Annotated in this window: 50 protein-coding genes and 1 pseudogene (1 of these 51 cut by a window edge); 32 read left to right on the top strand and 19 right to left on the bottom strand. The window is 68.5% G+C overall.

The genetic code is table 11. The features are described 5' to 3' along the window. Nucleotides 1-1,078 carry the final stretch of an ATP-binding protein gene (locus SM577_RS17500; RefSeq protein ID WP_474587396.1) on the top strand. Its footprint begins 1,661 nt before the window's first position, so the window shows 1,078 of its 2,739 coding nt (coding positions 1,662-2,739); its start codon lies beyond the left edge, outside the window; its stop codon occupies nucleotides 1,076-1,078. Here SM577_RS17500 and SM577_RS17495 read toward each other — a convergent pair. From SM577_RS17495 to SM577_RS17485, 3 genes are all read right to left on the bottom strand, one after another. After that, entirely contained in the window at nucleotides 1,068-1,478 is a 411-nt protein-coding gene (locus SM577_RS17495) for a hypothetical protein (RefSeq protein ID WP_474587395.1), read from the bottom strand. The two genes, SM577_RS17500 and SM577_RS17495, sit on opposite strands and share 11 nt — an antisense overlap. Beyond that, nucleotides 1,475-1,864 carry a DoxX family protein gene (locus SM577_RS17490; RefSeq protein WP_474587394.1) on the bottom strand — a complete coding sequence of 130 codons (390 nt, stop codon included), beginning with the start codon at nucleotides 1,862-1,864 and terminating at the stop codon, nucleotides 1,475-1,477. The genes SM577_RS17495 and SM577_RS17490 overlap by 4 nt, the downstream gene beginning before the upstream one ends. A 541-nt stretch (nucleotides 1,865-2,405) precedes the next feature. Further along, complete coding sequence (locus SM577_RS17485; RefSeq protein ID WP_302920216.1) at nucleotides 2,406-2,726, bottom strand: DUF2716 domain-containing protein; 321 nt, start codon at nucleotides 2,724-2,726, stop codon at nucleotides 2,406-2,408. Between the two features lie 322 nt (nucleotides 2,727-3,048). Between SM577_RS17485 and SM577_RS17480 the strand changes: the two genes are divergently transcribed. From SM577_RS17480 to SM577_RS17405, 16 genes are all read left to right on the top strand, one after another. Next, nucleotides 3,049-4,164: a FecCD family ABC transporter permease gene (locus SM577_RS17480; protein ID WP_474587393.1), complete on the top strand. Its 1,116-nt coding sequence runs from the start codon at nucleotides 3,049-3,051 to the stop codon at nucleotides 4,162-4,164. Then, the gene (locus SM577_RS17475; RefSeq protein WP_474587392.1) at nucleotides 4,164-4,958 is read left to right on the top strand and encodes an ABC transporter ATP-binding protein; all 795 of its coding nucleotides are present in this window, start codon (nucleotides 4,164-4,166) and stop codon (nucleotides 4,956-4,958) included. Before SM577_RS17480 ends, SM577_RS17475 begins: the two co-directional genes overlap by 1 nt. 38 nt (nucleotides 4,959-4,996) lie before the next feature. Beyond that, nucleotides 4,997-5,959 (top strand): ABC transporter substrate-binding protein, encoded by a 963-nt coding sequence (locus SM577_RS17470; RefSeq protein ID WP_474587391.1) that lies wholly within the window; start codon nucleotides 4,997-4,999, stop codon nucleotides 5,957-5,959. 54 nt (nucleotides 5,960-6,013) lie between these two features. Then, nucleotides 6,014-7,261 (top strand): MFS transporter, encoded by a 1,248-nt coding sequence (locus SM577_RS17465; RefSeq protein ID WP_302920220.1) that lies wholly within the window; start codon nucleotides 6,014-6,016, stop codon nucleotides 7,259-7,261. A 311-nt stretch (nucleotides 7,262-7,572) separates the two neighbouring features. Beyond that, nucleotides 7,573-8,775 carry an MFS transporter gene (locus SM577_RS17460; protein ID WP_474587390.1) on the top strand — a complete coding sequence of 401 codons (1,203 nt, stop codon included), beginning with the start codon at nucleotides 7,573-7,575 and terminating at the stop codon, nucleotides 8,773-8,775. A gap of 197 nt (nucleotides 8,776-8,972) precedes the next feature. After that, entirely contained in the window at nucleotides 8,973-9,398 is a 426-nt protein-coding gene (locus SM577_RS17455) for a PRC-barrel domain-containing protein (protein ID WP_474587389.1), read from the top strand. A 73-nt stretch (nucleotides 9,399-9,471) separates the two neighbouring features. Next, nucleotides 9,472-9,750 carry a BON domain-containing protein gene (locus tag SM577_RS17450; RefSeq protein WP_474587388.1) on the top strand — a complete coding sequence of 93 codons (279 nt, stop codon included), beginning with the start codon at nucleotides 9,472-9,474 and terminating at the stop codon, nucleotides 9,748-9,750. A gap of 537 nt (nucleotides 9,751-10,287) precedes the next feature. Further along, a complete protein-coding gene (locus SM577_RS17445) occupies nucleotides 10,288-10,710 on the top strand; it encodes an STAS domain-containing protein (protein WP_474587387.1) in 423 nt (140 codons plus the stop codon). 206 nt (nucleotides 10,711-10,916) lie between these two features. Continuing rightward, on the top strand, nucleotides 10,917-11,567 hold the full coding sequence (locus SM577_RS17440) for an STAS domain-containing protein (RefSeq protein WP_474587386.1): 651 nt from the start codon (nucleotides 10,917-10,919) through the stop codon (nucleotides 11,565-11,567). 117 nt (nucleotides 11,568-11,684) lie between these two features. Then, nucleotides 11,685-12,611 carry a mechanosensitive ion channel domain-containing protein gene (locus tag SM577_RS17435; protein WP_474587385.1) on the top strand — a complete coding sequence of 309 codons (927 nt, stop codon included), beginning with the start codon at nucleotides 11,685-11,687 and terminating at the stop codon, nucleotides 12,609-12,611. A 421-nt stretch (nucleotides 12,612-13,032) separates the two neighbouring features. After that, nucleotides 13,033-13,860 carry a cytochrome bc1 complex diheme cytochrome c subunit gene (qcrC, locus tag SM577_RS17430; RefSeq protein WP_474587384.1) on the top strand — a complete coding sequence of 276 codons (828 nt, stop codon included), beginning with the start codon at nucleotides 13,033-13,035 and terminating at the stop codon, nucleotides 13,858-13,860. Then, nucleotides 13,857-14,945 carry a cytochrome bc1 complex Rieske iron-sulfur subunit gene (qcrA, locus tag SM577_RS17425; protein ID WP_474587383.1) on the top strand — a complete coding sequence of 363 codons (1,089 nt, stop codon included), beginning with the start codon at nucleotides 13,857-13,859 and terminating at the stop codon, nucleotides 14,943-14,945. The genes qcrC and qcrA overlap by 4 nt, the downstream gene beginning before the upstream one ends. A gap of 208 nt (nucleotides 14,946-15,153) precedes the next feature. Beyond that, nucleotides 15,154-15,549, top strand: a complete 396-nt coding sequence (locus SM577_RS17420; RefSeq protein ID WP_474587382.1) for a hypothetical protein — start codon at nucleotides 15,154-15,156, stop codon at nucleotides 15,547-15,549. 70 nt (nucleotides 15,550-15,619) lie between these two features. Beyond that, nucleotides 15,620-16,300 carry a hypothetical protein gene (locus tag SM577_RS17415; protein WP_474587381.1) on the top strand — a complete coding sequence of 227 codons (681 nt, stop codon included), beginning with the start codon at nucleotides 15,620-15,622 and terminating at the stop codon, nucleotides 16,298-16,300. A 344-nt stretch (nucleotides 16,301-16,644) separates the two neighbouring features. Continuing rightward, on the top strand, nucleotides 16,645-17,574 hold the full coding sequence (locus SM577_RS17410; protein ID WP_474587380.1) for a DUF389 domain-containing protein: 930 nt from the start codon (nucleotides 16,645-16,647) through the stop codon (nucleotides 17,572-17,574). A 692-nt stretch (nucleotides 17,575-18,266) separates the two neighbouring features. Then, nucleotides 18,267-19,046 carry a formate/nitrite transporter family protein gene (locus SM577_RS17405; RefSeq protein WP_474587379.1) on the top strand — a complete coding sequence of 260 codons (780 nt, stop codon included), beginning with the start codon at nucleotides 18,267-18,269 and terminating at the stop codon, nucleotides 19,044-19,046. 955 nt (nucleotides 19,047-20,001) lie between these two features. Here the strand turns inward: SM577_RS17405 and SM577_RS17400 are convergent. After that, nucleotides 20,002-20,427 carry a PRC-barrel domain-containing protein gene (locus SM577_RS17400; protein WP_474587378.1) on the bottom strand — a complete coding sequence of 142 codons (426 nt, stop codon included), beginning with the start codon at nucleotides 20,425-20,427 and terminating at the stop codon, nucleotides 20,002-20,004. A gap of 492 nt (nucleotides 20,428-20,919) precedes the next feature. After that, nucleotides 20,920-22,119 carry a DUF2254 domain-containing protein gene (locus SM577_RS17395; RefSeq protein WP_474587377.1) on the bottom strand — a complete coding sequence of 400 codons (1,200 nt, stop codon included), beginning with the start codon at nucleotides 22,117-22,119 and terminating at the stop codon, nucleotides 20,920-20,922. A gap of 217 nt (nucleotides 22,120-22,336) precedes the next feature. Between SM577_RS17395 and SM577_RS17390 the strand changes: the two genes are divergently transcribed. The 3 genes from SM577_RS17390 (at nucleotide 22,337) to SM577_RS17380 (ending at nucleotide 26,077) form a co-directional block, all read left to right on the top strand. After that, nucleotides 22,337-23,707: a cytochrome ubiquinol oxidase subunit I gene (locus tag SM577_RS17390; RefSeq protein WP_474587376.1), complete on the top strand. Its 1,371-nt coding sequence runs from the start codon at nucleotides 22,337-22,339 to the stop codon at nucleotides 23,705-23,707. Then, nucleotides 23,704-24,726, top strand: coding sequence for a cytochrome d ubiquinol oxidase subunit II (locus SM577_RS17385; protein WP_474587375.1), 1,023 nt, complete (start codon nucleotides 23,704-23,706; stop codon nucleotides 24,724-24,726). The genes SM577_RS17390 and SM577_RS17385 overlap by 4 nt, the downstream gene beginning before the upstream one ends. Before the next feature lie 514 nt (nucleotides 24,727-25,240). Next, nucleotides 25,241-26,077: a mechanosensitive ion channel family protein gene (locus tag SM577_RS17380; protein ID WP_474587374.1), complete on the top strand. Its 837-nt coding sequence runs from the start codon at nucleotides 25,241-25,243 to the stop codon at nucleotides 26,075-26,077. Between the two features lie 302 nt (nucleotides 26,078-26,379). Here the strand turns inward: SM577_RS17380 and SM577_RS17375 are convergent, their stop codons facing one another. Together SM577_RS17375 and SM577_RS17370 are read right to left on the bottom strand one after the other, a co-directional pair. Further along, nucleotides 26,380-27,174: an endonuclease/exonuclease/phosphatase family protein gene (locus SM577_RS17375; protein WP_302920222.1), complete on the bottom strand. Its 795-nt coding sequence runs from the start codon at nucleotides 27,172-27,174 to the stop codon at nucleotides 26,380-26,382. Nucleotides 27,175-27,627: 453 nt separating this feature from the next. Further along, nucleotides 27,628-28,407, bottom strand: a complete 780-nt coding sequence (locus tag SM577_RS17370; RefSeq protein ID WP_474587373.1) for an AraC family transcriptional regulator — start codon at nucleotides 28,405-28,407, stop codon at nucleotides 27,628-27,630. Nucleotides 28,408-28,606: 199 nt separating this feature from the next. Between SM577_RS17370 and SM577_RS17365 the strand changes: the two genes are divergently transcribed. The 4 genes from SM577_RS17365 (at nucleotide 28,607) to SM577_RS17350 (ending at nucleotide 32,035) form a co-directional block, all read left to right on the top strand. Further along, entirely contained in the window at nucleotides 28,607-29,056 is a 450-nt protein-coding gene (locus tag SM577_RS17365) for a VOC family protein (protein WP_474587372.1), read from the top strand. 44 nt (nucleotides 29,057-29,100) lie between these two features. Beyond that, complete coding sequence (locus SM577_RS17360; RefSeq protein ID WP_474587371.1) at nucleotides 29,101-29,508, top strand: SRPBCC family protein; 408 nt, start codon at nucleotides 29,101-29,103, stop codon at nucleotides 29,506-29,508. A 519-nt stretch (nucleotides 29,509-30,027) separates the two neighbouring features. After that, on the top strand, nucleotides 30,028-30,870 hold the full coding sequence (locus SM577_RS17355) for an NAD(P)H-binding protein (RefSeq protein WP_474587370.1): 843 nt from the start codon (nucleotides 30,028-30,030) through the stop codon (nucleotides 30,868-30,870). A 58-nt stretch (nucleotides 30,871-30,928) separates the two neighbouring features. Continuing rightward, nucleotides 30,929-32,035, top strand: a complete 1,107-nt coding sequence (locus SM577_RS17350; RefSeq protein ID WP_474587369.1) for a winged helix DNA-binding domain-containing protein — start codon at nucleotides 30,929-30,931, stop codon at nucleotides 32,033-32,035. A gap of 534 nt (nucleotides 32,036-32,569) precedes the next feature. On the opposite strand, the gene SM577_RS17345 is transcribed toward SM577_RS17350, so the two are convergent. Continuing rightward, nucleotides 32,570-33,772, bottom strand: a complete 1,203-nt coding sequence (locus SM577_RS17345; protein ID WP_474587368.1) for an MFS transporter — start codon at nucleotides 33,770-33,772, stop codon at nucleotides 32,570-32,572. Between the two features lie 99 nt (nucleotides 33,773-33,871). On the opposite strand from SM577_RS17345, the gene SM577_RS17340 reads away from it, so the two are divergent. After that, complete coding sequence (locus SM577_RS17340) at nucleotides 33,872-34,474, top strand: TetR/AcrR family transcriptional regulator (RefSeq protein ID WP_474587367.1); 603 nt, start codon at nucleotides 33,872-33,874, stop codon at nucleotides 34,472-34,474. 373 nt (nucleotides 34,475-34,847) lie between these two features. Here SM577_RS17340 and SM577_RS17335 read toward each other — a convergent pair whose 3' ends face one another. Further along, on the bottom strand, nucleotides 34,848-35,081 hold the full coding sequence (locus SM577_RS17335; protein ID WP_302920230.1) for a hypothetical protein: 234 nt from the start codon (nucleotides 35,079-35,081) through the stop codon (nucleotides 34,848-34,850). Between the two features lie 50 nt (nucleotides 35,082-35,131). Then, complete coding sequence (locus tag SM577_RS17330) at nucleotides 35,132-35,488, bottom strand: nuclear transport factor 2 family protein (protein ID WP_302920231.1); 357 nt, start codon at nucleotides 35,486-35,488, stop codon at nucleotides 35,132-35,134. A 99-nt stretch (nucleotides 35,489-35,587) separates the two neighbouring features. Here SM577_RS17330 and SM577_RS17325 point away from each other — a divergent pair, with 99 nt between their 5' ends. After that, the gene (locus tag SM577_RS17325; RefSeq protein ID WP_302920232.1) at nucleotides 35,588-36,151 is read left to right on the top strand and encodes a TetR/AcrR family transcriptional regulator; all 564 of its coding nucleotides are present in this window, start codon (nucleotides 35,588-35,590) and stop codon (nucleotides 36,149-36,151) included. A gap of 210 nt (nucleotides 36,152-36,361) precedes the next feature. Further along, nucleotides 36,362-37,597: a DUF5979 domain-containing protein gene (locus tag SM577_RS17320; RefSeq protein WP_474587366.1), complete on the top strand. Its 1,236-nt coding sequence runs from the start codon at nucleotides 36,362-36,364 to the stop codon at nucleotides 37,595-37,597. Between the two features lie 30 nt (nucleotides 37,598-37,627). Here SM577_RS17320 and SM577_RS17315 read toward each other — a convergent pair whose 3' ends face one another. Further along, nucleotides 37,628-38,383: an alpha/beta hydrolase gene (locus SM577_RS17315; RefSeq protein WP_474587365.1), complete on the bottom strand. Its 756-nt coding sequence runs from the start codon at nucleotides 38,381-38,383 to the stop codon at nucleotides 37,628-37,630. A 644-nt stretch (nucleotides 38,384-39,027) separates the two neighbouring features. On the opposite strand from SM577_RS17315, the gene SM577_RS17310 reads away from it, so the two are divergent. Continuing rightward, nucleotides 39,028-39,375: a hypothetical protein gene (locus SM577_RS17310; RefSeq protein ID WP_302920236.1), complete on the top strand. Its 348-nt coding sequence runs from the start codon at nucleotides 39,028-39,030 to the stop codon at nucleotides 39,373-39,375. 250 nt (nucleotides 39,376-39,625) lie between these two features. On the opposite strand, the gene SM577_RS17305 is transcribed toward SM577_RS17310, so the two are convergent. Further along, nucleotides 39,626-41,314 (bottom strand): serine hydrolase, encoded by a 1,689-nt coding sequence (locus SM577_RS17305; RefSeq protein WP_474587364.1) that lies wholly within the window; start codon nucleotides 41,312-41,314, stop codon nucleotides 39,626-39,628. Between the two features lie 248 nt (nucleotides 41,315-41,562). On the opposite strand from SM577_RS17305, the pseudogene SM577_RS17300 reads away from it, so the two are divergent. Continuing rightward, nucleotides 41,563-41,712: pseudogene (locus SM577_RS17300) on the top strand (IS5/IS1182 family transposase); the annotation flags it as partial. A 692-nt stretch (nucleotides 41,713-42,404) separates the two neighbouring features. Here SM577_RS17300 and SM577_RS17295 read toward each other — a convergent pair. Then, nucleotides 42,405-43,064 (bottom strand): hypothetical protein, encoded by a 660-nt coding sequence (locus SM577_RS17295; RefSeq protein WP_302920239.1) that lies wholly within the window; start codon nucleotides 43,062-43,064, stop codon nucleotides 42,405-42,407. Nucleotides 43,065-43,373: 309 nt separating this feature from the next. Here SM577_RS17295 and SM577_RS17290 point away from each other — a divergent pair, with 309 nt between their 5' ends. Then, the gene (locus SM577_RS17290; RefSeq protein ID WP_474587363.1) at nucleotides 43,374-43,790 is read left to right on the top strand and encodes a hypothetical protein; all 417 of its coding nucleotides are present in this window, start codon (nucleotides 43,374-43,376) and stop codon (nucleotides 43,788-43,790) included. A gap of 1,717 nt (nucleotides 43,791-45,507) precedes the next feature. Here the strand turns inward: SM577_RS17290 and SM577_RS17285 are convergent. From SM577_RS17285 to SM577_RS17260, 6 genes are all read right to left on the bottom strand, one after another. Next, complete coding sequence (locus SM577_RS17285) at nucleotides 45,508-46,527, bottom strand: hypothetical protein (protein ID WP_187692969.1); 1,020 nt, start codon at nucleotides 46,525-46,527, stop codon at nucleotides 45,508-45,510. A 274-nt stretch (nucleotides 46,528-46,801) separates the two neighbouring features. Then, nucleotides 46,802-47,950, bottom strand: a complete 1,149-nt coding sequence (locus SM577_RS17280) for a TIGR02679 domain-containing protein (protein WP_474587362.1) — start codon at nucleotides 47,948-47,950, stop codon at nucleotides 46,802-46,804. Next, nucleotides 47,947-52,266, bottom strand: coding sequence for a TIGR02680 family protein (locus tag SM577_RS17275; protein ID WP_474587361.1), 4,320 nt, complete (start codon nucleotides 52,264-52,266; stop codon nucleotides 47,947-47,949). The genes SM577_RS17280 and SM577_RS17275 overlap by 4 nt, the downstream gene beginning before the upstream one ends. Next, nucleotides 52,266-53,456, bottom strand: a complete 1,191-nt coding sequence (locus tag SM577_RS17270) for a TIGR02678 family protein (RefSeq protein WP_474587360.1) — start codon at nucleotides 53,454-53,456, stop codon at nucleotides 52,266-52,268. The genes SM577_RS17275 and SM577_RS17270 overlap by 1 nt, the downstream gene beginning before the upstream one ends. Beyond that, the gene (locus tag SM577_RS17265; protein ID WP_474587359.1) at nucleotides 53,453-55,009 is read right to left on the bottom strand and encodes a DUF2397 domain-containing protein; all 1,557 of its coding nucleotides are present in this window, start codon (nucleotides 55,007-55,009) and stop codon (nucleotides 53,453-53,455) included. The genes SM577_RS17270 and SM577_RS17265 overlap by 4 nt, the downstream gene beginning before the upstream one ends. Before the next feature lie 201 nt (nucleotides 55,010-55,210). Continuing rightward, nucleotides 55,211-56,161, bottom strand: a complete 951-nt coding sequence (locus SM577_RS17260) for a hypothetical protein (protein WP_474587358.1) — start codon at nucleotides 56,159-56,161, stop codon at nucleotides 55,211-55,213. A gap of 102 nt (nucleotides 56,162-56,263) precedes the next feature. On the opposite strand from SM577_RS17260, the gene SM577_RS17255 reads away from it, so the two are divergent. Then, entirely contained in the window at nucleotides 56,264-57,220 is a 957-nt protein-coding gene (locus tag SM577_RS17255; RefSeq protein ID WP_474587357.1) for a DUF2726 domain-containing protein, read from the top strand. Beyond that, nucleotides 57,217-57,651: an Lrp/AsnC family transcriptional regulator gene (locus tag SM577_RS17250; protein WP_474587356.1), complete on the top strand. Its 435-nt coding sequence runs from the start codon at nucleotides 57,217-57,219 to the stop codon at nucleotides 57,649-57,651. The genes SM577_RS17255 and SM577_RS17250 overlap by 4 nt, the downstream gene beginning before the upstream one ends. Nucleotides 57,652-57,671: the final 20 nt, after the last annotated feature.

Raw genomic sequence — 57,671 nt, 5'->3', positions numbered from 1 at the left:
CGGGTTCGTGGAACGGGTGCTCGCCGGATACCTGGCACTGATCGTCGGGGACGACGAGGCCGCGACCGAGACGCTGGAGGCTCTCGCCGCCGACACGCGCCGGCAGGGCGCGTTGGGCTGGCTACCGTACGCCCAGGAGCCGCTGGCGATATCGCTGCTGCTGCGCGGCCGGTTCCGCGACGCCGAGACTGTCGCGGCCGAGGCGCTCGACGTGTCGACCGACCTCGGCCAGGACACCCAGACCACCATCCTCACCGCCATCCCGGCCTGGTTGGCCGCGATCGCGGGCGACGCGGTCGCCTGCGAGGCGATGGCGGGCCGGATGCTGCGCGCCGCATCCCGGCATCCCACCAACGCCGCCCTCGCCACCTGGGCGCTGGGGCTGCTCGATCTCGGCCGTGGCCGCTACGACGCGGCATCCCGGCATCTCGACGCGGTGTGCGCCGGTCCGGCCCGACACGACTTTCCGCTGCGGGCGGTACCGGACCAGGTCGAGGCGGCGGTACGCGGCGGGGATTCCGCACGGGCGGCCCGGTTCCTGCCTGGACTGCGCGACTGGGCCGAGCACGTCGGTCAGCCGCACGCGGCCGCGCTGGTGCGGCGCTGCGATGCCCTGCGCGCGGTCGGCGCCGAGGCGGAGGCCCACTACCACGCCGCCCTCGCGCTGTTGTCCGACGCCGGGCGGCCGTACGACCATGCGCGCACCGCGCTGCTCTTCGGCGAGTGGCTGCGCCGGCAGCGGCGCCGGACCGAGGCGCACACCCACCTGGCCGGCGCGCTGTCCGGCTTCGAGTCGCTGGGTGCCGAGCCGTGGGCGGCCCGGGCGCGCTCCGAACTGACCGCACTCGGCGACCGACCGGTGGCCCGGCCGCGCGACCGCGATCCGCTGGCCCGGCTGACCCCGCAGGAACGCCAGGTGGTGCTGCTGGCCGCGGCCGGGCTGAGCAACCGGGACATCGCCGCCCGGCTGTTCCTCAGCCCGCGCACCATCGGCTACCACCTCTACCGCGCCTATCCCAAGCTCGGCGTCACCAGACGCACCGAGCTGGCGGACCTGGCCGCGCGCGCTACACCTTGACCATCGTCGACGCGTACCCGCCGCCCGGCCAGACCCAGCGGCCGGTGTTGACAGTGAAGTCGTCGTTGAACGTGCCTTCGAACCTGGCCGGCGAGCTGCGGTCGCCGAACCAGATCGTGAGCGTGTTGCCGGCCACCTCGTACGTGTACTCGAGGATCTCGCCGGACTGACCGAAGAAGTGCGACCGCAACGTGCCGGTGTCGGTGTCGAAGCCGATGTACTCGACACCTTTGGTGCCGTCGCCGTCGTCGCCGAGGTCGACCTCCTGGATCAGGAAGCGGCCACCCTCCATCCACCGGTAGGTGACGCGGCCGGGTTCGCCGCCGTCCGTTCCAGACACCCGCCAGGTGCCGACCAGAACGGCCAGACTCCGAAGGGCCTGGTCCCGGTCGGCGCTCATCGCAGCCCTCCGATCTCGCACCGGCGGGCGTACGCGACGGCGGCCGCCACCAGCAGCAGGACGAGCGGCAGCCAGGGCGCGACGCCGAGCGCGACGTTGGTGACGGTCGCGCCGACCAGCAGCGCGGTCACGCCGAGCGCGGCGAGCCCGCACAACCGGGGAATCAGCAGGCCGACGGCGCCGGCCAGCTCGACCAGGCCGACCGCGTAGCGGAACCACTGGCCGGCGCCGATCTCGGCGAACAGGTCGACCATGGCGGCGTCGCCGATCAGCTTCAGAACCCCGCCGGCGGCAAGCTGGAGCGCGAGAACGGCCTGCGCCACCCAGAGGGCGACGGCGACCGACCGGCGGCTGGCCGGCAGGACGACGGTACGACTGTTGCTCATGACGGATCTCCTCTGCGACGGTTGATCGATCGTCACGAGGACGGTATGACCGGGGCTATCAGTAGCCGCATCCGTCGCCATACCTGACCGCGGCAGGTCAGCCGCGTCTCACTTCCCCACCGGAAAGTTCCGTAACAGGATTCCCACCGACACCGCCATCAACCTCGCTGCCACCCGGGCCATCGTCGGTGCGATCACCGGTGGCGTGGCCGCCGCCGTCCGCACCGGCACCGTCCGCTGGTCAGCGCAACAGCGGTTCTCGTCACCGGCGCTCAGCGGCAACGCGTCGACGACAGCCGCTCCGCCGACTGAGCCGAGGGCTTCATGTCGGTTTCGTGGACGTGCCGATCGGGGTCGTGTCACAGCCGCAGCAACGCGGGGGTTGCCTCGACCTTGCGGAGCCGGCCGAGTGCGTACGCGGTCGAAGCCGTTACCGCGTGCGCTGCTGCACACCTCCTCTAAACCGTCCTAGGACATCGACTCAGGGCGACCAGGGGCGAATGTGCTGGCGTTGTTGCCGTTCCATCGCACAGACCTTCGCTCACGCCGTCACCTGCCGGCCGACGCGTCTCATCACCTTGCCGAGGAGGTCATGGAGGTCGGCTTCGACCAGGTCCAGCAGGCCGCCGCCGAACACGCACAGCGACAGCTTCCTCGGATGGCCGAAGGCGCCGAACCGGAAGTCCTCCGCGAGGTAGATGTAGTAGTCGCCGTCGGGGTACGGCAACAACGGCCAGCCAGGCCGGCCGGGCGGATCGATGTTCTCTGGCCCAACCAGTATGTCGACCGACGCGCGTTCGCTCCCGCGCAAGCACCGCCGGCCCGAGCAGCCAGCATTACCGGCACCGTCCACAGGCTGCATCTATCGATCGTCTTTGGACGCTGGCGCGACGTGTCGCTCCCCTCGACCCGAGAACGTGAGCTCGGACGAACCCACCTCCACCACGCCGCCGTCCGGTGGCGATGCTACGGGCCGCGGCCCGGGCGCCGACCTGCGTCGACACCCTCGCGGCAGTGCACCGGCATCTTCGACTCTGCGTACCTACCCGCCGGGTGGTGCTGGACGGCGTTTCGTTCACTGTCTGCCCGCCGAGACCACCGCCCTGGCGGGTGGCGTCGGGTTCAGGTCACATATCGTTACATGCATTTGACAATCACTTTCATCTGCACGAAGGTGCTTCGTCATGACGTCTTCAACGGCCGTCGATCATGTGGCGAACTCGGACGCCTCCGCCGGCGACACCTCGGCGGAGGTCGCTGCGCGTCCGTCGCCCCGGACAGGCAATGCTGTCGCCGCCCTGTTGGCGCTGCTGGTCATTTCGATTGTGGTGGTGATCGGCCTCGGCCCCGTGGTCATCCCGCCCGACGAGACGGCCCGGTACCTGTGGGCGGCGCTCACCGGCGGCCGTATCGACGCCGATGAGGTGACCACGTACCAGATCATCTGGCAGATCCGTACTCCCCGGGTGTTGCTCGCGGCGATCGTCGGTGCGGGCCTTTCCGCGGTCGGTGTGGCGATCCAGTCACTGGTTCGCAACGCCCTGGCCGATCCATACGTACTCGGGGTTTCCTCCGGGGCATCGGTCGGCGCCGTCGCGGTCACGGTCGCGGGCGGTCTCGGCGCGCTCGGCATCTACGCGATTTCCGCTGGGGCCTTCCTCGGCGCGATGGCCGCCGCGGCGCTGGTCTACCTGGTCGCGTACAGCCGCGTCGGCGTCACGCCCCTGCGTCTCGTGCTGACCGGCGTGGTCATGTCGTTCGGTTTTCAGGCACTGATGGCGGTGATCATCTACTTCACACCGGACAGCGAGGCGACCGCCACCATGCTGTTCTGGTCGATGGGCAGCTTCGGCGCCGCGACCTGGGGTGGCCTGCCGGTGGTCGCGGCCGTCGTCCTCGTCGGCGTGGTCGTCCTGCGCTGGCACGGCCGCACCCTGGACGTGCTGACCTTCGGCGACGAGGCGTCCACCAGCTTGGGCGTCGACACGATCGGGGTACGTCGGCGACTGTTCGTCATCACCTCACTGGTCACCGGTGCGATGGTGGCGGTCAGCGGAGCGGTCGCGTTCGTCGGTCTGGTGTTGCCGCACGTGGTCCGCATCGTGGTCGGCGCCTCGCACCACCGAGTGCTGGTGGTCGCGCCGCTGGCCAGCGCCGTCTTCATGGTCTGGGTGGACCTGATCTCCCGCACTCTCGTGGCCCCTCGGGAGCTACCGCTGGGTGTGATCACCGCGCTGGTCGGGGTGCCGGTGTTCCTCGCGCTGATGCGCCGCCGTGGCTACCTGTTCGGCGGTCGGTGATGGATCTCCGCCTCGACGACGTCACGGTGGCGGTCGATGACAACGTCATCGTCCGTGATTTGTCGCTCGACGTGCCGCACGGGCAGGTTGTTGGACTGATCGGACCGAACGGATCCGGTAAATCGACTGCATTGCGCTGCATCTACCGGGCCCTGCGCCCGAGCCGCGGCGCGGTGTGGATCGGCCCCGACGACTTGTCCATCCTGCCACTGCGCCGCAGCGCGCGGTCGGTCGCCGCGCTCACCCAGGACGGCGGTACGGACCTCGACTTCACGGTTGCCGAGACGGTGGCGCTGGGTCGCGCCCCGCACCTGCGCGGCAACCAGCCACTCAGCGACCGGGAGCGAGTCCTGTGTCGTCGGGCGATGGCCCAGCTCGACGTGCTGCATCTGGCCGGCCGGGGGATGCTCACCCTGTCCGGCGGTGAGCGGCAGCGGGTGTTCGTCGCCCGGGCCCTCGTGCAGGAGCCGCAGGTCCTGGTGCTCGACGAGCCGACCAATCACCTGGACGTCCGGCACCAGATCGAGCTGCTGTCCCTGTTGCGTGGATCAGAGCTCACCGTGCTCGTCGTCCTGCATGACCTGAACCTCGCCGCTGCCGCCTGTGACCGGCTCGCCGTGTTGTCGCAGGGACGGCTCGTCGCCACCGGGACCCCGGCCGACGTCCTGACCGCCGATCTGGTCCGCACGGTGTTCGGCGTCGCGGTCAGCGTCGTGACACACCCGCTGACCGGTGATCCGCAACTGCTCTATTCCCTCGACTCAGCACCCTCTTCGGAAGGAATCACCACATGAACGGGACAATTTCCCGCCGGCCGGCCGCGCTGCAGGCCGTGCTGGCGTCGTTGGTCGCCGCGGCACTGCTCGCCGGTTGTGGTGCCGAGGTCGAACCGAGCGGGAGCGAAGCGCGGAAGGTCACGGTCAACCGGTGCGGCGAACCGGTGGAATACACCACTCCGCGACGCGCGGTCGTCTACGAGGGCGGTAGCGCCGACAAGATGTTCGCCCTCGGCCTCACCGAGCACGTCCACGGGTACGTCATGCCACCGGCCAATCCGCCGGTCACCGAATCACCGTGGGCCCCCGAGTACGCCAAGGTCGAGTTCCTCAGCGACGATCTCCTCAACCGGGAACTCCTGGTGGAGGCCAAGGCTGACTTCGTGGTCGCTGGCTGGAACTCCGGGCTCAGCGACAAACGCGGTACCTCTCCGGAGATCCTCGACGGGCTGGGCATCCAGAGCTTCATGCACGCAGAGTCCTGCTTCAACTATCCGAATTACCCCGAGCGGCACGCTCCGTTCGACGGCCTCTACACCGACCTGGAGCGGCTCGGCCAGATCTTCGGTGTGCAGCAGCGGGCCGCCACGGTGGTTGCCGATCTGAAGCGGCGGGTCGAGGCGGTCAAGGCCCAGTCACCCGCCACCCGCACGCCGGTGTTCCTCTACGACTCCGGCACCGATCAGCCGTTCACCGCCGGCAGGCAAGTGCCGCCGAACGACATCATCTCCTTCGCTGGCGGCCGAAACATCTTTGGCGACCTCGACGGCCGTTGGACGCAGGTCGGCTGGGAAGCGGTCGTCCAGGCCCAGCCCGAGGTGATCATCATCCTCGACTACCAGGACCAACCGGCCGAGCAGAAGATCAGATTCCTGAAGACCTCGCCCACTACCAAGAACCTGCCCGCGGTGGTCAACAACCGATTCTTCGTCCTCGACTACAACGAGGGCATCAGCAGTCCGCGCAACGTCGACGGGCTGGAGAAGTTCGCCGCGTACCTGCGGGACCTGCAGTCCTGACCGCAGCAACGAAAGATCAGCCCACGTGACGAGCACGTCCCCACCTACCCCGTCGTGACCGAGCCACGCCCCGGCCGGTCGATCCTGCGCGAGCCGGCCTTCCTGCGCCTCTGGTTGGGCACGACCGCGTCGGGTCTGGCCACCTGGGCGATGCCGTTCATGCTCGGCCTGGCCGTGCTGGACCGGCGGATCGGCCCGGTCACGTTAGGCGTCGTGCTCGCGGCCCGCACGGTTGGCTTCCTGGCCGCCGTACCGCTGGGGGGTGTGCTGGCCGACCGGCACTCCCGGCGGGCGGTGCTGTTTTGGTCCGGGCTGGCCGCCGCGGCGGCCAGCCCGCTGCTCGCCGTCGGCGTGGGCCGATCGGTCGCGCTGACCGCGGCTGCGGCGGCCGTGGTCGGCGCGGGCCAGGGTGCCTGCCGCCCGGCCTTCCAGGCGCTCACCGCCGAGATCGTCGAACCGGAACGCCGTCAACAGGCGAACGCCGCGACGACCCTGGCGGTGCGGGTCAGCACGCTGGTCGCCCCGGCACTGACGGCGCTGCTGGCGGCAGCCCTGTCCGTTCCGGCACTCCTGCTGGGCACCGCTGCCCTGTGGCTGGTCGCGGCGCTCGTGCCACCGCGCGGTCACCACATGCCCGACACCGGCACCGCCAGCCAGCGAATCACCACCGACCTCGTCGACGGCATGCGAGAGGTACAGCGGCACCCGTGGTTCCTGGCCGGGCTGGCGGCCCTTACCGCGGTCATCGCCACCGGGTACTCCGCGACCGGCGTCGCCCTCCCCCTGGTCAGCCGGGACCGCTACGGCACGGAAGCGGTGCTGGCGGCGGCCACCACCGCATACACCGTCGGCGCGCTCGTCGGTGCGGTGCTGATCAGCCGGTGGCGTCCCCGGAACCAAGGTTGGGCCGCCCTGGCCGGGCTGTCACTTTACGGCTTCGTGCCGCTGAGCCTGCTGTTCCCGGTCCACCCCGCCGTGGTGGTCGGAGCCTACGCGCTGGCCGGACTCGGCATCGAACTGTTCAACGTGCCCTGGTTCACCGCGACCCAACGCGAAGTGGATCCCCGCCTCCTGGCGCGGGTCTCCTCCCTGGACTTCCTGTTCTCCTACGGGCTCGCGCCGGTCGGCCTCGCCGTCATCGCACCGGCGATCAACGCGTACGGTACTCCCGCTGTGCTGGCCACCTGCGCGGTCGTCTGCTTCGCCGCCCCGACGGTCTCGGCGCTGATCCCGACCACCCGCACCTTCTCCGGTAACTCTTCGCGGCGCGCCCGGGCCCCTGCCGCCGGGTCTGCCCGGTGAAGGCGATCATGCGCGTGACCGGTGGCCAGGACCGATGCCCGTGCTGGCATGACGAGGTTCGCCACCACGAACGATGGGCTCGCCCCGCGAGCCCGAGAAGCGAGGGCGGAGCGGTGGAGTCGCCGTGCACCAGCAGCGCGTCGGCGGTCTGCAGCGCTGAGTCGGTCCCAGACCCAGGGCGCCCAGCACCAGCGGGTGCCTATGTTCGTCGCCGCGGACCGATCCACGACCGCCTGGAAGGATGCGAGCCCTCTCACGTTCGCGGCTGAAAGCCGCCAGCAATCGTCCACCGATCGCAGTTGGCTCGACGGATGCCGACTCATACCGATCCGACCACCACCGCCCGTCGTGCCTTCCACAGCTCCCCGCTCCTCGGTTGGCTGGCCGTGGTATCGGTGGCGATGGGCATCTTCGTCATCGTCACCGCCGAGATCCTGCCGATCGGACTGTTGACCTCGATCGGATCCACGTTCGGCGTGTCCGACGGCATCGCTGGTTTGACGATGACCATGCCAGGGGTGCTGGCGGCTGTGTCAGCACCGATCGTCACCGTCGCCGTCGGTCGGCTCGACCGACGAGTGCTGCTGTGCGGGTTGATCCTGCTGCTGGCTGCGGCGAATCTGGTCGCTGCCACCGCGACGTCCTACCCCGTCATGGTGGCGTCCCGAGCAATCGTCGGCGTCGTGATCGGCGGTTTCTGGTCGATCGGGGCGGGCCTCGCCCCACGGCTGGTGCGGCCTGAACGTGTCGGTGTGGCTACCGCGGTGGTTTTTTCGGCCGTACCGCTGGGATCGGTATTCGGTGTTCCGGCCGGAACCTTCATCGCCCAATTCGGTGGCTGGCGCACGGCGTTCATCGTGCTCGGCGCGCTCACCGGGATCGTGTTGCTGGCGTTGGTCGCGGTGCTACCGCCGTTGCCCGCCGCCCAACCGGTCAAGCTCGCCGCGTTGGTCGATGTGGTGAGTAGTCGCACCGGTCGCACTGCACTGGTCCTGACGGTCCTGGTCGTGACCGCGCATTTCGGCACGTACACCTACGTGACTCCGTTCCTGCAGCACGTCACCGGCGTCGGGACGGTCACCCCGTTCCTCCTGGTCTTTGGCATCGCCGGCGTCGTGGGTAACTTCATCGCCGGCGCGACCGTTCGGCTTCGCCTACGGGCGACCATGATCGCCAGTGCCGTCGCGCTCGCCGCAGCCACCGGGCTGCTGTCCGTGCTCGGCACCGCGTCGATCGGAGCGGTCGTGCTGCTCGCTGTGTGGGGCCTCGCCTACGGGGCGGTGCCGGTCTGCTCGCAGTCCTGGTTCGCGGCTTCGAACACGGGCTCGACTGAGGCCGCGTCCGTGCTGTTCACGTCGTCGTTCCAGGCCACCATTGCGCTCGGCGCGTTGCTCGGCGGCGTCGTGGTCGACGCGACGTCGCCGTCGGTACTCATGGCGTTCGGCGCCGGGGCCGCCCTGCTCGTCGCGCTGGTCGCCGCGAGGCCCTCCGGCCTTCCTATGTGGGGGCGGTAAGACCTACATCTGCCATCTCGCTCCTTTGACCATCGGTGCTTCCTGCGCTGGCGAACCCGCTGCCGCACCCCGGCGCCACGTCAAGGCACTGCCGGTCGGTCGTCACCATAGTGGGCACAGACCGTCATCGTTTCGTCGTCGGGTCCGCGGCGCTGCCGGGTAGCACATGGGGATAAGCCGCTACGGAAGGAGCAGCCATGGCACCCGACAGAACTGCGACGTTGGTCAGGCTCAATGACTCCGGGCAGACGATCGGGACGGCCGAGCAGGACGTGCGCGGCCGACATGTCGTCGACGCCGACGGCAACGACCTGGGCAAGGTCGACGACCTGCTGATTGACAGCGAGGAGCACAAGGTGCGATTTCTACAGGTCGAGCACGGGGGGATCTTGGGCATTGGCGCCACCGCCATCTTTGTCCCCGTCGGCGCGATCCGTGATTTCACCGACGACGCGGTACGGGTCGACCTCACGCGACAGGAAATCGAGCAGGCGCCGGTCTACGACCCGGCGGTCATCGACGAGACCGATCACTACGAGGATCCGTATTGGTACTACGGGTATGCACCGTTCTTCAGTCCGGGTGTTGCCCCGCCCTACCCGGTGCCCCCAACCCGCCGTTGAGGACTGCGAATCCCCGAGCGGGCTCCGGCGGTTGCAGCCTCTTGTCGGAGCCTCGAGCGATGCGAGGAGTGACATGACCTACGTGCCCTGGTTCATCCCCCATGATCTTCCGCCCCTGTTCCAGACCAGGCCCGCCTCCGAAGACGCTCGCCTGGCCTGCCGACTCCTTGAACGCATGCAGCGAGCTCCATTGCTGGCCCGGGAACGCGTCTGCATCGAGGTGCAAAACGGCGTCGTCATCCTTGACGGCGTTGTCAGTTCCGACGAAGTGAGCGCCGAGGCCCACGCGTGCGCTTGGGGGACCGCCGGCGTCCAGGACGTCAACAATCGACTGCATACGTTGGGGCGGTGAACCGCGCCACGGCGGAAGTCGTGCCCTGTGCGTCTGCCTGCGGGGACGTGCGCGCCGGTGGCGCCGGGACGACGATCCGGTGCGGTGAGGAATGAGGCAAGGTTCGGAGGGGCGCGTCTACGGTCCCTGCCATACGGACGGAGCCGGCCGACGGGTCTCCCGCTCTTGACGGGGCACGGATCCGGATCACGCCCTGCGCGAGGTCGGCATGCCTCCCGCATGGGAACCGGCGGTAGTGCCTCCACGGTGACCAGTTTCGGGTGGCCCGGCTCGGCTGCCCACCTGGGCCCGCCCCCTCCGTGACGCCAGGACGATGTGGCGACCGGTGATGGGCTAGGCAGACGCCGGACTATGCCGACGTACAGCGGCGACGGACGCGGCAGGCACTCGGGCCCGTTTGTCACGCAACCGTCATCCGTTTGCGGTGCCAGTGCCAAGGCAGGGTCCCAGGGTGGGATTCCGAACACCGGGTTGTATGGAGGGAGGCATATGGAGCCGGGGTCGCCGTACACCGACTGCAGGGTCACAAGGGTCGAGGTGAGCGTTGCTGGGGACCTGGATCTGGCCGGCCTGGGCGATGCGGACGTCGTCCTCGACCGGGTCCTGTCGCTGCGACCTGACCACCTGGTGATCGACCTGTCTCCCTGTCGGCATATCGACGCCGCGGCCATGGGACTGGTAGTCGATTGCCGCCGCCGGCTCCTGGATCACCAGGCGGACCTCAGCATCCGCGACCCTAACCCCCGGGTTCGACGGATACTGCAGGTCGCCCGGCTAGACCAGATCCTACCCGTGATCATGACAGATGGCGTCCCGCCCACGCAGGACAGGGTGTCGGATTCCGGCCGCCTACAAGGCACGGGCATGCCCCCGGAGGCGCGCACCGAGGGCAAGACGGAGAAAGCCTCGACACCGGTTACTGCTCGGCCGTCTGGCGTCTGCCAGCCACCGACAGTGTGACGGCAAAGGCATGGCCGGCTGCGGGCCCTGCGGCGCCAGGCCCGCCGGCCGTATCGATTGCTCCGCGTCAATTCACGCCGGGCGCTTCGCAGACGATGCCGCGGGGCTCGCCGAGTCGCTACGACCTCTGCCAGCGGGCAGCGGGTCTGCATGGTCGGTCCGTTGTCGAGGCGGCTGCGGACGAACCCCACATCGAGGAGATAGTGATGACTGTCGTGCCTGACGAGAACCTCATGACCCTCATCTGCGACAGATGCGGTGAGACGATCACCGGGGCCGGGCCGCTGCAGCCCGACACGGAGGTTGTCTGGACCCTGGTCTCGGAGAACGGCTGGACCGGCTCGCCCTTCTCCACGGGGCCGCACCGCTGCCCGCGCTGCGGGCTGTTCCCCGCGTCCGCTGACGCTGGTGCCGGTGGGGAGAGTCACCGCCGCAGTGGTGCCGTGGCGGGTATCGACCATCTGGCGGACGCGACGGTCGTGACTCTCGTCGGCGATATCGACATCGACGCGTGCGGTTCCTTACGTTCCGCCCTGCGCGCGGCGGTTGCGGTTACCGGCTACGTCATCGTCGACCTGTCTGAGGTTCACTTGATCGACTCCACCGCTCTGGGACTACTCGTCCGCGCTCAGCGTGAGGCCCGTAGGCGTAACGCGGTGGTGGGCCTCGCCGCACCCTCCCGGTTCATCCTTGCCGTGCTGCACACCATGCGCCTCGATAGCCTCTTTCCGATCTTCACCAGCCGCGTCGACGCGATCGCTGAACTGGCGCCGGGGTGGCAGTCGCACCAGTGGCGAGCGCCTCATCCGATCTTCATCAGCACGGACGACAACGACGCGAGCCACGGTGGCCGATGACGGGAACGGATACCACGTCGCCGTTTCGGGGTTCGGCAACCTCGGACCCACCTATTGTGGAAGTGACCTGGCGCGGGGCAGCCGACGGGCGGGCTCCTGTGACGATGGGCGCGGAGCGTGGACTCGTTCATGGAGGCGGTCTGGGACGTCTGCAGTGTGGGCGGCCGTCTCGTCACCACTGCCGTCTTGATCGTAATGGCGGTCGTGATCGCTGTCCTCGCGGGTCGTCTTGCCACCTTGCGGGTGGACGACACCACCAACCGCTACTACCTGCGCAAGGCCGTCCACTATCTGACCGTCGTGGCGTTGCTGTTCGCGCTGGCGCTGCTGTGGCGGCCGTTCGCTGGCCGCGTCGGCGTGGTCTTCGGTCTGCTCGCTGCCGGGCTCGCCCTGGCGATGCAGGAGGTCATCGGCGCGTTCGCCGGATGGGTCAGCATTTTGACCGGCAGGCAGTTCCGCGTCGGGGACCGAATCCAGATGTGTGGTGTCCGCGGGGATGTCCTGGACATCACACCACTGCGCACGCGGATCCTGGAAAGCGGTTCGTCTACCGACCCCGAGTCGTGGATTCGAGGCCGCCAATACACCGGCCGGGTGGTATCCCTGTCCAACCGGTTCGTATTCAGCTCACCCGTCTACAACAGCAGCACCGTCTTAGACCATCTATGGGAGGAACTCACTCTGCCCATTCCGTATCAAGCCGACTGGCACCTGGCGGAGCGGATCCTGCGCGAGGAAGCAGAGGCCATTTCGTCGACGGCCGAAGCGCGGCGAGCGATCGAGCAGATGCGCCACCGGTATCCTGTTGCCGAGGCGGAGGTCGACCCCCGCGTTTTCGTACGCGCCACGCCGAACTGGGTGGAGCTGTCAGCCCGCTTCGTGGTGCCCGTGCGCGCCGCCCGACAGGTCAAGGACCATGTCACTCGGCGAGTGTTGGACCGTTTCACCGAGCATGGTCTGCGGGTGGCCTCGGTGACCCAGGACATCACCATCCACCCACCGCAGCAACCAGAGGGCTCCGTTACTCCCGACCGCCAGCGTTAGCGAGCACCGCCGGGAGCCATTTGCCGGCCCACCATCGCTGCTCAGACCATGCCAGGGTCACGGTTGGTCCTGCGGCGGCGAGCTCGTCGGGCAAGGGCGATCGGCTCTCGTTCCCCGTCTCGAAGGCCTCGCGCCTAACTTATGAGAGCGGCCGTCCGGCCGCTCCTGCGGCCGGCTTTCTGGAGTGGGGACCGTCGCCGGGCCGGTGGGAGGCTGGATCGGTGTGCGGTCGCGGTCTCCGTGCTCGTCCTGGGTGGCGCTCACCGGACCTCTCCGTCAGGTAACCCGCCGGCGCACCCTCGCCCGCCGTTGCACCCGCGGATGCGGCACGGCACCTGGTTCGCGGTAAGGGCCGCTCGGAGGAAGGAACTCGTATATCGTGACAAATCGTCGTCCCATTGCGCGCAAGACAGAGGAAGCCATGGCAGATCGACCGCGACACGGTGGCACCTGCCCGGAAAAAGGCCGTCGCCCTGGCCGTGCCACCCGGCGCCTCTCAGCCGTCGTCCGAATGGTCGCGGCGCTGATTCTGGCCGGTGGTGCCTACACCGCGTTCGCCCCGCAGGCCAGCGCGCAGGAAGAGCCAGGGCGCAGCGCAGCCGCCGCGGAGGGCGAGGCGCTGTTCGAGGTCGGCTGCATCACCTGTCACGGTCGCAGCGCCGGCGGCGTGGAGGGGCGCGGACCGAGCCTGATCAACGTCGGGGGCGCATCGGTGGAGTTCCAGGTCGGCACCGGCCGGATGCCGCTGGCCCGCCAGGAGGCACAGGCACAGCGCAAGCCGCCGCTGTACACCGACGAGCAGGTGCGGCAGCTGGCCGCGTACATCGACTCGCTGGGCGTCGGCCCGGTGGTTCCGGACGACGTCGATGCCTTGGTCGAGGACGCCAACCTCGCCCGCGGCGGCGAGTTGTTCCGCATCAACTGCTCGCAATGCCACGCCTTTGGCGGCGGGGGCGGCGCCCTCTCCTCCGGCAAGTACGCGCCGAGCCTCTACCCTGCCAGCGAGCGAATCATCTACGCCGCGATGCTGAGCGGTCCGCAGAACATGCCGGTGTTCGGTGACAGCACGCTGACCCCGGAGCAGAAGGCGGACATCATCGCCTACATCCAGCGGGTCATTCAGGCCGACACCGACCCGGGTGGGTTTGACCTTGGTCGATACGGCCCCTCCACTGAAGGTCTGGCGGTGTTCCTGGTCGGCATCGTCGCGCTGGTGTTCGCCAGCCTGTGGATCGCAGGTAAGTCATGAGCGAGCACGTCACGCAGCAACAGCGGGAGCCGGTCGATGTCAACGACCCGACGTTGTCCCGCTTCGACGTCGTCCGCGAAGGCGCCCGCCGAGACGACATCGAGATCGTCCACTACGAACCGCAGGTGGTGCCCGGCTCACGAGCGGAGCGGCGACTGGTGCATGCCGTCACGGCTCTGTTCCTGACCGCAGGCCTGTCCGCAACCGCCTTCCTCGCCGTCTACATCTGGTGGCCGTGGCGATTCGAGCTCGTCGGCGGGTTGTCGGAGTACTACACGCCTCTGCTCGGAGTGGCGCTAGGCATCGCCCTGCTGGGCTTCGGCTTCGGGATCCTCGCGTGGGGCAAGAAGCTGCTGCCCAAGGAAGTGTCCATCCAGGATCGTCATGAGGGTGCTGTTTCCCCCGACGAGCGGCGCATCACCGGCCAGACCATGCTGTACATGGCAGACGAACTCGGCGTGAAACGCCGTCCCCTGCTCGGCATCTCGCTCCTCGCCGGCCTCGTTCCCGTCAGCGCGGTCGTCGCCGCTCCTCTCGTCGGCGGCCTTATCCGCGACCCCCACACCGATCGGGAACTCTTCCGCACCGGCTTCGCACCCGCCGACGACCAAGGCAGGGTCACCCGCATCCGTTTGGTCCGCGAGGACGGACGCCCCGTACGCCCGGCGGACCTGCTGGCCGGCAGTCAGGTGACCGTTTTCCCCGGCATCCCCCACGGCATCAGCAACCAGCACGCCGACTCAGTCACCCTGCTCATCCACCTGCGCGCTTCGGACGCCCTCACCGCCCGCGAGAACAACCGCGAGGCCGGCAAGACCGACTGGATGTGGGGCAACTACATCGCCTACTCCAAGATCTGCACCCACGCCGGCTGCCCCGCCAGCCTCTTCGAGCAGCAGACCAACCGGCTGCTCTGCCCCTGCCACCAGTCACAGTTCCTCATCACCAACAACGCCGAACCAATCTTCGGGCCGGCTAACCGGCGGCTGCCGCAACTCCCCATCGAGGTGGACGAGGAGGGCTTCTTCGTCGCCTCGTCCGACTACCAGGAGCCGATCGGGCCTGACTTCTGGGAACGTCCCTGACCCTCGATGGCAGGAGCGTCCGGCGGACCGCCGATGCGGTCGACGGTCCGCGACCCCGTACGGCGTCACCGCCGCGGTCGTCTGCGGCGCCGGTCGGGAGACTCCCGGGCCGGCGAACCACTGCAACGCTTGGGTCGACCTGATCCAGACAGATGCGAGGATCTCGCCCGGCAGTTCGGGCGGCGCCCTCGCCGACGACTCGGGCCGGGTGATCGCCACCAACGAGGCGTATTTGCCGCCGCTGATCGGAACGGTGTCCGTCGGGTTCGCGATCCCCGCCACCACCGCACTCGATATCGCCGACCATTTGCCCGACGACTGGCTAGCTACTCGGCCGTATCCCGGCGTCGCGGTGGCCGACCTGACTCCACAGATCGCCCTGTCGCCCTGCATCGGGACCGACTGCGACCTACCGGTAGGGGCCGTGTCCGCGAACAGCCCGGCGGCGGCCGCGCATCTGCGGCGCGGAGGCATCTTCACCGAGCTGGCCGGCGACCTTGCCGAAACCCTGGAGGCACTCCTTGCCACGGTGCGGGCGGTCGGCCCGGCCAGCGGATGCCCGTGTCGTGCCTGCGCAGCCGGGAGACCCGCCGCACGGCCGTGACGCCGACCGCCGCCACCGCTGACGCCGTGCCCACCGACCGCCGGCCCCGATCGCTCGTTCGGCTCGACGCATGAGCGATAACCCGGACGACGAGCGGTCCCGCGACGCCGTGCTCAACGGCCTCGCCAGGCGGCTGGACAAGCCGATGGGCGCCCTAGGCGTGCTATTCGTGCTGGTCGTGCTCGGGCAGGCGTTCGCCCGGCACCCCACCCTGTCCACGGCCCTAACCGTCACCAGCTGGGTGCTCTGGACTGCGTTCGTCGCCGAGTTCGCCCTGCGCGCCTGGCTGGCCCGGCGCGACGCGCGCGGGTTCTGGCGGCGTAACTGGTGGCAGGTGATCTTCCTTGCGGTGCCGTTCCTGCGGTTCGCCCGGGCCGCCGCCACCCTGCGCGCTGCCCGCGCCGGGGGCGTCATCACCGCTGCCGTGCGCGGCTCCCGCTCGGCCGGTCGGTTGCTGACCGACCGGCTCGCCTGGCTGCTGATCATCACCACGACAATCATCCTCAGCGTCGGACAAGTGTTGGTCCTCACCGGCAGCTACCGCTCGTACGGACGAGCTCTGCACGACGTCGCGCTGACCACGATCACCGGCGAACCGCTCAGCGCCACCGATCCGCTGGCCCAGGTCGTCGAACTGGTTCTCGCCATATACTCGGTGGTCGTGTTCGCCACCCTGGCCGGCGCCCTGGGGGCGTTCTTCCTCAGTTCTGAGCGGCAACGCGACGCGAGTGACCAGAACCAGCGGGAGTGACAGTCACTCGCCCTCGTCGGTTAGTAGGTCAGGAGGGCCGGTGCCGGAGTGGCGAGGGCCTACCGCTCTCCTAGCCGCTTCGACCCGAAACTTGGCCTTTACAGCTTCGCGGCTCCGGGCGCGTGGCTGCGCAGCTGGTTTCGCGCCGAACAGCTCCTGCGGTCGTTGACTGGGGTGGAGCGAAACCGCTACTGCCGCCGCCGATCGACGTCTGCGCTGAACCGGCAATTCCTGGGGCCGCACGCATTACGCCTCAAGCTGCAGGTCCATCGTGTTTGGTTAGCACCGGTCCGCTCTAGCACCAGGAAAGACGCGAACGCCGGAGCGAGCCGGGAGGAACGGACATGCCACGGACTGTCGAGATGATCCTTCCTGCCGAGCGGACGGCTGACGTCGTGGCGGCGCTGCGTGCCCTGAAGACGCTTTCTCTCCGTGTACATGCGGGAGTGGCCCTGCATCCGGCAGGAGACATGGTCGCCGTCGAGGTCACTAACCGCGACCTACAGCAGGTGATGCGGCTCGCCGACTCGTGCGGCCTCGGCACCGACATGAGCGTCTCCCTGTCGACGAGCCGTCCGGCGAGCCTGGTTTCCGCCGGGCGAGCAGACGATGTCGTACAAGACAGCGACACCGCGACCGCCGAGGAGGTGGAACTCGCCATCGGCCAGGAGAGCACGATGACCGCCGGCAAGGTCCTCGTCATGCTCGTTGCCGGAGCCTTCGCCGCGTTCGGCCTCGCCTCCGGCACGCTGCATCTGCTCATCGCCGCAATGGTTATCGCGCCGGGCTTCGAACCATTCAGCCGTATCGCACTCGGGTTCGCCAACGGCAGCCGGGCCCGCCGCCGTGGCCTGATCGACGCAGTGAAGGGCTACGGCGCCCTGACCGCTGGCGGAGCAGCCGGGGCGGTCACTTGCCGGCTGCTCGGCAAGGACTGGCTTGACGCCGGTGTGAGCAGCTACCTGCCCGCTGCAGCGCTCCAGACGTATTTCTCGACCACCACCTGGACCAGCCTGACGGTGGCGTTGCTCGCTGGTGCCGCTGGCGCCCTGCTGCTCGTGGTCAATCGCCGGGTGCTGACCGCCGGAGTCATGATCGCACTGGCCCTTGTCCCCGCATTCGCCCTCACCGGGATGGCGCTGATCGGCGGTGATTGGAGTCTCGCCGTGCGGGCCCTGGGGCGGGGAGCGCTCGACGCTGTCGCTGTCACCGTGACATCCACTCTGGTCTTCTGGTCGCACCGACGCACCACGGGTCGTGCAACCCGTGTCTGAGGGCCTGGTGGTTCTGGCGCTTCCCGTGCCTGAAGCTGCCCTTGCCGACTCAGTGGGCAGGCGACATGGTCCAATACCCCGCGGCCCGGTCTCGGCGTCCTGCGCGGCGCCTCGGCGCCTGCAGGGACGGAGGGGTGCCCGGAGCGACCTGTGGATCGGGGAACCTTTGCTCCTTGTGCTTCCTGGTATCGCCGCCATCTCGTGATTGAGGGACGCGAACACCGAGCAGTGCGCCCGAGCGCCGCCGTACATCGTCGAAGGTGGCCACTCTCGCATCGCCGGGAAGTGCTCGTCCTGTCCATCTGGTCGACCTTGCGCAGGCCCTCCTGGCGGGCACGCCGGGCGGCCTCGCCGGTCTTCGCCAATTAACAGATCCGGTGACTCACCCGACCGGCGGATCAGGCCCGGTTGCCCTCGCCGGTGATGTCGCCGAACGGAAACTGTCCCAGTGAGTGGTGATCGAGGCTGCCGTGAGCCAGTGGCGCTACCAAAACCTCTGAGGGCTACGGATCCTCGTCGGGCACGTCGTCGGGAGGCGCCGGATATCTGAGCAGAGCGATGACGAGCAGGCGCGGCAGATCGACCCGGTTCTTTAGCACCATCATCGGGTCGTACCCGGAACTGGCAGCCGCAAGCCACAGATCCGCCGCAGCCGGCGGTTGGCTGGTCGGATCCGTGGGTAACCGGCCGGGGTGGCACGAGCGCCGAGTCCAGAGGACATCTATGCCAGTGCTCGCACCGAGGGTGAGCGGCGACTGTCGATGAATTCCCTGGAGCAGGCCTCTACGGGCTTCATCGCCGGGGTGACAATCGTGTTCGGGATCGTCGCGCTGGGCATGGTCCGTGAGCTGGTGGCACCCGACTACGCCTCTGGGGTCGGGCAACTGGCTGGGGCGTTGGCGTTCGGCATCGGTGTGGTCTTCGTGGTGGTCGGGCGTACCGAGTTGTTCACCGAGAACTTTTTCGATCCGGTCGCTGCGGCACTCGCCCGCCGACGGCTAACAGCCGTGTGGCCGCTGGCTCGGTTGTGGGGGCTGGTGCTCATCCTCAACTTCATAGGCGGCGCGGTCATGGCCGCTGTGTTCACCGTCGAGGGGACCCTGCCATCCCGCGCCCATCACACCCTCGCCCTCGTCGCGGAGGAAATCGCGGCCAAGGAGGACCTGGCTACCGTGACGAGAGGGATTGCTGCGGGGACCCTGTTGACTCTGTTGTCCTACCTGCTGCACGCGGTCGAATCCGTCGGCAGCCGCATCGCCCTGGCATATGTGGTCGGGTTCTTCCTCGCACTCGGCCCGTTCGACCACGTCGTGGTCTCCGGGCTCCATCTACTGTTCGGCATCTGGCTCGGCGCCGACGTTTCCTACGCTGACCTCGGTGTCAACGTCGTCCTCTCCGGCGGCGGGAACCTGCTGGGCGGTCTGCTGCTGATGACCCTGACCCACGCCGTCCAGGTCAAGGCCAGCGCCTGACCCTGGGGCCGACGGGTGTTCGATCGCCGGCTGCTGGGTAAGCGCGCGGGAACCCGCTACGACGGGAGTGGACCGCTCGCCAGCATTGGGTTGTCCAGGTCGTCTACCGCCACGACGACTGGAAGAGCTGGTCGGAGATCGGACGAGGGCTGCAACGAGGGTTTAGCCGTGACCAGCAGGTCGACAACGGGCTCGGTGAGGCCCAGTCACAGCAAGTGCTCGACGACGCGCGCCAACTCCGTCGCCGCGGCGACCAGCTGCCGCCGGACCCGCCAGCGCAGAGAACACCATCGATGGTACCAGGCAACGGGCGACACAGAGAACGAGAGGCGGGAGTATGTCGCCCTCGGCGGCGACACCCGGCCCGGCGCGAGGCGGCTCAGGACGCCAGTGTGCGCCTGGCGCGGGGCCGTGCCAACGGCGCTGAGGCGCGATTCGTTCCAGACATGGCAATGCGCACTGCTCAGCCGCGACCGCCAGCAGCTCCTCGCACCGACAAGACGTGCCCATCGGCCGTCGCTACGCCGAGCCGATCCAGGTGCACTTCGACCACTTCCGGTTGGCTAACGGACGCAGAAAGGCCTAGGAATGACAGTTCCGATACTCAACGCACAGATCCCAGGCGCGGCGCTGTTCCTCATCCTCATGGCTTTGCTGGCGGTCACCGCCCTGGCGCTGTTTTCGACCGGCGCACGACGGAGGAGAATTCACCCCGGCCACACGTCCGCCGTTGGCAAGAAGCCGCCCACCAAACGACGGTAGGCGGCCCGAGCAACGATGACGCAGTGCGAGAGGGGGACGATCAACGATGTCGACGAGTGCGACCACCGTCTGCCGGAGAGGTAGTCCCGACGTGGTCAGCGACATCTCGCGAGTCGAGATGAGTGGTGCATGCTGATCGCCCCGGTGCTTGCTCGATCCGGCCCGAGACCGCTTGAGGGCGGCGCTGTCGAACCTATCGAATCCGTCGAGGCGGAACGACTGGGTACACCGGACTCCAGAACGGCAGGTAGCCGTAGTAGCCGTACAAGTCTTCGTAGTACGCCATGTCGTCGACAACCTGCGGGTCGTAGACTGGCGCCTGCGCCACCTTGTCGCGAGACAGGTCGACGCAAACGGTCTGTTCGGAGATGCGGCTGACCGCCTCCACCGGAATGAACGTGGCGGTTGAGCCGATCCCTAGGATGCCGCCGTGCCTGACGCGGAGCAGCCGTACGCGATGCTCCTGACTGTCGACCAGCAGATCATCGATGGTGCCGAGCTCGTTGCCGTCGGCGTCAATTACCGTCCGGTTGCGAACGTCCTCGGCCGGGTCGGCGATCGTCTGGTTGACGTCGCTGAGCTTGAGGAGCGGGGTACGACTGCCGCTGTCCATCATCATCCTGTGGCGCCTTCTCCCGGAGTCACACAGTGCGGTCGCTGGATGACTGTTTGGGCCGATCATGGTCATTTCCGGTAATCCGGGGCGCCGGCGGAGCGCCGCTAACGGGGCTTCCCCTGACGGCGCCAAGCGGCAGGCGCAAACGTCGTAAGACGCCGGCGGCCAGCGCCGGTGCCGCGCCACGTGCCCAGGATGCACCCCAGGGGCGTGACGACCAGGCCGGTGACGGCCGGCTCAGCGTGCGCGGCAAGGACGTGGTCACCCTCCCCTGGCCCCTCTCCCTTCCCCCTACGCGCTGCGGCTGAGCGCCACCCCCGAAGGATCTGACCGTGAGTGAGACCTATAGGTGGGAGAGTAGCTGCTACTCCAGACCAAGGCGGCTCGAAAACGGCCATCCGCTCGCTACCGGTGCACGCAACTCGACGTCTCGCAGAGCACCCGGCACCGGTTATCTGTTGGAGGGGCAAGGACAGCGGGCATCCGTAGAGATGTTCAAGCCCTACGACGGCGGTCGATGGCGTCGCGGTGGTGGGCGGGGGTGACAGCAGCGAGATCGTCGAGGATCGCGGCCATCAGATGTCGCACGCGGGGCGGGGCGTCCACGGCGGCACGCAGGTCGTCGATGACCACGGCGAGGAAGCTGTCGAAGCTTTGCCGCCGCACGACCGCACGCACCTGACCGGCTTCGTCCCGGTGTGTACGGGGCGTGTCGGCGCAGTGGAGAAGACGCCGGAGCAGGTCGTGCGATTCCTGCAAGGACCGAACGGCAGTGGTGATGTCGTTGACTGCCGGCGACAGGGCCCGTTCGGCGATATCGGCGAGCTGCCGGAATCCGAAACCGATGTCCTGGCCCGGGGTCCGTTCTGGCCCGAGAGTGATCGCTGCGGCGACGTCATCGAAGCCAGCCCGCCGCGCGTGCCCGACGGGGTTGTCATGCACGGCGACCAGAGGGCCTCCGGACACGACGAAGTCGCCGGGGGCCGGGACCACGACGAGGATGCAATTACGCTGTCCGGCGACGTGGGCGAGCAGCGCCAGGTCGACGTCGGTGACCACACCTGCGTCCGGGCAGGTGATGACCTGCCGCACTGTTCCCAGGTCGTCGGCGGCAGGGGGCGTGGGTTCCTTGGGTGCGAGGTATCGGTCGATGGATCGGCGGGTCTGGGCCCCGATCGCTGCGATGATGTGTGACACCCGCATGATCGTGGTGATGTGGTGCAGGTAAACGATAAATATGGCGCTGCTTATCAGGACCAAAGCCATCGCGACGGCGAGGGACAACTCCGGCAGTCGCTGCGCCGAGCTGTCCGGCAGCGCAGCCAGGACCACCATCGCGAACAGGAATGTCGCGACGAACGTGCCCAATGCGATCTGGATGACGCGATCCTGTAGGAAGGTGCGCAGGACCCGCGGTGAGTACTGGCTGCTGGCCAACTGCAGAGCAACCACGGTGATCGAAAACACCAGCGCTGTGAACGAGATCATCGCCGTGATGATCGAGGACAACAGTGACCGGGCGCCGGCAGGACCGCTCGGCAGGATGTCACCGACCGGCACCATCAGGTGAAGTTCTAGCGCGGACAGACCTACGGCCAGGACCACTGACCCTGTGGCGAACAGCGAGGGCAGGAGCCAGAAGCTGCTGCGGACGGTCTTGGCACGGGTGTTACGGGTACGGGGTCGTCGAGTCACCCGTTGGGGATGCCCACGTCGGCCCGCGGCACACGCGTGTCACCACCGCCCCTGGCAGGTGTCGTGTTGACCGCCGTCGACGCTTAAGAGCTGTCGGAGTTGGTCGACTACTCGCGAGAGGCCCGGATCAATCTGGATCGCCGCATTCGCGTTGCCGGCCAACGGTCGGGCCGTTAGACGACCGTGAGGCTGACACGCGACGGAAGTAGGTGCCTCGATGCTGGTTGATTTGCTCGCCCAGGAGGCCGCCCCGGGCGACCTGATGGCGGCGCGGGTGCAGATGGCGCTGTCCCTCGGGTGGCACATCGTGATCGCCTCGTTCGGCGTCGGCATGCCGGCTGTGACGGTCTTCGCCGAGTGGCGCGGGCTGCGCACCGGCGACCCCACCTTCACCCGCCTGGCGCACCGGTGGGCCAAGGTGATGGGGGTACTGTTCGCGGTCGGCGCGGTATCCGGGACGATTTTGTCGTTCGAGATGGGGCTGCTCTGGCCCGGTCTGATGGGCCGCTTCGGTGACGTGATCGGCCTGCCGTTCGCGATGGAGGGCATCGCGTTCTTTATTGAGGCGATCTTCGTCGGGATCTACCTGTACGCCTGGGACCGGGTACCGCCCCGGGCGCACCTGCTGTCTGGCCTCCCGGTCTGTGTCGCGGGCGTAGCGTCGGCGTTTTTTGTGGTGTCGGCCAACGCCTGGATGAATCAGCCTCGCGGTTTCGACCTGGTTTCCGGCGAGGTCACCGACGTCCGCCCCTGGGAGGCGATGTTCAACCCGGCAACGCCGCCTCAGACCGTGCACATGATCGTGGCGGCGTTCATGGTGACCGGCTTCGGCATCGCCAGCGTCTACGCGGTGGCCCTGTTGCGTGGTCGCCGGGACCGCTACCACCGGCTCGGCTTCGCCATCCCTTTCACGGTCGCTGCGGTACTTTCCCCGGTACAGGTGGTGGTCGGCGACTGGGCCGCTCACTTCGTCGGCGAGTACCAGCCCACCAAACTCGCCGCGATGGAGGGGCTGACCCGCACCCAGGCCGGCGCGCCGCTCTCCCTCGGCGGCGTATACGTCGATGGCGAACTGCGGTATGCCGTCGAGGTCCCCAACGCCCTGTCCTTGCTGGCCAAGTGGGATCCGGACGCGGTCGTGATGGGCCTGGACCAAGTGCCCGACGACCAGGAGCCACCGGTGACTGTGGTGAAGTGGGCGTTCCAGTTGATGGTGGCCATCGGGTTCGGGCTGGTGGCGCTCTCCGCCTGGTGGGCGCTCGCGTGGTGGCGGCGCCGTGGCCCGCCTCGCTCGCCCTGGTTCCTGCGTGCCGCCGCTGTGGCCGGGATCGCCGCCGCCGTCGCGGTCGAGGCCGGCTGGGTCGTCACCGAGGTCGGTCGGCAACCATGGATCGTGTACGGGGTGTTGCGCACCGCCGAGGCGGTCAATCCGGCCCCGGGGCTCGCCACCGGTCTCGCGCTCGTGGCCACCGTGTACGCCGTGCTCACCGTCGCCACCGTCGCGGTACTGTGGCGGATGGCCCGGCACCGCGATGAGCCGGTCGCCCCGCAGGAGGGCACCCCTGAGCCGGTGGACACCCACCGATGACCGTCGCTGACGTCCTGCTCGGGGTGCTGCTGGCCGGGCTGACGCTTTACACCCTGCTCGCCGGCGCGGACTTCGGGGCCGGGATCTGGGACCTTCTCGCCGGTGGCGCGCGGCGTGGTGCGGCCCGTCGGGAGCTGATCGCGCACTCGATTGGACCGGTGTGGGAGGCCAACCACGTCTGGCTGATTCTGGTGATCACGCTGTTCTGGACCACTTTCCCGCCCGCCTTCGCAGCGTTCGCCTCCACCCTGTACATACCGCTGACCCTGGCCGCGCTCGGCATCATCGGCCGTGGGGCGGCGTTTGCGTTCCGCAAGGCCAGCCACACCCTGGCCGAGCAGCGTCTCTACGGTGCCACCTTCGCGCTCTCCTCGGTGGCCACCCCATTCTTTCTGGGCTCCATCGTCGGGGCGGTTGCCTCCGGCCGTGTGCCGCCCGGCATCGCCGAGGGTGACATCTGGCGCAGTTGGCTCAATCCCACCTCTGGCTACGCGGGTCTGCTCGCGATTGGTGTCTGCGCTTACCTCGCCGCGGTGTACCTGATCCACGACGCCCGGCGCGCCGGCGACGCCGACCTGGTAGTTCAGTTCCGGCGCCGCGCCCTGGTCACCGGTGTGCTGGTCGGCACCGGGGCGGCGGCCGGTCTAGCCGTCGTGGCCGCCGACGCGCCGGACCTCTTCGCCGATCTGCGGGGTCGGGCGCTCGTGCTGGTCGTGCTCTCGTTCGTCGCTGGGATCGTCTCTCTGGTGTTGATCGCCACGGGCCGCTACCGGTTGGTACGGGTGACCGCGGCAATCGCCGTCGCAGCCGTGCTCTGGGCCTGGGGCGCCGCCCAGTACCCGGTCCTACTGCCGCCCAATCTCACCGTCGCGGAGGCGGCCGGTGATCCTACCGTGCTTGCCGCGGTGCTTGCCGTCCTCGTCGTCGGAGCGCTGCTGCTCGTACCCTCCCTGCTCTGGCTGTTCGGGATCTTCCAGCGGACCAAGCCGGCGGCCGGGAAAACGTCGCCGCGCGGCTGAGGCAGCCCGGATGAAGCACCCGCGTAGAGGCGCCGTTTCCCTGCCCGAGGGCTGCCTTCCTCTTCAGTACATAGCACCATTTTGAGCGACTGACGGTGAGCCCCGAGCGTAGGGCATGTCGCGCGGGAGGCAATGGCCCGTGGGCCGGCATCAGCGTCCCCTCGACCCATGACACGCCGGCTACGGACCACGTGTATGTCGGTTTCTACGGGAGCGCCACGGCCGGCGCTTGGCAGGGCGGCACGCCGAGTCGCGGTGACGCACCACGACCGGTTCCAAACAACCAGCAAGGAGCGTCCGAAGCAGTGAGCCTCCCACCCTTCGGTGACTCACCGCCGACACACGCGCGATCCTCGTTCTCGCAGGTGCGCTCGGCGCTACGCTTGCCGTCGCTGTCATCGCCCGGACCGTCCTGCGTCGGGCCGGGCGCACCAGCTACGGCTGGATACTGGGTCCGCTGTACGAGTCCGTCCGCCTGCCCGGGGCAGCCCTATTGACGGCGGCAGCCTTGTTCGTGGCGCTCCCCGCCGAGACATTCGTCTGGTTGCGAGGGGGGCGGCACCTTCTGCTGATCACCCTGTACGGCACCACTGCGTGGGTAGCCGTGCGTGTGCTGCGGGTCGTGGAGGAAGCCACTTTTTCGCGTGTCCCTGGCGAGACGCGCAACAGCCGCCGAACACGCCGCGCGAGAACTCAACTCCGGCTCATCCGCCGGCTCACCTCTGCCGCAGCCATCATCCTCGCGGTGGCGTTCGCCGCTATGACCTTCGACCGGCTCCGCGCCGTCGGCGTCACCCTGGTCACCTCCGCCAGCGTCATCGGCGTCATTCTCGGCCTAGCCGCCCGCGCCTCACTGGCCAATGCCTTCGCCGGCGTTCAGATAGCCTTCGCCGACGGCATGCACGTCGACGACGTCATCGTCATCGACGGAGAATGGGGCCGGGTCGAGGAGGTGAAGCTCACCAACGTCGTCCTGCGGATGTGGGATGAACGTCGCCTCATCCTGCCCACGAGCTACTTCACCGAGAAGCCCTTCCAGAACTGGACACGTCATGCCTCCCGGGTCCTCGCCGAGACCCAGATCTTCCTCGATTTCACGGCCGACCTCGACGACCTGCGCGCCGAAGCCCACCGGCTCATCGAGCTATCGCCGCTGTGGGACCGCACTGAATGGGTCCTGCAACTGGTGGACACCACGCCCCAAGGCATGGCGATACGCGTACTCGCCTCGAGCGGCGACGGTGCCAGCGCATGGGATCTTAGCTGCGACCTGCGCGAAGGCCTCATCAAGTATCTTCGCACCGTCCACCCACAGTGGCTCCCTCGCACCCGCCAGGACTACAAGCCCTGATGGCCCACGCTGGGATGCTGGCCGTCGCACACCCGGCACACGGACAACCTATGCCTCCGCACCCCTCGCTCGGCTACTCGAGGCGCACTTCGTCGAGCGGTTCCAGCCAACCTTGCAGATCCGCGCCGCAGTTTCAGCACGATCAGAATTACCGAAAGGCGCGCCAACATAGTGGCCGGGCATGCGGAGAACGCCCTGGGGTGCAGCCCTGTTGTACCCGCGTGGCTGAGCCTCGCTTATTGGTTCACGACTGTGAGAGCGTTGGTTGCCGGTTCGGGATTCAGTGCTGCCGGGGAGCCGGGTCAGATGTCGAGGATCAGTGCACGATGGTCCGAGACTTCCGGCTCGGCCATGATTTCGAACCGCTTGACGGCGGTGGTATCGGAGACGAGCATGTAGCTCGCGTGTCGTACTGGCTTGCGGTAGTGCGAGGTCCGTGTGTCCGCCATGCCTACCAGGTCGGTGAGGCCGACCTCGGCCAGCACGCTGAATGTCTCGCTCTCGGGCAGTAGGTTGAAGTCTCCGCAGACGATCACCAGATCGTGAGGCTCGCGTGTCCGGCGGACGAGCTCCGCGAGCCGCTCGGCCTGGCGACGCCGTGCCGGGGTATCAGTCTTGCCGATCGGATCGCGCAGCCCGTGCACCTGGACGACCCACACAGACCGGCCGACAGCACGATCAACCGTACGCACGGCGAGCGCGATACGAGGCCGATTACCGACCGTCCACTCAATATGGTCGACGAATTGCCCATGCACGAAGGCCGAGTCGACACCGATGATGGGCAGGTGCTCCCCCACCAAGGTCGCCAGACCGAAATCTTGCCGATGGCGGGCTCCGGTGCTGTCATGCACCGGGCCGGAGTCGCTGGCCACAAAGGTGGCCTGGTGGCGCGGCAACGCTCTGCGGACGTCATCGAAGAGATCAGCACGCTGGGGCAGCGTGCGTTGCCCGTCCTCGAAGCGCGTCCATCCGGTCAGCCCTGGCGTCCGAGTTACCTCCTGCAGGCAGGCGATGTCGGCCCCGGCGCAGGGCAGCCACGCGAGAAGTTCGTCGAACAGCGCGCCGCCCCAGGCGTTCACACTCACGATCCGCACAGCGATGCACCCGCCGTCCCAGGTTGATCTCTCGCACTCATCGGTCTGCCAGGGAGCGACTCGACCATAGATCGCGGGGGCAGTAGCGGGTTGGGCGGGGTCGGCTGCGCGACGTAGGCGGTCGCTCTTCCTTAACGCCAGGGCTGAGGCGCGGATCTCGATATGAGCGTGCGCGGCCAGGGAGCATCACTATTCCTGGCGCCCCTGACGGATGGTGTTCGGCGTGTCCCTGCGGGGTGAGGGCCGCGGTGGCCCTCGCCTTACCGGCTCACGAGCAGGCGAAAGGCGCTGGTGGTGCTGATAGGGCCGGCAGGGCACGGTGGTCATGGCGTGCGACATCGGAAACAAGGAGATCCGACCCTTCGTGCAGACCATCGCCATCGAGAGCTGTACGACCCCTTATCTGATTAACTCGGTGTTGACCGGGGCGATCGAGCCGAGCGCCGGGCGGTATCAGCCATCACGCAGCAACCGGCGCAATTGACCTGGGGTGTGACCGACATGCGCGCGGACCGTCCGAGTCAGGTGCGCCTGGTCGGCGAAACCCACGTCGATCGCCACCCGCGCCGGCTCCGCGCCTGCGGTTAGCAGGTCCAGTGCCCGGCCGACCCGCAGTCGGTTCCGGTAGCGGGTCAGCGGAACCCCGACCAGCGCATGGAAAGACCGACTCAACCGGTATGGCGACACCCCGAGTGAGCGGGCCAACGGCAGCAGACCGGCGGCTTCGGGAGCGTCGTCGTGCACCGCCGCCCGGGCAGCCTCTACCAGCGACCGGTCTCGCTCGGACACGCCGTTGGCGGGCGTTGCCGCTGCGCCGACGAGCCGAACGAGTCGCTCGGCGATGGCGAAGTCCGGGTCGGGACGGGTTACGGCGCGCAGCAGCAGGCGGTGCGCCAGGTCGATCCGGGCGTCGAGGTGGACCACGGCTGGCGCCGCCCGCCCGTCGAAAAGTTCCCACCACAGCTGCGACGACAGATGTAGGGAGGTGCACTCGTCGCCCCCGGCTGGGTGGGCAAAGCGTTGTTCCTCGCCAGGTACCGTCAGGTAGGCCACCGTCGGGTCGACGAACTCCTCGCCGCCCCGCCCACGTAGCCGAAAGCCGCCGCGACGTGTCAACACCAAGCCGTATGAAGGGCAGGGTTCCGGTGCGGACCAGTCGGTGTGGTCGTCCCGGCAGAACACGGCGTCGATCCGGAAGTCGGGGTGGCGGGCGAGGGCAACGCTGCTCCGCATAACAGCCAGGATAGACGCGGGTCGGATCTGACTCTCACGACCATCATCGCCGCCCCACCCCGGGGCCCAGCGAGTATCTGATCCGCGCGGGCGCCCCGCCGGGGTCAACTTAGCTGACGCCATGCAGACGCATGGACTGATGGCGGAGGCCCGCAGGCACCCTATGTGGCGGGCTTTGAGGCCGCCGGCGAGATTGTGGGTGTCGACCCGGACGTTTGCAAGGATCTTCAAGACGTTGGGTGCCGCCTGGACAAGGCTGTGGGTGGTTCTGCGCCTCGAAGGAGTTATCGATATGCCCGCACTTGCGCAACTCACCACCGTCGTCATCGACTGCGGCGCACCTGGCCCGCTCGCCGAGTTCTACCGTACGGTCACGGGTTGGGAGATCACGTACAGCGATGCCGATTGCGTCTACCTCGGCGGCCCCGTTCAGCTCGGATTCCAGCGCGTCGAGGGCTACCAGCCGCCGAGTTGGCCCGACCCGGCGAAGCACGCTCACCTCGACTTCAAGGTTGCCGATGTCGAACACGCCGTCAAGGAACTGCTCGCCCTCGGCGCGACCAAGCCCGCGTTTCAACCCGGCGGCGACGAGTGGGTCGTGCTCGCCGACCCCGAGGGGCACCTGTTCTGCCTGGCTGCCGGCGACTGAGTCCCGGGTCGTCTGCCGCACCACGTTCCATAGGAGTAGGAGAGATGGCGTCACTCAGCAAGGAAATCTCGATCAGAGCCAGCGCTGACGATGTCTGGAAGGTGATCGGTGACTTCGAAGCCGGTCCCACCCGCATGGCGTCCGGTTACGTCGTCGACACTCGCCTCGACGGAGACTGCCGGGTCGTCACGTTCGCCGATGGCGCCGTGGCCCGGGAACGGCTCGTGTCCCTGGACCACGGCGCTCGCCGGATCGTCTACTCGGTCGTCGGCGGCACCCTGAGTCCGACCCATGACAACGCCTCTATGCAGGTCGTCGCCGATGACGAGCACAGCTGCCGACTGATCTGGATTCACGACGTCCTACCCCACGATCTCGCCAAACCCATCGAAACGGCCATGATCCACGGGATGGAGGCCATCAAACAGACGCTGGAACCCGAGACGACCTGACGCACCCCAGCGGGAACCCTTCTCAGGTCGGCCAACACATACACCGGACCCCTCGACGGTCCACCCGTCCAACCATGCGACCCGTCACCCGCAGCGGAGCCTGTTGGCTCGACTCGTCGAGTCGAGCCAACAGGCATGGACTGGGACGGGAAGGGTGAATTCACGCACCTGTCGCTGTCAGACGAGGCCGGCAGGACCCGCGCCTGATAAGGCTGACCGGCCGACCCGATCAGGAGCGCGGCGAGCTGAGGTCCGCCGAGTGGTTACCCACAGCGGCGCGGCCCCGCAGGACAGCTACCGCGAGCGACGAGCAACCCCGGCCGCCAGCGTGCCGGGGAACCCACAGCCCTCGGCCTGTCTAGCTCGCGTGGCGCCCTCACAACCGGGGTGGCACTTCGCGGTGCGCCACCATCCCGATCTGCTTTTCGACGCCATCCCGGCGGTCATCGACCAAGGTGCGCGGCTTCCTCCGCAAGCCCAATCCTGCGCCACCGCACATTTCCGACGGAAGGATCCCTCATGTATTTCGTCACAGGGGCCACTGCCCACTTCGGACGCCAGGTAGTAGAGGAACTGCTCGGCGCCGACGCGCCGGTTCGGGCACTGACCCGCGCTCCGGAGCGCGCAGCGCTTCCGGACGGCGTCGACGTCGTCCGTGGCGACCTGACCAAGCCGGAGACGCTACGGGGAGCGCTGACCGGCGTCGAGGCCGCCTTTCTGGTCCTGCAGTACGGCATGGACGTCGCCCCGCTGCTGGCGGCCGCGAACGCGGCCGGCGTACGGCGGCTGGTGTTTCTCTCCTCCGGAGCCATCATCCCTGGTGCCGAGCGGCAACCCAACGTGATCGCGCAGTACCACCGAGACGTCGAACGGGCCATCGAGGGATCCGGCATGGAGTGGACGTTCCTGCGGCTGCTCTTCCCCGCCATCAACTCGCTGACGTTCGGGATGCAGCTCACGGGCGGCGACGTGATCCGCGCGCCCTATACCAAGGCGGCGTTCAGCGCCGTGCACGAACGCGACGTCGCGGAGGTGGCCGCGCGGATCCTGATCGGCGGCGGGCACGAAGGACGAGCCTACGACCTGACCGGCCCCGAGTCGCTGACCCAGGCACAGCAGGTCCACATCCTCGGCGAGTCGCTCGGGCGCCCGCTCAGCGTCGAAGACCTCGCCCCGGAACCAGTGCTGGAGCAGATGAGCCAGTTCATGGACCGCGAGTTCCTGGCGGCACTGTTTGGCCTCATGGCGGAGGCGGTCGGCAAACCAGCGCCGGTCAACAACATCATCGAACAGATCACCGGGCATCCCGCGCGTACCTACGCGCAGTGGGCCGCGGACCACCGGGCCGACTTCGCTGGCTGATCGATCCGGCAGGGGCGGCGTTCGCCGCCCCTGCCGCGGGATGGAGAGGGGACGCACGGTGGCACGCGTGTTGAGCCAGAGGGAGTTGGGGCGAGCCCTGCTGGCCCGTCAGATGCTGCTCAAACGGGCTGACGTGACCACCGAGGGCGCGGTCACCCAACTGGTCGGCATGCAGGCGCAGGCACCGTACGCGCCCTATTTCGGGCTCTGGACCAGACTGCGCGACTTCCGCACCACCGACCTGGTGAAGGCGTTGACCGGACGCCGCCTGGTAAGGATCGCGCTGATGCGCAGCACTATCCACCTGGTCACCATCGCTGACTACCGCGCGCTGCGGCCCTGGGCGCAGCCCGCGCTCGACCGGGAACTGGACAGCGCGTTCAAAAGGGCGCTGACCGGCCTGCACCGCGCGGCCGTAGCGGAGGCAGGCCAGGCCCTACTCGACGCACAGCACCTCACTCCGACACAGCTCGGCGTGGCGCTGCGGGAGCGGTGGCCGGATCGCGAACCCGGCGCACTCGCCGCCGTCGTGCGTAACCTGGTACCCCTGGTACAAGTGCCGCCACGCGCCGTCTGGGGCATCGGCGGCACCACCCGGTACGCGACGGCGGCCGGCTGGACCGGAGCCGAGCCCGCCCCGGTCGCCGACTGTGAACGGGTCGTGCTGCGCTACCTTGCCGCGTTCGGCCCGGCGTCGGTCAAGGATGTACAGACCTGGGCCGGTCGAACCCGCCTGCGTCCCATCCTCGAGAGGCTGCGGCCCCGGCTCGCGGTCTTCCGCGACGAGCGCGGCGTGGAATTGTTCGACCTCCCGGACGGGCCACGCCCGGGCGCCGACGCCCACGCGCCGGCTCGCTTCCTGCCCGAATACGACAACCTACTGGCCTCTCACGCCGATCGCACCCGCGTGATCTCCGAGGAGGCCCGCAAACGAGTCACCTTGCGCAACGGGATGCGCGCCACCTTCCTGATGGACGGGAAGGTGGCGGGCGTGTGGAAGCTTCATCGTGAGACGGGGGCAGCGAATCTGGAGATAGAGCCGTTCCGGCCCCTCAACGCGACCGAGCGCGACGAGGTTCAGATCGAGGGTGTCCGGTTACTCGCGTTCGCTGCGCCTGAGGATCGCCACGACATCCGCTGGCACCGGTTTACGGTCGGGACCTGACGGTGGCCACCCCCTTGAGCGCCTGCGGATGTGCGTCGAGGACCCGGGGTGCCGTTGACCTTTGCCCATCGCCGAAGTCGGGATGGACGAGGCGCCATTGGTAGGTGTGGCCCCCTCAATGACAGCGCCCGGGCTGTGGCGACGCTGACCGGTCAGCCGATCGCCGCGCGGCCCGCGAACCAGGCAGACAGCACCTGGCCCGCCGGGGTATCGCCGTGGCCATTCCCACCAAGACCGGCCAAGCCGACGGCCCACGCAGCGGGGTGGAAGGGCGGCCGGCCGCCGACCTTCGACCCCGCATACGGGCAGTGCCCGGCCACTGAATGGGGCGTCAATCAGCTGGAACGCAACACCAAGCGGCCACGTGCCGGAACAAGCTCGTCGTGCGGCACCACACCACGGTGCACAGCGCCACCATCGAATGACTCGGACCAGCCTCAACAAGGACCTAGCACCACTGACAGGCTCGCACGACGGCCGTGACGACCGCGATCCGCTCTCGCAGCAAGTCCCGGAGCCGCTGCGGACGCCTGGTCATAGCAGGTCTTTGTTGGTGCGGGCGCTCCAGACCGCCAGTGCGGCTGCCAGAGCACAGGCGCCGCCGAGCCACAGGACTGCCTGGAGGGTGAGCGAGTCGACGATGACGCCGCCGGTGAGCGCCCCGAGCCCGATCGACAGGTTGAACACCGCCACCCACAGGGCGGAGGCCGCTTCCACGGATTGAGGCGCGGTCTTGATCATCCAAGTTTGCAGGCCGACCGACACTCCGCCGAAGGCCAGGCCCCAGACGATCAACAGTGCCGCGCCGCCGACTGGTCCCCCGCCCAGTACCAGGTAGAGGGGCATCGCGGCAGTCAGTGCGACGGCGATGGCCAGCACGGTCCGGTGCGGGTTGCGCGCCAACGCGGCGCCAGCGATGAAGTTGCCGACCATGCCGGCCGTACCGAACCCGAACAACAGCGGACCGACGAGTCGTTCGTCGATCCCCGACAGCTGCTGCAGTGCCGGGCTCACGAAGGTGTACGCCGAGAAGTGGCCGGTGACGATGAGGAATGTCGCGAGGATGCCGACGCGGACACCCGGGTTGCGGAATTGCTCGGCCAACAGCCGCGGGCTGACGGGCTGGGACGCGGCCAACGGTGGCAGCACTGCCAGCCGAGCGAGCAGCGCGACGAAGGCCAGGGCGCTCAGCGTCGCGAAGGCGAAACGCCAGCCGGAGAAGTCGCCGAGCAGCGTGCCGAGGGGAACGCCGAACACGTTCGCGGCTCCGACACCGCCGAAGATGACCGCGGTGGCCCGTGGTACAGACGCGGGAGCCACGAGTCGGACGGCCAAGCCGCTGGCAACGGCCCAGAAGCCTCCGATCGCCACCCCGACGAGCACCCGAGAGGACACCAGCACGGCAAAGTCAGGCGCCAGGGCCGAGGCCACGTTCGCGACGGTCATCAGCCCCATCAGGCCCAGCAGCAGCAGTCGCCGGTCCATCCCGCCGACGAGTACCGGCACCAGCGGTGCCGCGACCGCGGCGACCAGGCTGGGCACGGTCACCATCAACCCGGCCGTCCCTTCGGAGACCGACATGGCCGATCCGACGGAGGTCAGTAGTCCGATCGGCAGTTGCTCGGCGGTCACCAACAGGAATGTTCCCAGAGCCACCGCAGTGACTGCCAGCCAGCGACTCCTCCGTGGCGCCTGCTGCTCGGTCGCCCGGTCAGCGGTTCGTTCTGTCGTCGTCACCGATACCTCCTCGACCTATACGGGAGCGATCGCTCCCGTATGCCAGAAGGGACCCTAGTATGGGAGCGGTCGCTCCACAAGCTTGGTAGGGTGACGGGCATGCCACGCCCCAGACAGTTCGACGAGCAGGACGCGGTCACCAGGGCGACCGACTTGTTCTGGCGCCGCGGTTACAACGCCACCTCCGTGCGTGATCTGGGCGCCGAACTCGAACTCACTCCCAGCAGCCTCTATCGCACGTTCACCGATAAGCACACGTTGTTCCTGCGCGCGCTCGACCACTATCGGGCGACCGAGTCCGCCGAGGCCGAGCAGCGGTTGGACGCCGCAGGGGGTTCGGTCCGCCAGGTACTGCGAGAATGGATGCTGTGGCTGGTCTCCCGCCCGCAGGCAAGCGAGTCCGGTCGAGGCTGCTTCGTGGTCAACACAGCAACCGAGCTCGGCGCCACCGACGCCCAGGTCAGCCAGCGAACCGAGGCCGCCTTCGAGGTCACTCGGCATGCACTGCGGACGCTGTTGCAGGAGGGCCGTCGCAGCGGCGAACTACCCGCCGACCTCGACATCGACGCCGCCGTGGAACTGCTGTTCACCACGGTACTCGGACTGCGGGTACGAGAGCGCGCGGGCCACGACCGGGCACGACTTGCCACTGCGATCGACGTCGCGGTCCAGTCTCTGGGCAGTGTCTCGAGGTGCGGGTAGCCACTCGTGGATCACGGTGACGTGGATGGTGGCTTCGTAGCGGACAGCCAGCTTTCGTATCGGGTGGCCAGCCCGTGGTGGCGCTTGAGGCGGTTGATGCCGCACTCGACCGCGTGGCGCTGCCGGCAGACTCAGATCGAAGGCGGGCGGCCGGCCGCACCCACCCGCCGAACCCCCACACGGCGGGCCGAACTCGCGGCGCCGTTGTCCCCCGTTCGCGCGTTGACATGCCGCGGCGAGCATCCGATGAAGCGCCAGCACTTCGTGGTAGCCCTCGACCCGTACGGTCCCCACGTCCACCGCTCAAGCGTGCCGCATGCCGCCGTTCACCGGTTTGAAAGATGCTGCGCGGAGGACACAGGTACGCGAGCAGTCAGAGGTTGTCCTCGTCCGATGGCGGCATCCCGGGCTTGCTGAAGATGTTGCTGATGTACTTGCTGACCAAGGAGTCAGGGGAGCCGGCCACCACAGCCGGCTCCCCACGTACATCAGACCCCTTCGGCCCCTCGTACGCCCGGCGGACGTCGACCTCCACGTCGAACCCGGCGTCGATGAAGATGTCGACGAACGTCTTCGACCACCCCACCGCTGCGTCCTTCGACCGCACGTCCCCTCGTCGTGCCGCCCCAGCTTGGCAAGGACCGCGCGGCGTTGCGACTAGCCGGCTCGAAGCGGCGCGGTGTCGAACGCGACCAGGGACTCCGTCACGACGCCGTCGCGCATCCGCATCCGGTCGATGCCCTGCCACTCGATGGCGACACCGGCGACGGTCGCCCGGGCCCGCCAGCTGATGAACAGCAGGTCGTCGCGCTGGGCGTGGTCCGTCACCTCGAGCCGCAGGTCGGGGAAGCGCTGGAGGGTTCCGGCGACCCGGCTCGCCCAGGCGTCGGCCCCGCGAATCGGCTCCGCCAGACCCGGCCAGGTCAGCACGATGTCCGGATCGCTCAGGGTACGGATCTTTTCCGGCGTGGGGTCACCCCAGGCCGCCGCCCACCGCTCGACGAAGTCAGGCATCGCCATCTCCTCAGCTAGAAAGATACGTACTCAGGGTACGTACTTGCGGTTTGGAAATTACGTACCCGTAGTATGTGATGTCAAGTGGAGGGAGCAGGGATGCGGCGTACGCAGGCGGAGCGGACGGAGGCCACGACCTCGGGGCTGGTGGAGACGGCGGCCGGGCTGTTCGGCCGCGACGGCTACTCGGCCACCTCCATCGATGACGTCGCACGCGCCGCCGGGGTCACCAAGGGAGCGGTGTACCACCACTTCGACGGGAAGATCGGGCTGTTCCGGGCGGTCTTCGTACGCGAGGAGCAGCGGCTCGTGGAGCGGTTGGCTGCCGCCGCCGGCGGGACGGCCGACCCCTGGCAGGCCATCCGGGCCGGCTGCGCCGCGTTTCTCGACGCCTGTCTCGACCCGGCCGTGCGGCAGATCATCCTGCTGGACGGACCGGCGGTCCTCGGCTGGCAGGAGGTCCGCCGCATCGAGGACGACTACCTCGTCGCCCTGCTGCGCCGCGGCTTGGAGCGCGCGAGCGGGGGCAATATCGAGGCCCGTACCCACCTGCTGGTCGGGGCGCTCTGCGAGGCGGGTCTGTTGCTCGCGCGCGACCCTACGGCGAAAGCCGAGCTCCGTCGGGAGTTGAACCTGCTCCTCAACGCGTACTCGACGCGTTAGTACTCCAACGTCACCCGGCGCGGCGGCACTTCCCGCGACCGGATTTCCGATTCCGCATCGGAGGCTCTCTCCGGACTCGTAACCTCCTGGTGTCACGAATGGGGTGTCTGATCTGGAGAGAGCACGCGCGCGGTGGCTAGGAATCGACTGCGGGCGCTGTACAGGATCGGCAGTCACTGACGAACCTGAACCGAGGGAATGGAATCGACAATGAACCTGCGGCAACGCCGGATACGGGTATGTATCCAGGCCAGTGTGGTTTCCGCCGTGGTGGTCGGGGCCACCACGCTCGCCGCGTCCCCCGGGTACGCGCAGCTGCGGGCCTTTCCCTCTGACCCGCGCGCCGAGTTTCACGAGGGCAACGCGACCACCTGTGCCCAGGTCGGCGAGGCCGACGCCCTCCAGATGGGCGCACCGGACGACAGCGACTCCGCCGACGATTTCGTGGCCGGAACCGTCGAGTCGTTACCTCAGGGGCAGGCGCTGAATGTCGCGATCACCCCGGCGGGCGTCACCGGCGGCGTGGTCGTCGACGCCGTGGTCGTGAAGGGCAGCAACGGGTACAACGTCTACCGAGACCCGGCCGTCCTGCCACCGACCCTGCCGCCGCCGCAGCGCTACATCTCCCCGCGGACCGAGGGCGGCAACATTCCTGACATCAGCCATTGGTTCGTCTGCTACCACACCGGACCCCTGCCGTCCGGGTCGCTGCTGGTCAGAAAACTGGTGATTCCCCCACTGGGCCGCTCGGCGCAACCGCTTCCCGACAGTTACACCGTCAGAGTGAACTGCCCGCAGACCGGCATCGCCGACGTCACCTTCGAAAGCGGCGGCGGGTCCGTCGTCATTCCCGACCTGGTAGCCGGTGACAGGTGCACCGTCGTCGAGCTGGAACAGCCGCTCCCCGCCGGAACGGTGGTGACCGGCTCACCTTCCACAGTGGAAATCGCACCAGGGACGACCGTCAGCGGCACGATAACCAACGACTTCTCCCGGGTCGCTGTGCAGACGGGCACCGTTCAGCTCGTCAAACGGATCACTGGTGCGCCCACCTCGCCGCCAGCGAGCTTCACCGCCCGGGTCGAATGCGACACGCCGTCCAGCCAGACGGTGTCGCTGCCCGCCACGGGTGGACCGGCCGATGCCGTCACCGTCACGGCCGAGTCGCTCTGCCGCGTCGAGGAGATCGTCCCGGCCGGTTGGACCGTCTCGTACTCCGTCGACGGCGCTCCGTCCACGTCGAGTCCGCCGCTGTTCACCGTCGAGAGCCAGCAGACGGTGACCGTCACCGTGACCAACACGCCGCCGAGCGAACCGGGGCTGCCGGTGACCGGCGCCCCCACCGGCCAGGTCGTCGCCCTCGCCGGCATCTTCATCGCCTCCGGGTCGGCGATGCTGCTCCTCGCGCGCTCGCTGCGGGGCAGGTGCCGGATCGAAGCACGGTGACCAGCCGCACGGGTTGACGCGGGCCCGGCGTCAGGATCGATGCGTTTCAAGCGATGATCCGCACCTCCGGGTAGGCCGGGCTCGGGCCTTCGAGCAGGGGCTGCCGCTGGTGGCGAAGGTGCAGGTCGAAGAACGCGAGCGGGTACGCCTGCTGTATCCGAATCGCCGGGCCGGGCTCAAGGTGCCGACCCAGCCGGCGAGGTCCTCGTCGCTCATCCCGACGAACCTCGCCAGTTGCGGGATCAGCCACTGGCGGTCGCAGTACGCCCCGTGAGCCGCGCCCTCGGCATGCACGTTGAGGCGCCATCCGCGCAGGCTCGACCAGAACTGGGCGACGCTCGGCTCGGCGGTCCGGGTGAAATCTGCGGTCATCAGCATGAACGGCCGGTCGAGGTCGGTGACCGGCGGCGCCGATTCCATCGGCCCGTCGAAACTGAGCCCGCACCGGACGCGCCGGTCGGTGTTCATGACGAGAGCGGTCGCCGTGGCGCCCTTCGACCAACCGAACATGCCGATGCGACGCAGGTCGAGCGCGGCACCCAGGCCGGCCGGCAGCGGACGGCGCTGGGCATCGGGGTTGCGACCGGCGGCGAGCTCCTCGACTCGGTCGAGGACGAACCGCATGTCGTCGGAGGAGTCCCATGGCGTGAAGGACATGCCGTCGACGGGGACGGTGAGCCGGCCGTCGGGGAACTCGCTGAACGCGTCGTAGGTATGATCCACCGTGACCACGACGTAGCCGTGGCTTGCGAGTTCTGTGCCGGTGATCGTGTTCTCCCACGGCAACGATGGTCACCGTGCCGAGGCCACTGTCGTGGTCCCGACCCCGGGCGTCTAGGTGTTCCTGAACCGCGAGCTGCCGCAGCGGTGCGGCCGGCTCGAACAGCTGCTCGCCGTACGTCCACCAGCCGCACCGGCCAGGCTCGTACTGGCCGGTCCACCGTTTGCTGACCACGCCTTCGATGCCGGTGGCGACGGTCCAGTGCGTCAGCCAGTCCGCCGCCTGCCGCATGTCCACGGTCTGCGGAGTGAGGGTGAGCTGGGCCCGGGTGCCAGGACCCGGATCACCACGGAGGCGATCATCGGTGACGTGACCGACAGCATCCGCGACCCGAACACCGTGCTGCTCAGGCGGCGCAACCGGCGAGGAAGGCTGCGGTACACCGGCCGACTGCTCGGCCATGAGCTGGCCTGACCTGCGCCGCCACACTGGCTGCCGCCTTCAGAGGTTGACCCTGTTGACCGCCGTCGCCCACACCAACGGGCACGCAAGCAGGTTAAGCCCGGCTCCTCGTTGTCACTGAGCGGCACGTTGGGGCCTAGACTGACATCAGGCGGCAGCCGCTTGCGAGTTGCAACCGCTTGCGGCTTACGGGGCCAGCTCCCTGTGTTGTTCCTCCTGGCTTCGATCTCTAGTACGTTTGCCAACGATGGAACTCACGACGGTGTTGAAGTCAGTCCTCGTGGCCGTCGTTATCGTCGCAGGGCTTGGGGTTCTCTTTCTGATGGGTCACCCGTCACGCTTCGGACCAGGGTTGGCCGACCGAAGCGAGGCTGAGCGCGCGGCGATGATTGAGTCCGATCGTCGACATCATCATCTGGTTAACCGGGGATCGTCAGCAGCCATTTCGATCATTACCGGTGTTTTCGCGGTAGCCATCCTCGCCGGTCGGCCAGAGAAGCGCTCGAGCGGGCTTATTATGGCGGCGATATCATTGGCCAGCGCTGCGGTGTTTGTGTTGCTCATTCGCCGGGACCGGCAGCGGCCTGGGGATTAGAAGAAGATCCCGGCTGGCTGGGTCGAGCCGGCTCGGCGCTAGGTCGGTCGTCGGGCACAACTTTCCGGCGTGGTTCGAGTGGGGGTTCCCTGGCTTCGGATGACCTCGGAACGTGCCGTCTAGTCGCCCAGCGGCGTGGGCCCGCCCTCAGGCGGACCCACGCGAGACGCGGGCGGCAGTACGAAGAGCTGCCGCCCGCGCCCGTCGGCCGGCCCACCGCGGGCCACGCCGGTCCGCCCGGCGGCGGTGCTCAGACCCGGGTGACCCGTACGGCGTCCGCGACCACGTAGCCGGTGCCCGAGGTCCACCGGCTCACACCGACCTTGTTGCCGTCGCCCTTGACGAGGGTGAAGGTGCCCAGGGAGCGCCACTTCCCGCCGTTGCTCCGCTGGTCGACGTGTACGGTCTTGTTGCCCGTCGAGGTGGCCACGATGTACGGGGTGGCGGCGCTGTTGCCGGTCGACGCCGGGTACCAGACGTCGACCCGGTAGGTGCCGGTCTCGGGGATGTTCACCTTGTACCAGGCGACGTCGCTGGCGGCGACCGGGGCGGCCCGGCGGTAGTTGGTGCCGTACCGGCCGGCGAGGCTGGACGCGACGGTCCAGTTGGTGCTGGCGGTGAAGCGGCCGGCCGTGGTGTTGTCCACCACCGCACTCCACGGGCTGAAGTACGTCGACCAGAGGTTGTGCGTCGGCCAGCTGGTCACCTGACGGGAGGCGGCCCACAGCGCGCTGTCGATGTCGCCGTAGCTGAGGCCGGAGGGGTCGTCGCGCTGGTTGAACAGCGCCGCCCAGCTCATGCCCTGGTAGCTCTTGACCAGCAGGGTGTAGGTGCCGGCCAGGCTGCCGGTGTGCCAGACGTTGTACTTGGTCCCGCCGCTGGTGGCGAAGGGGCGCACGGCCCAGCCGAGGCCGTAGTACCAGCCGTTGCCGTTCACGCCGGTCGACGGCACCGCGGTGACCTTCGCCAGCGAGGCGCCGTCGAGCACGCCACCGGCGCCGTCGAGCATGGTGGCCCAGCGGACCATGTCGACCGCCGAGGCGACCCACCCGCCGTTGGCGTCGCGCAGGCTCATGCTGAAGGTGCCGTACGGGGCCGGCACGATAGCGCCCGAGTCGTCCAGGACAGTGCGCCCGGTGTACTGCGACCGGTAGCCGACCTCGCCGGTGAGCCGCGTCAGGGCCTTCCCGTGCGCCATCCGGGTGATGCCCAGCGGCGCGAGGAGCTTCTGCTTGACGTACGCCTCGTAGGACATGCCGGTGACCTTCTCGACGACCCGGCCGGCGAGGAAGTAGCCGTAGTTGCTGTACGCCACCGTGCTGCCGGGGTCGTGTTGCAGCGGCTGGCCGGACATGTAGCGCAGGACGTCCTCCTTGCGCAGCTCCAGCGGCACGCCCAGCGCCTGCGCGATGACGTGGTCGCGGCCGTGCAGGGGGTCGAAGGCGAGGTCCCGGTCCCAGCCGCCGAGGTGCTGCAGCAGCCGCCGCAGGGTCACCTGCGGCAGCCTCGGGTCGACGGACTGGCCGGTCGGCGGGATGAAGTCCAGCACCGAGGTCACCGGATCGTCGAGGCCGATCAGGCCGTCCTGCACCAGCCGGAGCACCGCCGCCGCGGTGAGCGACTTGCTGAGGCTCGCGATGCGGAACAGCGACGTCGGCTGGATCGTCTCCGCCGAGTTGTTGCCGTAGCCCCGGGCCAGCACGAGCCGGCCGTTGTACGCCACCGCGAGCTGCCCGGCGCTGACCCCGCGTGCGTGCATGAACGACTTCATGGTGTCGTCGAAGCTGCTCAGCGCCGCCACCGCGGTGCCGGTGGCGACCCATCCGTCCGCCGCGTACGCCGGCGTGGCGAGCAGTGTGCCGGCACCGGCACCGGCGGCACCGGCGGCGCCGGCCGCGCCGACGAGCTTTCCGAACGTTCTCCTGCTGACTGTCCGCAACGAAGTCTCCCCGTCCAATTGATCTAGCCGGGGAAACTCTACTGAAGTATTCGAGATTGGACGGTCCCGGTGGCGGCCACCGGGGGATGTGCGACGACCCGCCGCGGGAGGGAGGCGGCGTGCGTGCCCGCTCGGCCCGGCCCGGCGCGGCCGGTGCCGTCCAGGGGCGGCCCGTCCGCGGGGGGCTGTCACGTCATCCCTGGACCGACCGCCAGTCGTGCGAGGTCAGTGCGTTGACCTGCGGCCCCATCATCCGTGCTCGTGGCGAACGCGCCATCGCCACGAGCAAGACCTGGAAGATCCTGGTCAAGCTGCGCTGCTGCCCGCGCCGCGCCACCGCGATCGTGCGGGCCGTCCTCGTCCTACACCACGTCGAAGCGAACCACTACACAGGATGAAAATGGCTCAGTGGTGGCGAGCGGGACGCGGAGAGGCAGGATGCCGAAGCGGATGTTCGGTACGCTGACGACGGTTTGCGGGCGGTCGAGCTGGCCGCCATGACGTTTGGAATGAACGGGGGAAGTCGAAGAGTTCAGCGGGCAAGGGCAAGCCCAAGGACAAGGAAGACCGGCAAGGAGCGGGGGGGGGGAAGGTGGACGCTATGTGCTTGGCGGCGGCGTCCATGGCACGGACCGCATCTGGATCGGCTGATACGCCAAGGCTCGGTCAACCACCTCAGCAGCCGTCAACTCGGGGTCTTTCCAGAAGATCAGGCCGGAGACATAGCCGTTCGGGCAGACAAGGTCTCGCTCAAGCTGGTCCAGCCAACCGCCCAACTCGGCGTCGTCCGCGTAGTCGATACTAATGATCCGCTCGACGCGGCGATCGCCTCGTCTTGGGTCAGCTTCGCTGCCAGGTCGCCCACCTCCCAGCGGAGGCTAATGGCATGCCAATGGCACGGGCAACGGTCGCAGGCTACGGAACGCCGAAGGCCCTCGTGGTGAGCATCCGGTGAGCTGCTGTCGTGTCCCGCCTGATGGTTGCCAGGGCGCGTTCCACCTGATGCTTTACAGGGTCACCTTGGCAAGGGCTGGGATCGCTAACGGCGGTGACAAGCGTCCCTCATCGCGGCAGACGGCGCGCTGTCAGCCTACTGATACCGCCAAACCGCAGCACACGCTTCCATCCAGGTCGCGAGGTCGGGCACACCATCGATCGTGAGCAGTGAGTACGGTGGGAAGCCCACCACTGGTGTGACACCGGCGAAATCATGGTCCGGCGCGAATAGCAGTAGGTGGCCGTCGTTGCGATGCGCCAGCGTCAGATTTCCGTTGGCCTCTACCGCAACTGCGTAGTACTCATCTGGGTCGATAGGCAACTCCAGGCCGGTATCTTCCCAGAGCCACGCATAGTCGTTGAGTGCGTCCGCGATCCGTACGTGCGCTGCCCCGACCGTGAGCACCTCGTCCTGATTGGTCCACCAGGTGGTCGGCTCGCTAAACCGTTCGACGATCCCACCGCAGGCCTTCCAGAAGCTCATGTGGGTCCGCGCGACGTAATCGCCCTCCTGCTCTCGGGGTGGCTGGCAGAGCCATCCCCGCCGATGGCCGGATGATCCCCATGCCAGCAACTCGAAGTCGGTGCCTCCGACGGACACAGGCGTGACCGTGGCCGAGGCGAGCAACGCGGACAGCTCAGGCAGACCATCGATCGAGCCGCGGGCCCAGGGTCGGGCCTCGCCCACCGCGGCGCTTTCTCCAGGGCGGAGGAACCATGACACCTCGTCAAGGAACTGCTCCCAGTCGCTCACGGCCCCGATGATCGCACGGGCTCCTTCGTCAACCGGACACGAGCCGAGTCCGGCTCATCGGGTGTATCGGCGCCGACCTCCTGCCACCAGATGCGGATCGCCCGCTCATCATCGGCTCGAAGCGATCCGTCAACGGCCCGGCCGCGACCCCACTGCACTGCACTGCACGAGAGTCTGCCACCGCCGTACGGCGCGGTGAAGATCTGGAACGGACGCGGGATGTGCGCCTTGCTGGGCGTCACGGCCTTCGTCGTCCGAGGAGGGCTGCGAAGCTTCCACCCGAGGTCATGCGCACGGCATGATCCCTCGGTGGGTGTGGAGGAACTTCTACTGCTGTCCCGATCCGATGTCTGGTCGGATCGCATGAACGCTGGTCGCGAGCTGAGTGCGTTCGCCGGGACCGCAGAGGTAGACGGGGAACTGCGTCGGCTGCTGCTCGACCCCGATAACACCGCGGTGACCGATGCAACCGCTCGGGCGCTGCTGCGCGGTGATGTGGCAGCGCTACGCATATTCGCTGCCGCCTGGGTGCTGGCTGACCCCGAGACCTCCGATCACCTCTACGGCTGTCTGAGCGAGTACCTGTATGAGCTGTCGTGTGCCACCTCGGAGGGCCGGGTCAGATACCGGACGACGTTGCGACAGCTACTCGCTGCCCCCGAGCAAGCCGTCCGGGCCGGGGCGCGAGAACTACTGAACCTGGCGGCCCGAGCGCTACCGAACTGATGGACGGCCCGGTGAGTAGGCGGCACCGCCGGGGCACCCGGGCCGGCCAGCACGTTGGCGGCTTGGTCCGGCGGTCTCTCGTAGCCTCGGATCGCCCCTCCTGTCCTGGCCGAACAGGCACGCTGCAAACCCCTGCTTCTGGCGGCTCGATAGGATCATTAAGCATGGATCCGGCGGATGACCTGCCTCTTCTTGAGGCTCTCCTCGATGCGTTCGACCGGTTATTCGACCGACGGACCACCGTGGTTGACGTGCATGCGTTGCTCTTCGCCACGGCCAGGGCTCTGGCCGATGCCGACGCGGCCTTCGTTCAGGACATGGCAGCTGCCGAGTCGGCACTAGAGGAGATCATGAGAACAGGCCGGGGGCCGGCTGAGGTGTTTGAGCAGGCTCTTGACGCGGTGGACCCCATGTGGTTGCCGCGGGCCTCGACGAGGGCCTTGATGCGCTTCGCGTCGCCGTTCCGCGCGAACTGGACCCGGCCCCACTCGCCGGTCCGCCTTCGCGCCACCGGACCCGTCACCGGACCGTCTTGCCGTCCTGCGACGGCCTCTTCTCGATGCTCGCCACTCGCTGTTCCTCTGACGTCAATAGGCGGCCGTGGCCGTGCCGGGAGGCCCGCCGCCGGTCGCACCTATATGCGCGACGGTGGGACCGTAAACGTCGAGGTCGGTCAAGGTCAACGAGCGACCTGGATCCGGCGCTGACGATCTCCACGGGAGCCATGTGCCCGAGGCGTGCCCGGCTTGAGGAACACCCCGGGAACAACGAAGGCCGCCTTGCTGGGCTTGCCCAGCTCAGCGGCCGTTCTTTTTCCTACTCTGGTTGGTGTCCGAGGGGGGATTCGGACACTCGCGGGTAGCACCCATGTACAAATTGGGTGCTCATGCGACTAAGAATAGCTTAGCACGGAGCGTGAACGGCTGTCCGTGTCGCTCGGGCATGCGATCGCCCTCTTAAGTTCTTCGTTGGCCGATCACCGGGCCCAAATGTGTCGGTCGGGGTATGCCGGGAGGGTCTACGGGACGTCGCTCCGAATCAGTCGCTACCAGGCGGCAATGCGGGTGAGACGTCAAAGACAACCGGGCGGTCTCTACGAGTTCGGCGGCTCGCCAATCAGCCCACCATGCCTCGGAGGGATGCTGGGTTCTAATGTCAGCGGCCATGGGCAGCCGGGGTGAACTACGTGGTCGTTCGGGACGGACGGTGCGAGCGGTACGCGCAAGGCGGTGGCGCCGGCTACGGGCTCGATTATCACGTCGCTGTCGGCCTGATATCACGCTTTGCTGGCTCGCCCAGCTCGACGACTACCGCGACGACTTCTGGTTCGACGACCTGGCCTGCGAAGGCGGGGTGCTCATCGACGTCGACGCCCGGCACCTGCTGCTCTTCACCGGACTGGGACAGGTCCCTCGACTGGCGGTACGCCTACCGCGCGGCGCTGCTTGACACGGCGCACCTGGAGCGGGTGGACGGTGAACTGGGCATACGACGGACCAGTTGAGCTACGACGCCTTGGCGTGGAACTCCCAGCCGGCTCGGAGTTCCTGCAAGGGCTCGATCTCGCATCTGCACCACCGGTCGCGCATCAGCCGGGCCGCCAGCGTGGCGCCCTCATCAGGGTGAATTAGAACGCGCCACCTGTCGGCTACCTCAACGACCGTGCCCCTACCGTTGGGCTACGAGGGCTTGCGCTTCGGTCCGAGATCGAACCCGGCTACGGAGAGGTGCTGTCGGCGGACAGCCGCTTGAGCATCCCGGCGGTCGCAACGATCAGCATCTCGCCGTCCTCCCGGGTGTACTCGAAGTCCTTCGTAACCTCGTCCTTGTGGCCGGCGCCGCTCATCGTCGAGAACAAGTCCTCGACCATGAACGCCCACCGCTCATCGAAGGTCCGCTGGCGCGGGGGCTTCTTTACCGCTGCGGTAAAGAGCTTCTGCGTGCCGTACGCGACACGGACCTGTTCCACGGCCTTGCGCGCCTCAACAATCGCCGGCTCAACGCGCCCCTGCCGCAGCAGTTCACGTGCCTCGCGCAGCGCCGTCACGGCGTCGGTGTAGTCAGCGCCTCTAGCCAGCGGAACGAGCAGCTCGACGAACGCGCCCGCCTGAACGTGCACGAGCTGCGACGCCCACTCGCCGGCGTTAATGTCGAACCTCAGGTCCCCGGTCCGCTGCTTCGTCAGCGGACGCTCGAACGTCACCTTGGCAGAAGACGGCAGCGGGCCAAACTTCTCCGTCAGGAACTTCGTCGTCGCCCGCAGCGCATCGTCCCTGCGGAGGGCGTCTTGGCGCAACCCCTCCAGTTCCTCATCTGAAATCGACGGGGGCTGGTACTGGTCCGCGGGGATGGAGTCGGCTTGCCACTCCACCGATGACGTGGTCAGTCTCAGGTTGAGCCATAGGTCCCCGCCGCCGCGGAGCTGCTCAATAACGCGCAACTGCTCGTCGGTGACGAAGCCGGAGAGCTGCACAGTACCCGCCCGCACAATCGGCGTGACCGGGCTTGTGGCGTGCAGGGCGCAAAGCATTCGCTGCTGTTGGCGGTTGGTGTTGTCCTCGATGTACACTCGGGCGTTCACCTGGTAGGCGATGCCAGGGGTCAGGTCGTGGACCTTGCTCATGTTCAGCGTCAGCTCGACCTGGGCGCCGCCGACGCCAGGATAAAGGCGAAGGGCACGTCGGGCCGGCTCCAACTGCAGGGAGTCTCCGTTGCCGAGGTCTATGACTGCGTTCAAAGCTCACCCTCTCCTCTAGCGCCAACCGTGGCGCTGCGACGCGAAAACCCTAGGCAATGCATCGGCTATAAGCGAGCCGTTACAGGAGCCTGGCCTTGCGCGACGCGTAGCCCACTGCTGACCGGACACGGGCTGCCCCGCCTCGCCGACACCAGGAGACGGCAACCACGATCCCGGCCTGACAGCGGGTGCGTACCGTTCAGGGGTGAACGTGCTGCTGGAAGGCGGGCCGGGCGGCGGCCAGGGTGACCCTTACCCTGAACTGGGTACCCGATCAGGTACCTGCCAGCGGTGCAGGGGTGAGGTCGGCCAGCAGATCCGGTAGCCTCGATTCCTCGTAGACACCGTCAGCCTCGGCCAGCCATTCGACCGCGCCGGGCAGGCGCAGGAGTTCGGTGAGGAACCGCTGCCCGGCGGTGTCGCGGTCACAGGTCATCAGCAGACGGACCCCGGCGGTGGTCAGACCCTCCAGTAGCAGCCATGCCGCGATCGACGGGCGCCCGTACACGCAGATCAGCGGCAGAGCGTGGGGGCCTAGCCGTGCCGCCGCAGTTTCGACCACGACCGGGTTCTCGCACACCCGGACGGTGTGAAGGCCGGGTCCGGGTTCCCACCCGCGGCGCAGCGACCGGGCGGTCAGCCAGACTGGCTCACCGGTCTCGGCGGCTGCGGCGGCGATTGCCGCTGCTGCACCGGAGCCGGCCAGAGGCAGGTTGAGGACGAGGACAGTCGCCGAGACTTCGTCACAGCTGACGCCGACGCTCGCCCACAACTGCCGCCACGCGTCGGCGCTCAACGCGTTGCCGGCCGCAGCCGCTGCGGCGCCGGGATCCGTGGTGTGTGCGGCGGCGAGCAGGCGGGCGGCGAGCCGGCCGAGGTCGGCGTCGCGGTCGAGATGGTGCGGATTGCCGAACAGCGAGTTCGCGAGCTCCGGCAGCGGGCGGTCGGCGGCGGGCAGGTGCTGCCACAGCATGGCTAGAGCCTGGGCACGGCTGTCGGCCAGATCGGGGCTCGTGTGCTCGAGCCAGCGCCGGGTGCGCGCGAGTGCGACCGCATGCTCCGGGATGCCCGCGCTAGTCAGGACGGCGTAGGCGTTGTTGAGATGGTCCCGGGCGGCTTGCCGATCTAGTTCGCGTTTGGCGACCCGGTCGTCGAGCGGGCCGCCAAGCCGGACGAGGAGGTCTTCCAGGGTGTCGTTCAGGCCGTGCAGGGCTTTGCGTAGCCGGCCGAGGGTGACCGGAGCAGTGGAAGCTTCCCAGGACATCCCGAGGATCCGTCCGACCTGGTCGCGTTCAACCGCGTCAAGGGTGGCCCGGACGGTGACGCCGGGTCCGGTCTTGCCGTTCTCCAGCAGTTCTCGGGCGGCGGCGAGGATTTTCGTCGGGCCGGGCAGGGCGGCCCATCGGTCCGCAGCCGCGCTCACCGCATCTCCTCGCTGCCGGTGGCCCCAAGATCGGCAGTAAGCGTGGATAGTAGGTCCGGTCCGTCCTGTTCGGCTGGTCGCGGGGTGGCCAGCAGCGGCGCGGCGGTATCGGCGACCGGCACGACCTGCAGCGCGTTCCCGGCCCACAGCATCAGGGACAGGTCGACGCCGGGTAGCGGCGCCGGCGCCCGGGTAATGGTCCAGATCGCGGCGGCGGGGACCTGGGCCGCGGCGACGAGGGCGCCGGGGCCGGCGAGCAGGAAGTCAAGGTCGAAGTCGCACAGCATCCGCAGCATGATCGCCCGGTTGTTGGGATCGACGCCTTCAAACGCCTCGTCGAGCCACAGCGGGCGGGGCCCGGCCGGATTGTCGGAGTACAGTGCGACGAGGGTGGCCAGCAACGGCTGCATCAGCGTGACGACCTTACCGCCGCCGGAGTCGACCGCGTGGACCTGTTTCGTCAGCGGTTTCCATTTCGGGTCGGGGGCGGTCCCGACCCGAAACTCGCACACGACGTCGAACCAATCACGGTAGTCGAGCAGGGTGGCGAGCCGGTCGGTCCAGTCGTCGACTCCGGGCAGGCCGGCTTCCTGAACCTGCTGGAGCCGTTCGATGAGGAAAGCCTGCAATTGCTCCTGCGCAGCGTCGGATTCGAAGCTGCCGGACTCTAGGGCGCGCAAGATCTTATAGCCGGCCTGCTGTTCGTTGCGGGGATGCCGGCGCAGCCGCAGCGTGGTTCGGTTCGCTCCGGTCGGGTGCCGTTCGAGGACGTCGTTGACGGTGCTCAGCAGGCTCAGGACACGCTTGAGACGGTCGCGCAGGTGGTTTATGAATGTCGATGACAGAATCTGCGCGTACATCTGGTGCAGCTTCTCGTCGTGGGTCGCGGACAGCTTCGCGATTTGGTCGTCGAGGTGCGCGATCGCCGCGGCCGGGGTGAGTTGCTTGCCGGAGGCTTCCACCACCATGGTGATCTCCGGCAGTGGCCGGGCGTCGTCGGCTTCGGCGGCATGCACGGCGCGGCCGCCTTTGGCTTCGAGGCTGGTCTGCAGCTCGGTGTAGGGGCCGGCGAACAGCCGGGCGGTCACCTGCCGGACCCGGTCCTCGCGTCCGGTGCGCGTCGCCGGCCAGCTCGCCGGCCGCAGGTCGGCGATCGCGGTGCGGGCCTGCTGCAACGCGTCGTCGATGGTGCGCCCGCACGGCTCGGGCAGGTTGCGAGCCGCGGCGAGCCCCGCGTCGACCGGAATCCACCAGCTGACGACGGCGGCGGCGCGATCCTGTTCGGCGGTGGTCTGCTCCCGGCAGCGTTGCTCCCAGTCGCTCTGCGCGGTCGCGGCGGCCCCGGCCAGGGCGAGACCGTCACGGTGGGAGGCGGCGATCGCCGATTTGAGTGCGTCGGACTCACGATCGAGTTCGGCGGCCCGGTCGAACAACTCCTGGTCGCCGCGCGCGACAGCCTTCTCCGCCTCGGTGGCTCGCTCGTCGAGCAGTGCCGCCTCGGCCGCTGCGGTCTGCTCCGCCTCGACGCCGGCGTCAAGTTGGGCTTCGGACTCGGTGGTCTTCGATTCCGCTGCGGCGCTGGCCTGCTCGGCGCTGTCGCGGCCCTGGCCGGCGAGCCGGAGCCGGCCGATCGCGGCTGCGGCATTGTCGAGCGCTTCGGTGACGGCGTCGAGGTGCTCGTCGGAGTTCGGCAGCCGGTGTTCGAGCGCGTGGGCGGTCGCGTCCGCGGTCGCGGTCTCCCACACCTGGCGGGCGGCGTCGGCCTTGCCAGCCAGGGCCACGTGCTTGCGCTGGGCGGTGTCACGTTCGCGGTTGGCGGCCGTCAACGCCAATGCGGCGGCGACCACGTCACCGTCCGACGGCGCTTGCTCCGCCCTAGCTCGCAGCGCGGCGATCTCATCGACCAGGGTGTCCGCGGCCTGGTTCGCGTCATCGGCCCGGGCGCGGTGCTGCTCGGCCAGCTCGTGCAACTCGGTGATCCGGCGTTGCCGGGCGGCCGCGCGGGCGGCGGCGCCGATCAGCTCGGCGCCGTGTTCGGCCGGACCCGCTTGCCCGGCTGCGGTTGGGGTCTGCCAGCGGCCGTCGACGGCGACCGCAACAGCGTTGGCGTGCGGCTGCCCGGCCGGGGTGAACCCGATCCCGTCGAGGATCGCCGTGATCGTCGCGGTCAGCGGGCCGCTGTCGCCGGCCGGGACGAGCACCGTCGACAGTGCCGGACCAGTCGCCGCGGGCAGGCTCGTGGCGACCACGTCCGTGCCGTCGCGGCCGGCGGTGTACACCCCGTCGACGGTGACCCACGCGTCGAGCAGGCCCGCGGCGGTCAGAGCGGCCTCAACCTGGTCCAGCACGTCCCGCTCGACCCCGTCGGCCGGGTCGACCAGCCGCCACAGCGGCGCCCCGTCTGCGGACGGGAACGGTGGCCGCGGGCGGCGGGTCCAGCCGGCCGGAGCCGGCGGGACCGGGTCACCGTGCATCGCCAGCTCGTCGGCTTCCCGGTCAGCGGCCGTCGCCGCGGACTGCTGTTGTTCGGCTTCGGTGCGCAGCTGCGCGACTCGGATGGTCCGTGGGTCGACGGCCGGGGTGAGCCAGTCCCGCATCAGCAGCTGCTGCAGCACCTGACGCGGGCTCGCGGCGATCGACTCCGTCGTAACCTGCTCGAGCCACCGCTGCCGAAGGGCCGGCTCCGGTGCGGGTCCGGTCAGGGCGGCGGCCCACCGTTCCATGTCGTCGGACAGCTGCTGTACCGCGTCGCTGAGCCTGCCGGCGGCGGACTCGGCATCGGCGTTACGGGTGTTGAGCTCCGCTTCTGCGGCGCTCGCCAGGTCGTCGGCTGTCCGGTACTTCGCAGCCAGCTTGGTCATCTCCCGCAGCAGGTTCCGCAGGATGGCTACTGCGGTCCTGCGAGCGGCAACGGCCGCGTCCAGCCGGGCAGTATCCGCGTCGGCGGCCCATTGGGCCGCGAGGTCCCCGAGCATCGCCGTGCCGGCGGCGGTGACGGTGGCGGTCACCGCCGCCTGGTAGCCGGCGCGGGCGGTCTCCAGGTCCGCTTGCGCCTCGGTCTGCTTGGCCAGCGCCCGCTCGTGCAGGCTGCGCAGCGTGACCAGCGCTGCCGCGGCGTCATTGGCGCGGGTGGCGGCTTGGTTGGCGGCGCGGCGGGCGAACGTCGCGGCTTCGGCCCGGCCGGTCGCGCTCTTGTACGCCGCGGACTCCAGCAGCTGCCGATGCGCTGCGCGACTACGCTCGGCGGCGTTAGTGAGCTGCTGGGTCTTGGTCGACTCGGCGTTGAGAGCCTGCCGGGCCTGATCCAGCGTCGCGGCGGCGGCGTCCACGGCCGCCGACGCCGTGCTTAGCGCGGCGTCGGCTTCGGCGAGGGCGTCGGCGTGCTGGCGCAGCACGGCGTCCGCCCACGGCCGCCACGCCTTGGCGACGTAGTCCACGATCGCGGACCGGGCCTCCTCGGCGTCGGTGCGGTCGGCGCCGACCTGCTCGACCTGCTGCCAGCCAGAGGCGAGCCCCTCGATCTCGTCGCGGGCCAGCGGCGGCAATGCCGAGCGGATCTGGTTGGTGAACCAGTCCGGGTTCAGCTTCTGCCCCAGATGCGGGGTCCGCAGCGTCTTGAGCAGCTCGAGCACGGTCGCGTACCGGTCTTCATCGGTGAACCCGAACAGTGCGGTGGTCAGCTTGCGCCGATAGTGCGTGCCGGTGGGAAAGACCTGGACTCCGTCGATGCCGTCGAGGTGTTTCGGTTCGGTGACCGCCTGCCCGCTCACCAGGTCGAGGCCGGCGCGGACCCGGGCGGTGCCGTGGCAGATCATCCAGGTGCGGGTCAGCTGCGACACGCCCCGTTTGGCCTGCGCGTATAGCAGCGTGGTGAAGAACTCCGAGGTACCTTCGTCACGGATCCGGCCGTACTCGACCCACGCCCAGCCGCGATGCGCGGTCGCGGAGTCGTCGCGGCGGTCCTGGTCGTTGCCGGACGGCTCGACGTAGTACCGGAAGTCTTTGCCGGAGTCACCGAAGGTGTCGATGTTCTGCCGTTCGAGGTTGCCCGCGAGCATGATCAGCGTCGTCAACGTCATCAGCGTCGACTTGCCGGACTGGTTCGCGCCGACGAACTGGGCGCGGCCATCAGCGAACACGTACTCGGCGACGTCGAACTCCCACAAACCGATGACCCCGGCCCGTAGGATCTGCCACCGGTCGCGGACCGGATCCGGCAGCCGGCCGTGGGCGACGGCGTCGCGCCATCCGGCGAGTTGGGCGTCGGACAGGTGCGGGCCCGGTGACGGTACGGTCGGGCCGGCGAGGGCGGTCATCAGGCAATCCCCACAACGGTCAGGTCAGCGGCGGACGAGGTGCGGCTGGTGGTTTCGGGATAGAGGACGTCTGGGTCGCGGTAGCGGGCGGCGGGCGGCAGCAGCACCCAGCCGCCGTCACCGGTGACCCGCAGCAGGCCGAGCTCGGTCAGGACCCGCTGCGCGTCGTCGAGGACGACCTGCGGGTCGGCTTTCTGCCGGTCGTTCATGTACGCACCCCGCGACCGGATCAAGTCGTCGATCAACTCGTCGACCAGGACCCGAGTCAGGTGGACCGTGCCGTCGTCGTGGCGGACGCCGTCGCGGCCGGCCTGATCCGCGGCGAGCAGCGCGACCCAGTCCGCGGCTCTCGCCCGCGGCCAATCGGCGACCGTCGGCGGACGGCCGTCGCCGTCGCGCAGGACCAAGAGGATCCCTTCCTGCCGGGCCTCGATCGCACCGCCGGTCATCTGCGCCAGATAGCCGGCGTATCGGGACCGGTGCCGGCGCAGCGTGTCCGCGTCGGTCGGGTCGAGGTCGGCGTAGAGCACTGTCGGGGTTTCGACCAGGGCCCGCAGCAGCCGGATCGTGCGGGTCGCGTCCGCGTCCGCTGGTTCCGGCTGCAACGCGGCGGCGAGCACGTCTGGGCTGGTCATCAGCAGCAGCGCGTCCCGGTCGACTTCGTAGCCGGCGCCGGGGCCGGACCCGTCCTCAGTCCATTCCTCCAACATCTTCTCGTCGCTGGTCCGCCGGTTCAGCACACCCCAGCGGGCCAGCAGCGCCGCTGCGTCCCGCAATTGCCGGCGCTCGGACTTGATGTCCGGGTCGTAGGGCGACACCTGCACGCCGGGTGCGGCGCACACATCACGGACCATGTCGGACAACCGCTGCAGGGTGACCGTCCCGGACACCTCCTCGCAGCACGCCGCGATCAGGCACATCAGCGCCAGCAGCCGCCGAGACGGGGCGTCCGACGGCCGCGGCGGAACGGTCGCCGTTCCGCCAACCGGTACCCGGATCAGCCGGGCCGCCTGACCAACCCGCTGGATCCGGTACCCGAGCCGGCGCGCCGCCTCCGACAGCGGCTGCTGATGGCGAACCACCAGCCGGAACAACTCCCGATTCGTGGCCGGGGTGATCATCGGCTGGGCGAGCAGGCCGACGAACGCGTGCTGCGCAGCGACGTGCTGCTCCGACGTTCTGGCGCTCATCCGAAGCTCCCGGTCGTGGTGGCGGAGATGTGCAAGATCAGATCCGGGTGCACGAGCCGGCCCGCCGGTGTGTGGATCACCACGTCCGCGCCGCCGGGAACCGGTTCGGTCCGCAACGACCAGCGGCCGTCCCCGGTCGTCGCGGTCCGCGTCCCGGACGCCGTTGATCTGCCCCGCAGTATCGCGGTCAGGAACTGCAGCAGCAGCGTGGTCTCCGCCTCCGAGATCGGCGGCCAGTCCGACAACCGCATCCCCGAGCGGGCCACGACCGCCGCCTCGGTCTGCGCCGCCAAGGACTGCTGCGCCACCGCGTTCGCCCGCGCGATCTTCCGGTTGCCGGTGTTGTCGGCCAGCCGCGCCGGCGTCCCGGTCGTGCCGCGCGGGCCCTGCTTACGCAGCCGGGCTTCGACCGGCACCGTGTCGGACTCCCACCACGACGATGCGGACGGGTTACCGGCCGGCGCCGGCGCCGCCCCTGGCAAGTGCCGGGCCGCGTACAGGCCGGTCGCGTTGCACCACACCTGCCAGCCCGCCTCGTCATCGCCAGCGGCCTCGACCCGGGCCGCCAAAGCGAGCAGCTCGGCACGCCGCGACATGTGCCCACCGACTGCAGCCAGAGTCCGCTGCCCACGCAACAGCGGACCGATCGTGTCGCGCATCTGCCGCCGCAGCCGCCGGGCCTGACAGTCCGGGCCATCGAACCAGGAACGTAGCGTCTCCAAGGTTTGCCGGTACGTCCCGACCAGGTCCACGATCGCCGAGTCGTCGGCGTTCGGCCCGAGCATGCGCGCCGCGACCGCCCGCCACACCCCATCCGAGACCGCACCCAGTTCGTTCACCCGGCGGGTGATCGTCTCCGAATGCACGTCGACGCCGGCCCCCCACATGTCGACGTACCGGCGCAGGGTCTCCTGCACCACCGTGATTTTGTCGACGGTCGGGGTGCCGGCCAATGCGGACGCCAGCCGGGCCTGCCACCCGGCCGCGGCCCGCGCCATCGACTGGTGGGTATTCAAGATGATCGACCAGGCATTCGCCGCCTCGCCCGGATCCGATTCGGCGAGATCACGCAGCTGCGTCAGGTTCGCGGTCAACACGCCAGGCGCCAGCGTGGCCGCGGCCGCCGAAGCGGCGTCCTGCCCGAGACTCGTGACCGCCTGATGCAGCTGCGCGGCGATCTCGGTCAGCTGGAACCGGTCCAAGTTTCGGATGAAGTCCGCGTCCCGCAGCGCCCGGTCCTGGAACCGGTCGACGACACCCCACCGCTCCAGGCTTGTCATCCGCGCCGGCAGGTCAAACCCGGCCTCGTCGACCAGGGCGGGGTCCGCACCCGAGGCGGCCAGATGCGCCCGGATGAGGTCGGGAAGATCCGTGGCGGCGACACCGGTCAGGGTGTGCTGCTGCTGCGCGAGCAACACGTCGACGATCGCCCGATACTGGGCGGCGTACCTGCCCGGCGTCAGATAGCTGGCCTGCAGCAGGCCGCCGGGCATCCCGCCCAACTGCCACGCATCCGCGCCGGCGACGTCCTCCTCCGGACCCGTTCGCCGCACCCGCCAACCCCTCTCAGCGCTGGACCATTCCCTGTCTCCCGAGCGCTTCACACGACAGCGCCGTCCCGCCCGGGCCCCGCAGCATATGCGGACCGTCCGACACCTTGACCAGCCGGTATCCCGCCGGGTGACCGGGCCGTCACCAGCGCAGCCGCAGAGGTCACCCGTGCCACGGCGGACACCACGGCACGCACGGTTGGGTTACAGGCCAAGGTGATATCGCGGGAACAACTCGGTGATGAAAGCGCGGACCGCCGCGGTCGCGGTACGAGGATCGGCGGCGAGTTCTGCTGCGCCGAACCGGAAGACCTCGTAGCCAGCCAGGCGCAACCGCCGGTCCTCGGCCATCATCTCGGCATATTTGCGAGGGCTAGGACGTCCTTCGTCATCGCAGTAGTGCTGCTTGCCGTCGATCTCGATGACTACACGCTGGCTCTGAGGCAGCAGCAGAAGAAAGTCCATGCGCTGGCGTGGCAACGGGCCCGGAGTCCGTCGCTCCCGAGCGGTGTACGGGTCGTAGTGCAGGTAAACCTGGGGGATCAGCGCCGGGATCTTGTCGATCGGATGGGTGCCGTACAGCGCGCAGTACTCCTTGAAGAACAACTGCTCCGGCGGCGACTTGGGGTCCAGAGATTCCGCGAGCCGCGCGTACAGCAGGCGTCCGGGATGGACCAGGTCGTCGGTCGGGCGGCCCTGACTCTCGCTCCACCAGCGGACCAAGGCCGCCCAGCTGAGGCCTTCGTTGGGCAGAACACGGTCGTAGACCAGGCAGTATTGCGCGTTCTTGACGATCTCGACCTGATTGTTGACCGCATCGCGGAGTACGAGTTCGGGCTTAGGTCCATTCGCTCCGAAGATCAGATTCTTGAAGTCGCCGGCCACGCCGCGAGTGCCGCACCGACGCATCAGCTCCTCAAGCTCTTCCGAGCGGTAGTCGTCGAGAACGCGCCCACCCAGCACAACCAGGCGGTGCAACTCCCACGACTTGATGCGTCGACGGACATACCACTTCTTACCGTCATACGCCTCACTCGGAGTGCCAGGCTCCAAGCCGTACCTCTCGCACACCTCCGGCAGCTCCTGATGGTGAACCTGGTGCAATGTCTCGGCGATGGCAAGGACGAGATCCACCGGACGGACACGGTCAGTCATCGCTGCAGACTAGAGCGGTCACCGCCGGAAACCCAAGCCGCTCGGCAAACGTCGACACGAGCAGGCCACCACTCACCCCTCGGTCTCTGCTATGCAAGGACCGTGAACGAGCAAGGGCGGCTGCGCGCTGTGCTGGTGAATCGATACGAAAAGATCACCGACCGTCTGCTGAGTACCATCGCCGCCGAGAACGGCGACCGCTTACTGCCGAAGGTGCGCGTCGCCGACGTCATCGACGTCGACTCGTGGCCCGGAAACGCCCGATGGACAGGACTGGCCCAGCACTTCGACTTCGTGATGGTCGACGCTGAGACCTCCGCGCCGAAGTTCGCCGTCGAACTCGACGGCGCGCATCACTGGACTGACCCGGAAACCCGACGCCGGGACATCGTCAAGGACCAGCTGGCCGAATGGGCCGGCCTACCGCTGCTGCGGATCACCAGCGACTTCACGAGAAGGCGTGGCCGCTGGACCGTGCTCAACTACGCGGTAGAGACGTTCTACCTGTCTGAGGCGTTCGCCGCGGCGCAGGCCTCGGGCATCATTCCCTTGGATGAGCCGTACGTGCCGTTCATGTTTTGCATCCCGAACGGCAGCGGTGGGTTCGACGTGAACGCGCTCGACCAGCAAGCACGAGTGATGCTGGACGAAGCGTGTGACGCCGGCCGGATCCCGTCGCACGCTCCTGACATGTTCGGGACGCGGGACCCGGCGACCGGCGCCATCCAGTCGCACGCCTGGATGGCGGTTGCCCGCAACCGCTACCTTGTCGCGCGAGCCCGGGTCCGTGACTTCCGGTTCCAGGGCATCTCCGCGAGCGAGCTGGCCAGCCAACTCGTTATGGTCGACATGGCCGACCTTGCTCGTGGGTGGATGGTCGGAGAGCCTGTGGCGTGCGACGGCCGTACGCTGCGCAAGCACATGGTCGAAGTGCAGCAGGCGATCGATGCGGGTGGCTTACGCAGATCAGAGACAAGCGGCGCCTTGGAACCCGGTGGCCCCGTGCCGATAAAGATCACGACCCGGTTCCAGGGGATTCGGTCTAACAGGCCCGGGTGAGCCTCGACCCCGACAAGTCCGTTCCGTTCGCCACCGCGCACCACGGGTACCGGTGCGCGGTGGCGACAGCGAAGACCTCGCTACCGCGCCTGCCTACGACGGGTACGCCGCCTGGAGGCCGAAGGGGTCATCACCGGTTATACGGCGTCGTCGACCCGGCCAAACTGGGACGCGGGTTCGAGGTCCTCCTCCGCGTCGACCTGGGGCCGATGGCGTTTACCGCGGTGGAGGCGTTCGCACAGCGCATCGCCGCGATGGACGAGGTCGTGGAGCTGCGCCGTATGTTCGGTATCCCGGACTACCTGATCCGCGTCCAAATCGCCGACATGGACGCCTACGAACGCTGGCTGACCACCCAGCTGCTCGGAGCCCCCGCAATCGCCCGAGCCGAGTCCCGCATGACCATGAAACTGATCAAACCCGCACGGTAACCACCCAGGTCGGCGCACGG

The sequence above is a fragment of the Micromonospora desertarenae genome (assembly GCF_056150265.1).
The sequence above is the reverse complement of the archived record's forward strand: the minus strand, read 5'-3'. Positions and strand labels throughout refer to the sequence as shown.

Bases quoted from the DNA above. Each gene is read 5' to 3' on its own strand.
- SM577_RS17495 (WP_474587395.1), bottom strand. From the start codon at position 1,478: ATGAGCGCCGACCGGGACCAGGCCCTTCGGAGTCTGGCCGTTCTGGTC.
- SM577_RS17490 (WP_474587394.1), bottom strand. From the start codon at position 1,864: ATGAGCAACAGTCGTACCGTCGTCCTGCCGGCCAGCCGCCGGTCGGTC.
- SM577_RS17485 (WP_302920216.1), bottom strand. From the start codon at position 2,726: ATGCAGCCTGTGGACGGTGCCGGTAATGCTGGCTGCTCGGGCCGGCGG.
- SM577_RS17480 (WP_474587393.1), top strand. From the start codon at position 3,049: ATGACGTCTTCAACGGCCGTCGATCATGTGGCGAACTCGGACGCCTCC.
- SM577_RS17475 (WP_474587392.1), top strand. From the start codon at position 4,164: ATGGATCTCCGCCTCGACGACGTCACGGTGGCGGTCGATGACAACGTC.
- SM577_RS17460 (WP_474587390.1), top strand. From the start codon at position 7,573: ATGCCGACTCATACCGATCCGACCACCACCGCCCGTCGTGCCTTCCAC.
- SM577_RS17455 (WP_474587389.1), top strand. From the start codon at position 8,973: ATGGCACCCGACAGAACTGCGACGTTGGTCAGGCTCAATGACTCCGGG.
- SM577_RS17450 (WP_474587388.1), top strand. From the start codon at position 9,472: ATGACCTACGTGCCCTGGTTCATCCCCCATGATCTTCCGCCCCTGTTC.
- SM577_RS17440 (WP_474587386.1), top strand. From the start codon at position 10,917: ATGACTGTCGTGCCTGACGAGAACCTCATGACCCTCATCTGCGACAGA.
- qcrC (WP_474587384.1), top strand. From the start codon at position 13,033: ATGGCAGATCGACCGCGACACGGTGGCACCTGCCCGGAAAAAGGCCGT.
- qcrA (WP_474587383.1), top strand. From the start codon at position 13,857: ATGAGCGAGCACGTCACGCAGCAACAGCGGGAGCCGGTCGATGTCAAC.
- SM577_RS17415 (WP_474587381.1), top strand. From the start codon at position 15,620: ATGAGCGATAACCCGGACGACGAGCGGTCCCGCGACGCCGTGCTCAAC.
- SM577_RS17410 (WP_474587380.1), top strand. From the start codon at position 16,645: ATGCCACGGACTGTCGAGATGATCCTTCCTGCCGAGCGGACGGCTGAC.
- SM577_RS17400 (WP_474587378.1), bottom strand. From the start codon at position 20,427: ATGATGATGGACAGCGGCAGTCGTACCCCGCTCCTCAAGCTCAGCGAC.
- SM577_RS17390 (WP_474587376.1), top strand. From the start codon at position 22,337: ATGCTGGTTGATTTGCTCGCCCAGGAGGCCGCCCCGGGCGACCTGATG.
- SM577_RS17385 (WP_474587375.1), top strand. From the start codon at position 23,704: ATGACCGTCGCTGACGTCCTGCTCGGGGTGCTGCTGGCCGGGCTGACG.
- SM577_RS17370 (WP_474587373.1), bottom strand. From the start codon at position 28,407: ATGCGGAGCAGCGTTGCCCTCGCCCGCCACCCCGACTTCCGGATCGAC.
- SM577_RS17360 (WP_474587371.1), top strand. From the start codon at position 29,101: ATGGCGTCACTCAGCAAGGAAATCTCGATCAGAGCCAGCGCTGACGAT.
- SM577_RS17355 (WP_474587370.1), top strand. From the start codon at position 30,028: ATGTATTTCGTCACAGGGGCCACTGCCCACTTCGGACGCCAGGTAGTA.
- SM577_RS17340 (WP_474587367.1), top strand. From the start codon at position 33,872: ATGCCACGCCCCAGACAGTTCGACGAGCAGGACGCGGTCACCAGGGCG.
- SM577_RS17330 (WP_302920231.1), bottom strand. From the start codon at position 35,488: ATGCCTGACTTCGTCGAGCGGTGGGCGGCGGCCTGGGGTGACCCCACG.
- SM577_RS17325 (WP_302920232.1), top strand. From the start codon at position 35,588: ATGCGGCGTACGCAGGCGGAGCGGACGGAGGCCACGACCTCGGGGCTG.
- SM577_RS17320 (WP_474587366.1), top strand. From the start codon at position 36,362: ATGAACCTGCGGCAACGCCGGATACGGGTATGTATCCAGGCCAGTGTG.
- SM577_RS17310 (WP_302920236.1), top strand. From the start codon at position 39,028: ATGGAACTCACGACGGTGTTGAAGTCAGTCCTCGTGGCCGTCGTTATC.
- SM577_RS17275 (WP_474587361.1), bottom strand. From the start codon at position 52,266: ATGACCGCCCTCGCCGGCCCGACCGTACCGTCACCGGGCCCGCACCTG.
- SM577_RS17270 (WP_474587360.1), bottom strand. From the start codon at position 53,456: ATGAGCGCCAGAACGTCGGAGCAGCACGTCGCTGCGCAGCACGCGTTC.
- SM577_RS17260 (WP_474587358.1), bottom strand. From the start codon at position 56,161: ATGACTGACCGTGTCCGTCCGGTGGATCTCGTCCTTGCCATCGCCGAG.